Raw genomic sequence first — 55,687 nt, 5'->3', positions numbered from 1 at the left:
TCGTGAAGCTGGTGCTCACCACGGTGATGACGATCGCGCTGGTGACGCCGTTCGCGCTGGGCGCCAGCGCCGGGCGCGGCTACCTGGCCGGAGTGGCTGCCATGTTCGCGGCGACTTTCCTGGCCCAGGTCGTGGCCCTGCTCGGCTACGGCCGGTTCTTCCCCTGGTCGGTCCCGGCCCTTTTCGCCGGGACTGCCGGCTCCGAAGGTGAACTGCCCGGTCCCGTCGGGTACGCCCTGGTCGTGCTCGTCGCCGTCCTCGGAACCGCTGGCACGACCATGTGGTGGAACCGAGCTGACCACGACCGATGACGAGCGGCTCGACGTCGACTAGGGTGAGCAAGCGCTCGTTCAGCACCCGTACGACCCGTTCGAGATGAGGCACGACATGGCGGTGGATCCCCGCGGCAAGGACCTCAAGCGCTACCTCGCCGAAGACCCCGGCGGCCCGGTCGTGATGCTGAACCTCCTGCGGTTCCGCGAAGACGGCCGCGACAGCTACGCCCAGTACGCCGCCGCGCTCGAGAAGACCTTCTTGCCCCGCTACGGCGCCGAGGTTCTCTACGCGGGCGACGGCTCCACCTCGCTCGTCGCCGAGCAAGGCCAGGACTGGGACGCCGTGCTGCTCGTGCGCTACCCGAGCCGCGAAGCGTTCAGCCGGATGGTCGCCGACCCGGAGTACCAGCAGGTCACTCACCTGCGCACCGAAGCGCTGACCGAAGCGGTCCTTCAGGCGACGACGCCCTGGTCCGGCCCAGAATTCTGACCAACCAGGGCTTCGACCTGCACCCCGGCGCCGTACAGGACTACCGTTGTGAAGGCGGGTCACCGACCGGAGCGGAGCACGGCCATGGACAAGCAAGGCACGGCGCGCTTCACCATCACGCGAAACTCGATAGCCGACGCCGTTGTGCTCGGTATTAGCGGCGAGATCGACGTGTCGACCAGCCGCGGCGCGGACGCCGGACTCCGGACAGCAATCGAGCCGCGACCTCAACCCGCACTGGTCGTCGTCGACTTGACCACGGTCGGCTTCTTTTCGGCTGCCGGTGTGCATTTGTTGGCGGGCTTCGGCCGGTCTTGCGATAACCGCGGGCTCCGCCACCACATCGTCGCGACCACCGGCACGATTGCGCGGAAGGTCGTGCTCATCACCGGTCTGGATGAAGAATTTCCCACCTTCAGCAGCGTCGACGAAGCCCTCCACGCCGCCTGACCATCATTCGGTTGCCGAGTTACTTTAGACCGTCCAGCCATTTTCCGAACGCAAGAGTACGAGAAATGTTCTCGTCGCTCACCGAAGCGAGCGACAACCAGCTTTTCTCATCGTCGCCGCACACCTCGGCGATCATCTTCGCGACTTGTTTCACCTGACCAGGACTGTCGAGCACTTGCCGCGCAGGCAGAGCACGCAGCAGCTCAGGCGTGCTGTACCGGGACTGGAGCAGGCCAGCTGTGGTGAGGTCGCGTTGCGCCGCGCGACCACGGAGATTCCGCAGGTGCCCTGCCAGAATCGCCGCCGGATCCTGTTCACCCGCCAGTTCGGCGTCGGTCGGCACCCGGATTAGTGGCGGCTTCTTCGTCTGCGCCTGCCAGGCGAGCTGTTCTCGGCGAGACCGGCTGGCCGAGGTCAATTCGTCTTCGCTACGACGTTCAACCGCGAGGAGCGAAGGCTCGTCGAGCAGCGGAACGAGGTCCAGGAGGGCATCGCGCGGCGTCCGGGGGTTCGCCACCAACAGCTCGATCGCGCTCGCTCGCACGTCGGCGTCCTTCGCGGAAAGGGCTCGATCACGGTCGGAGCCGCGGCAGCTTTCCCGAATGGACACGACCACAGAACGCAGGAGGTCACCGTCGTCCGTGAGCTCGGCCAGTGCGGCGATGTCGTCCCAGTCCGGCCCGCTGTACCGGCTCACCGGCTCCCAACCGCGGGCCACGACGTCACGAACGAATTCGGCGAGCGGGACGGCGGCGATCTGCCTGAGCCGGGGCCACCGGCGGACGTGGTCCGCAGCCGACTGCAACCGAATGCCTTGAACGTATTTTCCGCCGGCCCCGAAGTCGCGGGTCACGACCGGCAAGCAGGCCATGAGCAGTTCGTCGGACAGAGTGCCCGCTCGCTCCAGCAGCATCCGCCGAACCGTCTCTCCATGCGGTCCAGCGACCAGCACCCTCCACACGGCCGGCCGTTCTTCGAGCAGAGACCATGCTGCCTGCTCCCGCTGTTCCCGCTCGGTCCTGAGCCGCTCCATCAGGCGGTTGTGCTCCCACCTGTTCAGGCCTTCCAGTTCCGGCGGTTCACCTCGGTCGGTCAACGCCGAGTTGACGAGAGCCACCACGAGCGGCTCCGGGAGCTCCGAGCCGACGGCCCGACTCCAGCGGGTGGCGACCGAACCGACTTCCGCCGCTTCCACGCCGCCGGCGAGCTCGATCGCCTTTCCGTCCCAGCCGCGTTTACCGCACAACCCGATCAACCCCGGCAGCTCGCGCGGGTGCCGAGCCGCCGCATCGATCAGCCCCGGATCGGCCGGCAGCAGTTCGAGAAGGTCGACGACCAGGTAGCCTTCGGCCACCTCGACGAGACGGAGCCGTGTTTCGTCGGTGAGGTCATCCCGGAGCGCCACCTGGCGCAGCAGGTGCGGTCGCATGGTCGCGAGCGTGGTGATCACGCCGCTCAACTGCGACTCGGACAACGACGGAATCCCGGCCAGGGCACCCAATACGGCTTCGTGCACGTTCCCAGGATGCCCCACACCACCGACAGAATCCGGGCATCGGCGATCGAACAACCCGATCCACTTTTTCGTGTCGTCCCGTAACACCGCGTCCGTTGGCTCCGACTCCGGAGGGCGTGGCGACCTCGTTGTTCGATCACCATGACGACGCGGAGCAAGCAGCTTTCTTGCTCCGCGTTTCCGCGTTAGTCGCACCGATCGCCGCGAACGCCGGCGCGGTCGTCGACGAGGCAGAGCTGATCGAGGTCGCGCGCGCGGTGTACGCGGCCTTCGGCGACCAAGACGCGATCGGCGGGCTCACGCGCGCCCAGCTGGCGGACGCGTGCGCGGAAGTCTGCTCCGAAAGCGCGTTCCAGAGCCGGTTCGAGCTGTTCTGCAAGCTCGGAATGCTGCGTCCGCACTTCGAAAAGTCGCACCAGCAACGTTACGTGTTCAACCCGACGAGCGCCGCCGGCTTGCTGGTGTTCGAGCGCCTCAGCGAGCGCGGCGGGGTCGACGAACTGGTCACCTTGCTGGACCGGACCCGGGCCGCACTGGCGTCCGGGCGCGCCACCGTCACCGAGATCCGGAACGCACTGCTCCAAGCACGCCGCATGATGACGATCTCGGCGGACGAACTGCTCAGAATGGTCGTCGCCAGCCCGCTGTCCGAGCTCATCTCCGAACGCAAGCACCACCGGCACGCCGCCCTGATGGACGACGTCTTCACCCTGAACGAGCAGGTCAAAGACGCGTTCCCAGCTCTGGATCCGGAGGCATACCGGCTCGTCGTGGAAACCCAGCGCTACGTCGGCGCCCGCGAGCAGTTCGTGGGCCGGTTGCTCGACGAAGGTGCCGCGGCGCGCGACTTCTCGTTGCTCGATCCGGAGGAGTACCTGGAAGCCGCTCGCGTGGCGTCGCTCGACGAGCTGGCCGAGGTCTTCGCAAGCGCGGTGTTCGACCCGCCGGCCCCGTGGCTGGATCCCGCTGTGGTCGCCGAGGGCGTCGCCGGGTTCCGGCCCCGCGCGGCGATCCGGCGCCGTCCGCCCCGGCCGGCCGATCCGCCACCTGGTCCGGATCCGATGCTTCGGGTCGAAGAGCGAGCGGAAGCGGCCCGGACCCGGCGAGCACGGGCGGCCGAGCTGCACCTGCAGGGCCGCGCGGAGGTCGACTTGACCAGCAGTCTCCGAGCGGCTGGCTGGCCCGGGCTCGCCACCATCCTCGTCGAGCTGCTCGCCATCCACGCCGACCCGGACCTGCCCTACCGCGTGCGGTTGAGTGATGAGCTCCTCGTCGAGCCCGATGGTCCGGTCACGCACCTGACACCGGTGACGGCCTACCGCCTCACCGAGCCCCTGGAGCAAGCTGTCGAACTCGCGGAGGAGGCCGACCATGGCTGAGCCGGGAGCGCTGGCCTTGGCCCGGATGCGGGCAACCGGGCAGATACCGCTGACCGCGCAGGTGCCGGCTGCCTGGCACCGGCAAGCCGCTGATGCCGGACGACGACTGGTGGAAGCCGTGGTACCCGGCCGGCTCCCGGTGGTCATGCTCGGCTGGTGGGACGGCGTCGAACCCGTGGCGGGCGGGGACACCGGTGTCGAACGGACGAAGACGTCGCAGGTCGTCCTGCTGACCTTCGCCGCGGTGCTCGGCGCGTGCTGGCCGGACCGATCCGAGCACCCTTTTCCCGGCAGCGCAGCCGAGGAGGACATCATTCTCGCCGCCGTCGCCGCCCTAGGCCCCATCACCGCGTCCGCGGTCGAGGGTGGGGCCGCCGCCCGCCGCCACAGCAAGGGCGCGCTCCGACGACTCGACGATGCGCGCCTGCTCTCCATCGACGGTTCGGAAGTCCGGCTCGGCCCCGCGGTCGCGCTCTGGTCGGAGGAGCAGGTCACGGCGGTGCGATCGGTGTACGACCGCCTCCCGCGGCTCGAGGAGCCCCAATGACCGGGATGGCGCTGAGCGACCTGCCGGTCGGTCGGCAGGTCGACGTCTTGGCCGCGCTCGCGGCGGTGGAGACCGCCGACCAGCCGGTGCCGCCCGATGGGTTCCGCGGCCTCCTCGACCCGGCGCTGCGCGCGACCCTGGACCGGTGCCTGCGCGCCCAGGGTCGCGTCCTGCTGAAGGTCGGAGACGGGTTCCTCTCCGGGTACGAGGACGACATCGGACGGCAGCTGGCCGCCGAAGGCGCAGGAGTCCTGCCTCCGGACGACCGCGCGGTACTGGCCTTGGTCCTGCTGCACTGCGTCGCGATCCCCCGCGCGGCCGGACGCCTGCGAAGCGACTCCTGGCTCGACGCCGAACCCGTCCGCAAGCAGGACCTCGTGCTGTCCCAGGTCCCCGAGTCGAGGATCCGCGGCTCCGTCCAGCGGCTGCGCAACGCCGGGATCCTGCGCTACGGCGCCCGCCGGAGCATCCTCCCGGGACCCCAGTTCGCCCGGCTCACCCCCCGGGTTTCCGCGCAACTGTGGGAGAACCTCATTCTCCTGGCCCAGCCCGACGGCGTCATGGGGGACGTCATCCGACGTCGCCGGGTCGCCCGGAACGAGCACACGAAGCAGGAGAAGCCATGACCGACGCACCCACGGCAGGGACCGGCATCGTCGGCGATCGGCACCTGGTCGCCGTGCAGACCTTCGACATCGCGCGGCTGACCACGCACGCGATGCCGCTGGTTCCGGGGACGTTCGTCGCGGTATCCGGCCAGGGCCCCAAGGGCGATTCCAACGGCTCGGGCAAGACGTCCTTCCTCGCCGCCGTGTCCCTGCTGCTCGGCGAGGCCCAGTGGCGGCTGGAGGCGAACGGCTCGCAGTACGCCGCCAACCTGCTGTTCAAGCCCGAATCGGCGGGCCTGGACCCGACGCACAGGTACGCCCAAGCCGACCGCGGCTACGTCGTGGGTGTCTTCGCCGACCCCGCCGATCCCGCGCGGACCGCGCTGACCGTCTGGGTCCGCATCGCCGCGATGACGCCGTACCTCAAGGTGCGCTGGACATCCGGGTTGCACGTCGCGATCGCGGACAGCGACCTCGAACGCGACGTACTGGCCGACGGTCTTTGGGAGGCCATGCCCCGGGCTCAGGAGCTGGGACCCAAGCGGTTCGCCACGGACCTCTACGGCGACGCACCGCGCTGCATGGCCTACCTCGACACCCCCATGCGACCGTCAGCTCCGTCCCTGCTGTCCCAGCAGATGACGGAAATGACGCCGGCCAGAATCGGCGAAGCCCTCATCGAACTCACCGGACGGCAGCGTCTCCTGGAAACCGAGGCCGAACAGCGTCGACGGCTCGCCGAGCAGAAGTCTTCCCTCGCGGAACGCCAAGAGGCTGATGCACGGGCTCGCGTGGACGAGCAAGCCGACCTCGAAGCCGTCCAAGACCGCGAGCGGTCACGGCAGCACCTGGCCGAAGGCGAGCACATGTGGCGGCTGCATTTCGCTCGCGGCTTCCTGGAGGTGAGCACGAAGGACGCCGAACTGGCCGAGATGATCGGGGAACTCGAGCAGAGCGTCGAGGAGCTCGATGGGCAGCGAGAGACGGCACAAGACGAGCTGGACACCCTCCGTGGCCGGCAGAACCTCGCGGAACAGTTGGAGGACGCCCAATCCGCACTCGGGCAGGCGCAAGAGCGCCTCGGTGTTCGCCGGGACGAGCGCGGGGAAACCGCTTCGAAGCTTCGTGCCCTGGCGGACCGGCGGGGTGAACTTCTACCGCTCAGAGACGCGTGGACCGGCATTACCGTCGAGGTCGCCGCGGAAGCCGTCGGTGCGGCTGAAGAAGATCTCGCCCAGGCGCGGGTCGATCGCCGAGAGGCCGAGCAACGGGTCCGCGAGGCAGAAGCGGAGCTGAATGCGGCACGGGCGGGCGACGGCGGCCCGGCCGGCGCGGCGCTCGCCCGGCTGCGCTCGCGGGACATCCCGGCGGCGTTGCTGCTCGACGAGATCACGCTGGCTTCGGAAGTACGTGCATCGTGGGAGCCGCGCTTGTGGCCGCACCGTCATGCCGTGGTGGTCGGCCCGGATGACGAGGCAGCGGCGCTGGGACTGATCGGGACTTTCCCCGGCATCAGCGTCGTCGTTGCCGACGCGGCGCTCACCGCACTCCCGGCGCGGCTGCCCGAGGGCGTCACCGCCGACGTGCCGGTGGCCCGGTTCCTGAACACCCTCGAGGCCAGGACCGACTTCGTGACCGCACCCGAACGAGCGGTCGACTCGGCACTCGGCGAAGCCGTCATCGGCCGCTTCGACGAAGAAATCGCCGGACGAGCCGCTCGCGTCGCCGCAGCGGAACGAAAAGTCCAACGCACCACGGCAGAACTCGAGGAAGCCCGCATCGCGCAAGGGACGGCGGCGCTGGCCCTCGACGCAGCACGCGAAGCCCTCGGCGCCGCCAAAGCCGCCGCCGAACTGGACTCGATGGCTGAAGAAGAACGCGCCTTGCAAGCAGTCATTGCCGAGCTGGATACCGCTCTGGAGGCGTTGCACTCGGCCGTCGACGAGGCGCAAAAAGCGTGGCTCGCGGCCGCGACTGCCGTGCAAAGCCATCAGCTGCAGGTCAATGCCGCAGCGGCAGCAGTGGACCAGCTCGACCGGGAGCTGCGTGGGATCCGGGACAAACTCGGGCAGCGGCGAACCGAACGGGACAACCTCAACGTCTCCTATTGGCTGGTTGGGTGGGCTGATACCCCGGATGCCGCTGCGGAATTGCTGGACGCACAACCGGACCGCGTCCGGGCATTGCGGCCACGATCCCTGCGGCACCGTGCGGCGGAAAAGCTCAAAGAAGCCCTCGACGCCTACCTGGATGCGTCTCCGCGCGTCCCAGCCGAGCTTGCCGAAGCCAAGGAACGGCGACAGCGCTTCGCCGACGGCGAGTCAGGGGTCGCCGCGCGCGACTCGGACTTCACGAGCATCGCCCAGCCGCTGCGGGACCTGCTCGACTCGCGCAAGGACTCGGACCGCATCCTGGAAGACCGCATCGTGCGGTCGCAGCGGGAACGAGCCACCCAGATCGAGGAGATGACCGCCGAAACCACGGCACTGGACGAGGAGATGGAACGGCTCCAGGACGCGATCAGCAGCCGGCTCGAAGCCTCCCTCGACAAGATCAGCAAGGCCCTCGACCGGCTCAACCGAGCTCGCGGTGGCTTCGGTGCCGAGCTGCGCGTCACCCAGATCCGACCGCCGACTGCCACCTCCCCGTGGACCTGGGAGGTCTCACCCCGATGGCGGCGGTCGCCCTCCGGCGGGATGGTCTCCTACCGCGAAGTCGCGAACGGGGCGCAGGTGAAGGTCTTCGCCATCCAGCTCGTGCTGGCCGCGCTCCTCGCCGCGGACGGCGCCCGGGGCCGGGTCCTGGTACTGGACGAACTCGGCAACAGCCTCGGCGACGTCAACCGCAAGGACGTGCTGCGGGACCTCAACGAAGTGGCCGCGCAGCAGCAGGTCACGATCCTCGGCACGTGCCAGGACTCGGTGATCGGCGACGCCGCCGGGGTGTGCGGGGAGATCCTCTGGTTCTGCCACCAAGCACACACTGAGGCCTACAACCAGCCGACCCGCGTCTGGGGCTACGACGCGAACGGCGAACGCGTCGAGCTCGTGCGCGACTGGCTCACCGCCGGACGGTCCCTTGTCTGACCAGCGCATCCCGATCGGCGGTCTGCCTGCCGGAGTCGTCGCCACGGCCTTCGCACGCAAAGACGGCAGCATTCCCCGAGACCGGCGCGGCCGGACGAAAACGACGCACGTCCGGCTCACGTCCGGCGGTACCGGCGTCACGCCGGGAACGCCCATCGACGGCATCGCGGCCAACGACCTGAAGTGGGTCCTCGCCAGCTCCCGGAGGTACTGGAGTTCCCTCGAGCGGCGCTTCGGAGCCGCTGCGCGAGACATGGTGCTGCACCTGACGGCGGCAGGAGTCGTTGACGTCCTGTGCTCGGTCGGCGAAGACCTCCGCATCGACGCCGTACGACGCTGGGATCTCACAGCTGCCTGGGACACCCACCGGCGAACCCGCGAGGATCACGAACAGAACCGCGTTGAAACTTGGCGGTCTCGCGCGGAAGCCGCGGCCGGGCGTGTCGTGGCGATCGATCCGGGGCTGGCGCAGGCGCTGACGAGCAATCCGTCGGCGAACGCGCGGTTGGCCGTCCTCGTCCACGCCGCTGAAGACCTCGCCGACGGCATCACCCACGACGGCCCGCGCGCCTTCAGCCAAGCCCACTTCGACGGCACGAAGGACCGCGAGGACGCCGCGGACATCCTGGCCGCGTGCGGCGTCCAGCAGAGCACCCTGCTGGCACTCGGCGTGCTCCGGAGCCCGTACCTCGGTCTCGGCGGCCCGATGGTCGTTCAGGACCCGAACGGACAGGAGTTCTCTCTTGCGGGCCTGGCCGGACCGGTCCGGTTCCGCGCCACCGGCTTGTCTCTGCTCGCTCCCGCGATCGTCGGCGGCACCCCGACGATGGCCGTGATCGAAAACCTGCAGGCGGCCGAGGCGGTGTGCGACCGCTTCCCCGAGGTCGCGGTGACGTGGTGTGCGGGGCAGCCCGCTGAGGTGGTCGTCGGCCTCATCGCGAAGCTCGCCGCCGGTGTCGAGCACGTGATCGTGGCGACCGATGCCGACCTCGGCGGTGTCCGCATCGCGAACCGGATCGTCACGGCGTTGACCGGCCAGCCGGATGTGCTGATCGTCGATGCCGGCGCTCATGCCCACCCTGCGCGATCACCATTCGGCAGAGCAAGCATCGATGGCCTCACCGCGCTGGCCGAAGGGCCGGATCCGATCGCCCGGTTCGCCGGAGCGTGCCTCGACCGCGGTTACCCCGTCGAACAGGAAGCGACCATCCGAGCGGCGCTCAACGCAATCCTCGGATCATGACTGCCGCCCTCGTCACCTGGGAATCGACAGCGAGCGCCACCAGCGGTTCCACGTACACCGGGACACCGATCCGAGGCCTCCCGGTAACCGATCACGGATGGCAAGTCGCACCTGCTGGCGCGTTCTCCAGCCGCACCACCGCGACAAGATCCCGCGACGTCACCGCGCCGACCCGAAGCTGCTTCCGCAGATTCTCCGCAGAGATCGGGCGCCGGTAACGCCGCCAGTGTTCGGCGTCCGCCTGCCGGGCGCGCTCGATGAGTTCTCCGCGAAGGTCGGCGCCCCCGCGTGCTTCCGGTGCCTCCTGCTCGAGGCTGCCACTCACCAGGTTCCTGGGAGAAGACCCGACTACCGGCGTTGATCGCAGATCGGCACTCGCCGCGGCCAGCGCACGGAGGAGGCCCGGACCAGCTTCTGCCCAACCGATCAGCAGGAGCGGGCCGACCGAGTCGAACGCGGCCTTACCCCACTGACCAGCGAACACCGGGTCGGCAACGTTCAACAGCAGGGTCACGGCGCTCGCCGCCAGCAGCAGCCGCCGCGCCGACCGCAGAACATCATCGCCAGCCCCGGACAGGGCCAGATGCCGTGTACCGACGAGCAACCCCAGCACCGTCAAGTCGACAGCGGGTGCCACCAGTGGCGCCACGAACACCGGCACCTGCAGCTTCAACGCCAGGTTCAGCACGTTCCCGAACCCGAACAGGAAGGTCAGCCCGATGACCAGGCCCATCGTGGTCGTGACAAACCGAGCAACTGCCTGCGAGTTGGCGTTCACGTCGAACTCCCACCGGCGGCCGGAAGCTCGAAGCTCGCCTCGACCACCAGGGTGCCGACGTAAAGCCCCTGGTCAGACCCGTTCCCATCCTCCGGCAATCCTGCCGAGGGCACCGCAAGAACGGGAGAGATGTCGGACACGACGTCCTCCCTTTCTTGTTTTCACGGTTCGGGTCTGCTCGCACCTGCGAACTCGATTGCTACGGTGGCGCGGTGACGAAGACCCGGCTCGGCAACGTGCAGCAGGTCCTCCTGCTGTGCGCCCTCGCCGTGTGCGTCCTCGCCATGCACCACGTCAGCCTGTCCCACGGCATGGGTGACGCCGCGGCGACCGCCACCGCGCACGTCGCTCCCGGCTTCGAGCCGGAAATGGCAGTCGCCGCGCCGGACGGCGGAGCCGGTGAGCACCATCCGGGCATGCCGAACGACCTGCTCCACCTGTGCCTGGCCGTGCTGTACGCGGCCGGGGCACTCCTGCTCGCCCTGGCCGCGTTCCTCGGGCTTTCGTGGCTGAACACGACCTTCCCCCGGTTCACGGGCCTTCGCGGCTCGCCGCGCCGCGGGCGTCCGCCGGACAGAGGCGGCCGCGGAATCCTGACGTCCCTCTGCATCTTGCGCACGTGATCGACCCGGCCCGTCAACGGCTTCGTCGAATTCACCCACGCAACACAGAGAAGGATTTGTCATGCGCAAAATCGTCATCGCCCTCGCCTCCGCCCTGCTTCTCGGCGCCTGCAGCAGCAACGACTCCATGTCCGGGATGGACCACACCTCCGCACAGGCGGCCGCCGGCCACAACGCCGGCGACGTGACCTTCGCCCAGCAGATGGTCCCGCACCACAGCCAGGCGCTGGACATGGCGAAGCTGGTCCCATCGCGGAGCACCAACCCGAAGGTGGTCGATCTCGCGAGCCGCATCGCGAAGGCTCAGGACCCCGAGATCCAGCAGATGCAGGGCTGGCTGAGCAGCTGGGGCGCGGGCATGCCGGGCATGAGCCACGAGTCGATGCCCGGGATGATGTCCGGCGACGACGTGAAGAAGCTCGAAGCCGCCAAGGGCGCGGAGTTCGACAAGATGTGGCTGGACATGATGATCAAGCACCACCAGGGCGCGGTCGACATGGCCAGGACCGAGCTTTCCCAGGGCAGCAACGCCGACGCGAAGGCGCTGGCCCAGAAGATCGTCGACGCCCAGCAGGCGGAGATCACCGAGATGCGGGGCCTGCTCACCCAGGGCTGATCACGGCTCGCCGGGGCGGTGAGCTGCCGCCCCGGCGAGGACCGGGTGCTCGCGGTAGCGGTCAGCTCGCCGTCGCCGCTGATTCGGACCTGAACCCCCGCAGCCGCAAGCTGTTGCCCACGACGAACACCGAGCTGAACGCCATCGCCGCGCCCGCGATCATCGGGTTCAGCAGCCCGGCCGCGGCCAGCGGCAGCGCCGCCAGGTTGTACGCGAACGCCCAGAACAGGTTGCCCTTGATCGTGCGCAACGTCCGCCGGGACAGCCGGATCGCGTCGGCCACCGCGCGCAGGTCGCCGCGGACCAGCGTGATGTCGCTCGCCTCGATCGCGACGTCCGTGCCGGTGCCCATGGCCAGCCCGAGGTCGGCCTGTGCGAGTGCGGGTGCGTCGTTGACGCCGTCGCCGACCATCGCGACGACCTTGCCCTCGTCCTGCAGCCGCTTGACGACGTCGAGCTTGTCCGCGGGCAGCACCTCCGCGATCACCTCGTCGATCCCGACCTCGGCCGCGACCGCCGCGGCCACCGCCGCGTTGTCGCCGGTCAGCAGCACCGGGGTCAGGCCAAGCCGACGCAGCTGCGCGATCGCTTCAGCCGACGTCGGCTTGACCGTGTCGGCGACCACCAGGACGCCGCGGGCCGCGCCGTCCCAGGCCACCGCCACCGCGGTGTGGCCCCGCGATTCGGCCTCGGCCTTCGCCGCGGCGAGGTCCGGCGGCACCGGCTGGCTCCAGTCCTCCAGCAACGCCGTGCGGCCGACGAGGACCGCGTGCCCGTCGACGATCCCTTGCACGCCAAGACCTTCCACGTTCGTGAAGTCCTCGACGGCGGGCAGCTCGACGCGTTCCCGCGCGCCCCGGGCGATGGCCGCGGCGATCGGGTGCTCGGAAGCGTTTTCCAACGCCCCGGCCAGCCGCAGCAGCTCCGCCTCGTCGACGCCCTCGGCGACGTGGACGCCGACCAGGGTCATCCGCCCGGCGGTGACCGTGCCGGTCTTGTCGAGCACGACGGTGTCGACGCGGCGGGTCGACTCCAGCACCTCCGGGCCCTTGATCAGCACGCCGAGCTGGGCACCCCGGCCGGTGCCGACCAGCAACGCCGTCGGCGTCGCCAGGCCGAGCGCGCACGGGCAGGCGATGATCAGCACCGCGACCGCGGCCGTGAACGCCGCCGCGGTTCCGACGCCGCTGCCGAGCCAGAACCCGAGCGTCGCCACGGCCAGGCCGATGACGATGGGCACGAACACCCCGGACACGCGGTCGGCCAGGCGCTGCACGTCCGCCTTGCCGCTTTGGGCGTCCTCGACGAGCTTGGCCATCTGCGCCAGCTGCGTGTCCGCCCCGACCCGGGTGGCCCGCACGACCAGCCGTCCGCCGGCGTTGACGGTCGCGCCGGTGACGGCGTCGCCTTCACCGACTTCGACCGGCACCGATTCGCCGGTGAGCATCGAGGCGTCCACGGCGGACTTGCCCTCTTCGACGACGCCGTCGGTGGCGATCTTTTCGCCGGGCCGCACGACGAACCGGTCGCCCACGGCCAGTTCGGCCGTCGGGATCCGGACTTCGCGGCCGTCGCGCAGCACGGCGACTTCCTTCGCTCCCAGCTCCAGCAGCGCCCGCAGCGCGGCCCCGGCGCGGCGCTTCGAGCGTGCCTCGAAGTAGCGCCCGGCCAGGATGAACGTCGTGACGCCGGCGGCGACCTCGAGGTAGATGTTGCCCGCGCCGTCCGAGGGCGCGATCGTCAGCTCGAACGGGTGCACCATCCCCGGGGTGCCCGCGGTGCCGAACAGCAGCGCCCACAGCGACCACGCGAACGCGGCCAGCACGCCCATCGACACCAGCGTGTCCATGGTCGCGGCGCCGTGCCGGAGGTTCGTCCACGCCGCCCGGTGGAACGGCCACGCGCCCCAGGTGACCACCGGCGCGGCCAGCGTCAGCGAAATCCACTGCCAGTACGTGAACTGCAGCGCAGGCACCATGGCCAGGAGGATCACCGGGACCGCGAGCAGCGCGCTGGTGAGCAGGCGCTGCCGCAACGGCCGCGTCGGATCCTCTTCGGACTCGGGCTCGCTGGCGGCCTTCTCGGGCTGGGGCAGCGTCGCGCGGTACCCGGCGGCCTCGACCGTGGCCACCAGGGTGGCCGGGTCGACGCCCTCGGGCGCGTGCACGCGCGCCTTCTCCGTGGCGTAGTTGACCGAAGCCGTGACGCCCTCGAGCTTGTTGAGCTTGCGTTCGACGCGGTTGGCGCAGGACGCGCAGGTCATGCCACCGATCGCGAGTTCGATCTCGGTCACCGGGCCGGGTGCGGCCGTGGTGCTGGTCATGATCGTCTCCTTCCGCGGTCAGTGGCCGTGGCCGTCGGCGGGCGCCGAAGCCGGCGCCGGGGTGCCGGCGGTCGTGAGGGTGAACTCGGCGGTCCGGACGACGTCGCCGTGCTTGAAGTCGAGGAACAACCGGTAGGTCCCGGCGCTGGGGACCTCGGCGGCGAACTTCACCTGCGGTCCGGCGGGCGTCCTGCCGTCGCCCGGTTCGCCGTCGGGGTGGACGTGCAGGTAGGCGAGGTCGCCTTCGCGCAGCGCGACCAGGTGCCCGTAGGCGCCGAGGTACGGCTGCAGGTCGGTGACCGGAACGCCGCCGCGGCTCACGCTCAAGGTCAGGGGCGAGGTCTTCCCCGCGGTCAAGTCGCCGGTGAGCTGGACGGTGTAGCCGTCGACCTGGGCCGTGCGGCTGAGCGGGTGGGTCGACGGCTGGTAGTTCCCCGCGACCGACAGGTCGGCGCCGAGGGTCATCGGCTTCCCGCCGGTGGGCGCGAAGTCCGCGAACGCCCGGTACGAGCCCGCTGCGGGCAGCGTCAGCGGGACGCTCCAGGTGCCGTCCGGCGCCAGCTCGGGGTGGACGTGCTGGAAGCCGGCGGTGTCGCGCCGGACCACGATCAGGTGGAGCCGCTTCTCGTGCTCGACGTCGTAGGCGGTGACGGGCTTGCCGTCCGGGCCGGTGATGGTGAACGAGAACCGGCCGGGTTCCGGCGCCGGGTCGGCGACGGTGAAGGTGTAGCCGTCCTTGCTGGCGGCGAGCCCGCCCGGCAAGGCGTCCGCGGCCGCCATCTCCGCGTGGTTCGGCATGGCGCCTTCGTGGGTCTCGCCGTGGCCGGCGTCGCTGGTCGCGGCCGAGACCGGGCCTGCCGTCTTCCCGACGGCGAATCCGCCGGCCGCGAGCAGGGCGAGCGCTCCGCCGAACACGGCCAGCCGTGCTGTGGTGTTCATGGCAATTTCCCTCGGTTCCGGGTCGCCGGTCTAGCCGGCGAGGGTGTAACCGGCCTCCTCGACGGCGGCGCGGACCCGCGCTTCGTCGACGAGCTCGGCACTGGTGACGGTGACGGCCCCGGTGGGCAGGTCGACCGCGACGTCGGTGACGCCGTCGATCGCGCCGACCTCCTCGGTGACCGAGGCGACGCAGTGCGAGCAGGTCATGCCGGTGACGGTGTAGGTGGTCTGGCTCATGGCGTTCTCCTCCGTGGTGTGTGCGGGGTCAGGACTTGACGAGGCGGGCGATGGCGGCGCTGGCTTCGGCGACCTTCGTGGCCGCGACGTCGCCGCCTTGCGCGGCCGCGTCGGCGACGCAGTGCCGCAGGTGGTCGTCGAGCAGTCCCAGCGCGACGGCTTCGAGGGCCTTGGTCGCCGCCGAAACCTGGGTCAGGACGTCGATGCAGTACTTGTCGTCGTCGATCATCTTGGCGATGCCGCGGACCTGCCCCTCGACGCGCCGCATGCGCTGCAGCAAGGCTTCCTTGTCGTGACTGTATCCGTTCACGCCTTCAAGGTACCCCTAGGGGGTACCCGTATCAAGTGACCTGGGTCTCACGCCATCGCCGCAGTGTCCAGAAAGCGCTTTCACCACGCCGCTGAAAGCGTTTTCATCCAGCACAACCCAGTTGGCCCACCCCAGCCCCGCATTGCCGGTGATACCGTACGCCTCAACGGAAACCGTCGTTTCCTGGGAGCGCTCTCACCTGCTGAAACCACACTCACCAGGAGGCGTGCATGAGTTCATACGCAACACTGGCGGCCACCGCGGCCCTCCTCGCCGCGACGGCCTCGGCCACCCCCGCGGCCGCCGCCACCCACCGCGTCGAAGCCGAAGCGGCCACCTGCACCGGCACGATCGACAGCAACTGGAGCGGCTACTCCGGCACCGGGTTCTGCAACGGCGACAACGCCATCGGCGCCTACGTCCAGTTCCCCACCGGAAGCGCCGGAAGCGTCACCGTCCGGTTCGCCAACGGCACCACCGGCGCCCGGGCCGCCGACCTGCTCGTCGACGGGGTCAAGACCCAGTCGCTCTCCTTCCCCGCCACCGGCTCCTGGTCGACCTGGGCGTCACAGACCCTCACGCTGCCCGCCACCAGCAGCACCGTCCGGCTCAGCCCGACCACCTCGGGCGGGCTGCCCAACATCGACTACGCCGAGTTCACCACCGGCGGCACCGAGGCGGGCACCACCCTCTACGCCGCCCCCGACGGCAAGGACTCCGCCGCCGGCACGCTCGCCGATCCGCTGACGCTGCCCGCCGCGATCGCCAGGATCGGCGCGGGCGGCACGATTTCGCTGCGGGGTGGCACCTACCGCTACTCCCAGACCGTCACGATCCCGCCCGCCAACAGCGGGACCTCGAGCGCCCGCAAGACCCTCTCCGCCTACGCCGGCGAGACACCCGTCCTGAACTTCTCCGCCATGGCCGAAGACCCCGCCAACCGCGGCCTCGCGCTGAACGGGTCGTACTGGAGGGTCGCCGGCATCGTCGTCGAACGGGCCGGGGACAACGGGATCTTCGTCGGGGGCAGCAACAACGTGATCGAACGCGTGGTGACCCGCTTCAACCGCGACTCCGGGCTGCAGATCTCGCGGATCGCGTCGGACACCCCCAAGGAGCAGTGGCCGTCGAACAACCTCGTCGTCAGCTCCGAATCGCACGACAACGCCGACTCCGACGGTGAGGACGCCGACGGGTTCGCCTCGAAGCTCACCTCCGGCACCGGCAACGTCTTCCGCTACGACGTCTCGCACCACAACATCGACGACGGCTGGGACCTCTACACCAAGACCGACACCGGCCCGATCGGCCCGGTGACCATCGAAGACTCGCTCGCCTACTCGAACGGGACCCTCAGCGACGGCACGGTGAACACGAACGGCGACCGCAACGGCTTCAAGCTCGGCGGGGACAAGATCGCCGTCAACCACGTCGTGCGGCGCGACATCGCCTACCGGAACGGGCACCACGGGTTCACCTACAACAGCAACCCCGGCACGATGACCGTCTCCGACAACGTCGGCATCGACAACGCCGAGCGCAACTTCTCCTTCGACACCGGCACCTCGGTGTTCCGCACGAACACCTCGTGCCGGTTCACCGTCGACGGGTCGAACGACAAGACCGCCGGGAACGCCGACAGCTCGAACCAGTTCTGGACCGGCTCGAACGGCTCCCGGTGCGCGTCGTACGGCGGGACGCTGCGGTGGTCCTTCGCCTCGGACGGCCGGTTGGTCGTCACCTTCGGGTGACACGTTCCTGGTGAAAAGCTGTGAAACGGACGGATCCGGCACTTTCCGGGTCCGTCCGTGCGTTCTCCGGGTAGGGAGAACGGAGGAACCATGGGTGCCCTGTGGTCGCTGATCGGCTTCGCGCTGAGCCTGTACCTGCTGGTACTGGTCGCGCGGATGGTGCTGGACTGGGTCGCGGTGGTCGCCGACACGCCGCCGTGGGCGCGGCGGGCGCGGGGGCTCGCCTACGCCGCCACCGAGCCGGTGATCGGGCCGGTCCGGCGGGTCGTGCGGCCGGTGCGGATCGGCGGGATCTCGCTCGACCTCGCCTTCACGCTGGTCTTCATCGGCGTCATCGTGCTGCGGAGCATCGTGTTCGCGCTCTAGAGCGTGCCGCGGAACCCCGCGGACAGCCGGTCGACGCCGCTCTCCAGCTCCGCGCGCAGGCCGCGCAGGTCGATGCCGTCCGGGTCGATCAGCGCCTGCATCGAGATGCCGCGCAGCTGGGCGAGCAGCGCCGAGGCGTACGCGTCGGCGTCGCGCACGCCGGTGATGGAGCCGTCCGCGACACCACTGGCCACGGTCTGGGCGATGGCGAAGCGGAACCGGCGGTCGGCCTCGGTCAGCGTGCCGCGCAGGGCCGAGTACTCCGCGGCGCCGTCGCCCCACAGCGCGAGGAACGCCTGGTTGAGCGTCGGCATCGTGCGGATCAGCTCGAAGATGATGTCGAGCAGGGCGCGCAGCATGTCCATCGGCGTCGCGGTGGCCGCCCCGGTCCGGGCCGCGACGGCCTCGCTGTAGGAGTTGGTGAACTCTTCGACGGCGAACTCGACGAGCCGCCGCCCCAGCCCTTCCTTGTCGCCGAAGTGCTGGAAGACGACCGATCGCGCGTAGCCGGAGCGCGCGCAGACGGCGCCGATCTTCAGCCTGCCGAACCCTTCCTCGGCGATGAGGTGCGCGGCGGCACCCAGGATGCGCGCCTCGACGGCTTCGTCGCCGTCCTGCGGGGCCCGGTCTGCGGTGGAGCGGTCCACCGCGCCATGCTAGCCACTCGAACCCGGCCCCACCGGGCGAACGGTCAGCGAACCGTGCGCGGACCGTCAGCGGCGCCGCGCACCCTCGGGTCACCACGACCGAGAGGAACCCCCGATGAAGACCGTGCTCGTCTCCGGCGCCGGCATCGCCGGCCCGTCCGCCGCCTGGTGGCTGCACCGCGGCGGCTACCGCGTCACCGTCGTCGAGGCCGCTCCCGGGCTGCGTCCCGGCGGCCAGGCCGTCGACTTCCGCGGCGAACAGGTCAAGCTGCTGGCCGCGATGGGCGTGCTGGCCGACATCCGCCGCTGTGAGACGGCGATGGGCGACCAGACCGTGCTCGGCCTCGACGCGCGGCCCGCGCTGACCGTGCCCGGCGCCGCCTGGAGCGGCGAGGTCGAGATCCTCCGCGGCGACCTCGCGCGGATCCTCTACGAACACACGAAGGACGACGCCGAATACGTCTTCGGCGACCGCGTCACCGCGCTGCGCGAAACCGCCGACGGCGTCGAGGTGACCTTCCGCCACGGCGCGCCGCGGAAGTTCGACCTGGTCGTCGGCGCCGACGGCGTGCACTCCGGCGTCCGCGCCGCCGCGTTCGGCCCGGAGCGGGACTTCCGCCGCGACCTCGGCTTCGGCATCGCCGGCTTCACCGCGCCCAACCACCTCGGGCTCGACCACACCAGCGTCATGTACAACGAGCCCGGCCGCGGCGTGACGGTCGGCAGCCACCGGCTGGCCGGCAAGCTGCACGTCAGCCTGGTCTTCGCCGCCGACGGCGTCGAGTTCCGCCGCTCCCCGGACGAGCAGCGCGCTCTCGTCACGCGGTTGTTCGCGAACACCGGGTGGGAGGTGCCGAAGCTGCTCGAAGCGCTGCCCGCGGCCGACGACCTCTACGTCGACTCGATCAGCCAGATCCACCTCGACCGCTGGGCGAAGGGCCGGGTCGTGCTGCTCGGCGACGCCGCGTGGTGCGCCGGGCCGGGCGGCTCCGGAACCGGGCTCGGGATGATGGGCGCGCAGGTGCTGGCCGGCGAGCTCGCGGCGGCGGGCGGCGACCACGTGACGGCGTTCGCGAAGTACGAGCAGCGGCTGCGCAAGCCGGCGACGATCGGGCAGAAGAACGGCAAGGGCTCGGGCAACTTCCTGGCCCCGCTGACCGCCGAGAAGATCCGCGGCCGCAACCGCGCCTACCGGATGATCAGCACCCGGCTGTTCGGCAGGGTGTTCACCTGGATGACCGACCGCGCGGCCAACGCGCTCGAATACCGGGACTACCCCGCGCTCACCGCCGCGTGAGCCGGCGATCTTCGTCTCATCGGGGGACTCGGCTGGCGGCCCGGCGTGGCGTGCGTCACCCTCGACGCCATGTCACCGCGCCGGGCCGCCGACGCCCCCGTCAGGACGGCGATCGCCGGGCTGGCCGTGCTGGCGCTGGGCGTCGTGACGGCGCTGAACGTCCGGTCCCTGCCCGTGCTCGGCGACGGCACCACCTACTCCGCCGAATTCAGCGAAGCGGCCGGCCTGTTCGCGGGCAACGACGTCCGGATCGCCGGGGTCAAGGTCGGCCGCGTCACGGACCTGGAGCTGAGCGGCGACCACGTGCTGGTTTCCTTCAAGGCCAAGGGCGCCTGGCTCGGCGACGCGACGGGCGCGGCGATCCGGCTCAAGACCGTGCTGGGCCAGAAGTACCTCGCGCTCGACCCGGAAGGCGAAGCCACGCTCGACCCCGGGCGGCCGATCCCGCGGTCCCGCACCAGCGTCCCGTACGACATCCTCACCGCCTTCGGCCAGCTTTCGTCCACTGTGGACAAGATCGACACGGGGCAGCTGGCGAAGAGCTTCGACACGCTTTCCGCGACGCTCGCGAACACGCCGCAGGACGTCCGCGCCGCGCTCACCGGGCTGTCGCGGCTGTCGGATTCCCTCGCGTCCCGCGACCACCAGCTCGCCACGCTGCTCGCCAACACCAGGGTGGTGTCGAAGACGCTCGTCGACCGCGACGCCGCCGTCCAGCGGCTCTTCGACGACGGCAACCAGCTGCTCTCCGAGGTGAGCAACCGCGAACAGGCCATCACGTCGCTGCTCGACGGGTCGCGGCAGCTCGCCACCGAGCTTTCCGGGCTGATCGACGAGAACGAGGCACAGGTCGGCCCGCTGCTCACCCAGCTCGACCAGCTGACGTCGATGCTGCAGCGCAACCAGGACGCGCTCGCCGCCGGCATCAAGGGGTTCGCGCCGCTGGTCCGGCTCGGCACCAACATCGCAGGAAGCGGCCGCTTCATCGACGGCTACCTGTGCGGGCTGATCCTGCCTTCGATCGGCCCGCTCAACGAGGAAGGCTGCCACGGCTAGGGCTTCGTGATCTTCACCGTCACCTGGTTGTCGCTGTAGGTGTAGGCGACGTACTCGAACTCGACGCCGGTGCGCTCGACGTACTCCGTCCAGGCGCGGTACTCGTGCCGCTTCCAGCCGGGGAAGTTGAAGAACTCGTCGAAGTGCACGATGCTGCCCGCGCGCAGCCGCGGCCCGCAGAGGTCGAGCACGGTCTTCGCGGAGCTGTAGAGGTCGCCGTCGACGTGCAGGAAGTCGACGTGCCCGGGGTGCTCGGCCAGGAACCCGGGCAGGCTGTCGTGGAACAGCCCGACGACGAGTTCGGCGCCGGGGACGTCGGGCAGGTCGTCGCGGGCGAAGGCGCCGGCGGGCATGCCGTTGAGCCACGCCTCGGGCAGCCCCTCGAAGGAGTCGAAGCCGTAGACCTCGCGGCCGCCGCGGGCGCCGGCGATGGTCCGCAGCGTGTTGCCGGACGCGACCCCGAACTCCAGCGCCATGCCTCCTTGCGGCGCCAGGGAAAGCGCGTACTCGAGCGTTTCCTTCGGCTTGCCGAAGTGCCGGGCGCCGACGAGGTGCTCGCGGGCGAAGACGTTGCTCTCGAGGGCGGCGTCCTGATCACCGGCGTAGACGATGTCGCGGCGGCTGCGGATCTCGAACTCCACCACCCGATCGAGGACCCGGTCACCCTGGCGGACGATCTCTTCCCGGAGCTCGACGGCCATCCGGTTCAGCTGATCGGTGTACGGGTCATGCATTTTCGAGGCCAGCGCGTGCAGCAGCTTGCCCAGGGTTTTCCTTACCGGTGAACGGTTTTTCGCGCGGTTCATCCCGGGACGGTACCTGACGCGCCGGCGCCAGGCGGGCACTCCCCTGCGCGGCGGCGCACAGCGTGGCCGCACCGTCGCCGTCCACTGTGTACACCTCGCACCGGCAGGTGGCCCGCGACCGGCCGGCCTGCACGACGACGGCGCGGGCCCGCAGCGTGGCCCCCACCGCCGGGCGCAGGTAGTCGATCGTGAAGCCGGCGGTGAGCAGCGCCGGGCCGAGCACCGTGCCCGCGGCGAAGGTGAGCGCGTTGTCGGCGGCGTAGGCGAGCACCCCGCCGTGGAGGTAGCCGTTCTGCTGCTCGAGCTCGGCGCGGATGTCCAGCTCCAGCGTGGCGGCGCCGTCGCCGAACTCGGTCAGCCGGGCGCCGAGGAGGCGGCTGAACGGCTGGCTCTCCAGGCCCCGCCGGGCGGCTTCGATGTCGAGCATGGCCCCTCACTTCACTAGTGAAGTGAGGATGGCGCGGGACGCCTCCGCCTGTCAAGATCGGGGCGTGCCCGAACCCGACCAGCGCCTGTTCTTCCTGCTCCAGCAGGCCGCCCACCGCCTGCGCGTGGACGCCGACCGCCGGCTGGCCGCCGCGGCGGGCATCACCTCGGCCCAGCTCGGCGCCCTCTTCGCGATCCGCGAAGGCGGCTTGACCCAGCGGGACCTCGCCGTCCGCCTCGGCCAGCGCGAGTCGGCGGTGACCGCGATGGTCACCCGGCTCACCGGCGCCGGCCTGGTCGCCAAGCGCGCGCACCCGCGCGAGCACCGCGCGATCGTCCTGGAGCTGACCGCGGCGGGCGAGGCCGCGCTGGCCCGCGTCGCGCCCGAAGTCGAAGAGTTCAACGCGCGGCTGCGGGCGGTGCTGGGCGAGGACGGCTTCCGCCGGACGGCCGAGGGGGTCGGGAAGCTGGCTAGCTGGCCGCCACCATGAGCCGGAAGCCCGCGTCCCACTCCGGGAGGGCCAGCAGCTCCGCGTGGTCGGCGTGCCACCGGCCGGACTCGAGGTCGGCCCGCAGGCGCTTCATCCCGCGCTCGACGGCCGAGGGCGCCGTCTGCGCGAGCGCCGAGCAGGCCCGCCGCACCGCCGGGTCCAGGTAGGCCTCTGGCCGCCGCCAATGCGCCGGGAACACCCCGTCGGTGAAGTCCCACGGCACCGGCAGCGGGAGCACCGACGACGCGCCGAGGTGGTCCGCGATCTCCGCCGCCGACGGGCGCGACCGCTCGAGCGCCGCCACCTCCGGCACGTACTCCCGCACGAGCCAGAAGTCGTTGTGCAGCGCGGTGTCGTAGGCCAGGACGACCTGCCGGGGCGCTACGCGGCGCAGCTCGTCGAGGCCCCGGCGCCAGTCCGGCCAGTGGTGCACGGTCAGCACCGCCAGCGCGGCGTCGAACGTCCCGGCCGCGAACGGCAGCGCCTCCGCGACCGCCCGCACGACCGGCGCGGCACCGGGACGGCGTTGCCGGATCATCTCCGCCGACGGTTCGACGGCGACCACGCGGCGGCCCGGCGGCTCGTAGGACCCCGTCCCGGAACCGACGTCGAGCACGGAACGCGCGGCACCCAGTGCGTCGACGACCGGCGCGAGCCAGCGCGGGTCGGTGCGGCGCCCCAGCGCGTACCCGATCCCGATCTCGTCGTAGCGGGCCATCAGCGCTCGGTGCCGTCGCCGCCGTTCTGCTCGGCCAGGAACCGCTCGAACTGCGAGCCGAGCTCCTCCGCGGTCGGCATGTGCTCGACCGACTCCGCGAGCAGCGACCCCTTCTCCGAAGCTTCGACGAACGTGTCGTACTGCCGCTCCAGCGCGCGGACGACGTCGGCGACCTCGTCGGACTCCGCGACCTGCCGGTTGATCTCCGCGTCGGCCAGCTCCGCGGCCTCGCGCAGCTCGCCCTCGGCCAGGCTCAGCCCGGTCGCGCGGCTCAGCGCGTCGAGCACGATCAGAGAAGCCGCCGGGTACGTCGACTGCGCCAGGTAGTGCGGCACGTGCGCGGCGAAGCCGACGGCGTCGTGGCCCCACTCACCGAGCCGGTACTCCAGCAGCGCGGCGAGGCTGCCCGGGACCTGCAGCCGGTTCGGCAGCGGCTGGTGCTCGCCGACCAGGTCCTGGCGGGTGGCGTGCGCGGTGACGCCGAGCGGGCGGGTGTGCGGCGCGCCCATCGGGATGCCGTGGAAGCCGGCGGTCAGCCGGACGCCCCAGCGCTCGATCAGGTTGCGGACCGCGCGGCAGAACCGCTCCCAGTCGTGGTCCGGCTCCGGGCCGGAGAGCAGCAGGAAGGGCGTGCCGTCGGTGTCGTGCAGCAGGTGCACGACCAGCTCGGGCGCGTCGTAGTCCTCCCAGTGGTCGACCGCGTAGGTCATGGTCGGCCGCCGCGAGCGGTAGTCGATCAGCCGGTCGACGTCGAAGCGGGCGACCACCCGGTGCTCGCCGGCCAGCAGGTGCTCCGCCAGCAGACGGCCCGCCGAGCCGGCGTCCATGAACCCTTCGAAGTGGTGCATGAGCACCGCTCCGGTCAGGTCGGGGACGTCCGAGTCCACCTCGTACAGGTCGTCGGGATCGAGTCCCACCGGGTCCTCCTGCTTGCTCATAGGACAATCCTTCAAGCACAACACACGCGCGCGGGGATTCCATTCCACGGACGGTGGCGCCGATCGTAACGGCACGCGATCGAGGCCGGACCGGATCGGCATCGTGACGTCTGTCGTGGGCGCGCAAGTCCCTGATCGGGCACGCTTGAACCGTGACCGAACACACCGCGAACACGGCGCTGCGGCTGCGGCCGCCGGCGCACCGGGTCAGCCGCCGGGCCATCGGCTACTGGACGGCGACCGCCGCCATCCTCTGGATCGTGCTGGTCGGGCTGCAGACCGTCATCGTGGTGACCAGCGACGACCCGCCGTCGTTCCTGACCGTGACGCTGGTGGTCTCGTGCGTGCTCGCGCCGCTGCACCTGCTCGTGATGCCGCAATGGCGCTACCGCGTGCACCGCTGGGAGGTCACCGACGAGGCCGTCTACACCCAGGCCGGCTGGCTGAAGCAGGAGTGGCGGATCGCGCCGGTCTCGCGGATCCAGACCGTCGACATCGAGCGCGACCCGTTCGAGCAGCTGTTCGGCCTGGCGAAGATCACCGTGACGACGGCGTCCGCGGCGGGGCCGCTGCGCATCTCGGGCCTGGCGCACGATCGCGCGCTGGAGCTGGCCGACGAGCTGACGAAGACGACCCAGGCCGTGCGCGGGGACGCGACGTGAGCACCGAGACGGTCGTGACGCCGCCCGCAGAAGGCACGCAGGACGCGCCCTGGCACCGCCTCGACCGGCGCATGCTGCTCATCCGGCCGGTGCTGGACCTGGCGAAGTCGCTGCCGGTGCTGCTGGGCGCGCTGCTGTTCGGCCACGGCGAGCCGTGGCAGTGGATCGGGCTGGCGTTCACCGCGATCGCCGTGTGCACCGGCGTCTCGCACGTGCTGACCTCGCGCTACCGGATCACCGCGACGCAGGTCGAGTGGCACACCGGGCTGCTGCTGCGCAAGCAGCGCGCGATCCCCCGCGACCGGATCCGCACGGTCGACGTCACCTCCGAGCCGAAGCACCGGCTGTTCTCCCTCGCCGCGGCGCGGATCGGCACCGGGCGGCACTCGCACGGCAAGGGTCCGGGCAAGGACGAACTCGTCCTCGACGCCGTCACCGTCGCCGAGGCACAGCGGCTGCGGACACTGCTCTTACACCGTAAGGCCGAAGCGGTCGCCGCCGCGCCGCCGGAGCAGCTCGTGGCCGCGGTCGACAAGAAGTGGCTGCGGTACGCGCCCTTCACGCTCTCCGGCCTCGCGGTGGTCGGCGCCGTGGTCGGCACCGTCTACCACTTCGCGCACGAACTGCACTTCGACCCGATCCAGTTCTCGCTGGTCCAGACCGTCGTCGGGCACTTCACGGACACGCCGGCGTGGCTGAGCCTGGTGCTGGCCGCCGCCGGGCTGCTGGTGCTCGTGTCGATGCTGTCGGTCGGCGGGTACGTGCTCTCGTTCTGGAACCACCGGCTCACCCGCGAGCCCGCCGGGACGCTGCACATCCGGCGCGGGCTGATCACGACGCGCTCGGTGTCGATCGAGGAGGAGCGCCTGCGCGGCGTCGAGGTCCGCGAGCCGCTGCCGCTGCGGCTGGCCGGCGGCGCCCGCGTCGTCGCCATCGCGGGCGGCCTGCGGGAGGGCAAGGGCGCGGACAAGGGCGGTGGCCTGCTGCTGCCGCCCGCGCCGCTGGCGAAGGCGCACGAAGTCGTCGCGGAGGTGCTCGGCGAAGACCCTGCCGCGACACCGCTGACCCGCCACCCGCGCCGGGCGCTGTACCGGCGGATCTCCCGCGCCGTCGTCGGCGTGCTGCTGCTCGCCGCGGCGCTGTACGGCCTGGCGTGGCTCGGCGCGCTGCCGGACTGGCCGTGGCAGGCCGCGCTCGTGCTGCTGCCGTTCGCCGCGCTCGTCGGCTGGGACCGCTACCGCGGTCTCGGGCACGCGCTCGCCGGCCGCTACCTGGTGACGCGCTCGGGCTCGCTGGACCGCGGCACGGCGGCCGTCCGCCGCGACGGGATGACCGGGATCGTCGTCGAGCGCTCGTACTTCCAGCGCCGCGCCGGGCTCGTCACGGTGATCGCGCCGGTCGCCGCGGGCAAGGGCAAGTACGTGGTGCTCGACGTCGGGGAGGCCGACGGGCTGGCGCTGGCCGACCAGGCCGTCCCGGGACTGCTGACGCCGTTCCTCACCGGTGACCGGGACCGCGGTTGACGCCTGACGGCCGCGGCTCGTAGCGTGAAATCCGCCGTCCGAACCCTCGATTCGCACCCACGAGAGGACGGCAGGATGTTCCGGAAGTTGTTCGGCGTGCTCGCCGCGGCGATCGTCGCGGCGTCGTCGTTCGCGCCCTCCGCGGCGGCCGCGGAAAACCCGTATGGCGACCCGAATCTGGTCTCGATGTTCGACGGCGCCGATTTGACCGCCTGGACGTCGTCCAAGCCCGGTCTGTGGTCGGCGAAAAACGGCGTCATCCACGGAAACGGCACCGCGCGCGGCTGGTTGTACTACAACAAACAGCAGGTCGGCACGTTTCGGTGGATATTCAATGTGCGGCAGGTCAAGGGCAACCACAAACCGACCGTGCTGATCTGGGGCACCACCGACCCGATCCGCGACGCGCTGAGCGCCATCCAGTTCCAGCCGCCGAACGGCGGGCACTGGGACTACCGGCCGGGCCACAACGACGGCGGCGGGAAACTGTTCAAGCAGCTGCCCCACCCCAGCATCGACATCAAGAAGTGGGCGCAGTGCGAGCTGATCGGGGACGCGGCCACCGGGGTGGCGCGGATGGCGTGCTGCCCGCTCACCGGAACGGCCGTCACGTGCAAGGGCGTCGAGGTCCTGCGGTTCACCGACAAGACCGCCGGCCGCGTCGGCCCGCTGGCGCTGCAGGTGCACAACTCCGGGATCCAGGACGAGTACCGCGGTCTCTACGTCGAGTCACCCGTGGTGACCGAACCGGGCGAGTTCATTACTCAGTGACTGCGGTTTCCCCGAACGGTGGGAATGCTGGCTTTCGTTTAACACAACGTGCTAATTTATTCACCCCGTGTGATAGCGAAGGTCGTTTTTGTCTCACCGAGAGGTCATGATGACGCCTGCCGTCAGTGCCGTCGACGGTCCCGCCACCTCCGCGCCGCGCCGCACCCCCGGTGCCAGCAGTTCCCGCAAGGTCCTGCAGCTGCTGCTCGCCTTCTCCGAAAGTCGCTGGGAGGCCAGCGTCGCCGAGCTCGCCGCGACGATCGGCACCCCGGTCGCGACGACCTACCGCTACGTGGCGCTGCTCAAGGAGCTGCAGCTGCTCGAAGAAGGCCGCGCCGGGCACTACCACCTGACCAGCCAGGTGATGCCGCTGGCGCGGGCCGCGCAGCTGGCGAACGACCTCGTCCGGCTGGCGCGGCCGTCGATGGAGGAGGCCGCGCGGGAGCTGGGCGAAACGGTGATGCTGTTCCAGCAGTTCGGCGACGCCGCCGTGTGCGCGGACCGCGTCGAGTGCGACCGCGCCATGCGGTTCACGTTCGAGCCCGGGCATTCGATGCCGCTCGGGCTCGGGGCGTCCGGCAAGATGCTGCTCGCGCTGCTGCCGGAGATGGAACGCGACCGGCGGCTGCCCTCGATCGTCGACCAGCGCGGGACGGCGATCCGCGACGAGCTGAAGCGCGCGCTGGAGAACCGGTATTCGGTCAGCTCGGGGGAAATCGACGAAGGCGTCTGGGCGTGTTCGGTCCCGGTGCACGCCTACGGACGGCGGCCGACGGTGCTCAGCCTGGCCGGCCCGGCCGCGCGGATCACCGACGAGGCGCGGCAGACCGCGATCACCGCCCTCCAGGAGTACGCGACCCGGATCCAGCGGGCGATCTCGTCTTATTCGCTGTGAGAATCCCGCGCGAGCCCGTAGGAATGGCGGGGTGATCCGGCTCGCGCGCCCCGACGACCTGCCCGCGTTGATCGACGTCGAACGCGAGGCGGGCAGCCTCTTCCGCGACATCGGCATGACGGCGATCGCCGACGACGACCCCGGGTCGGTCGCGGAACTGGCGGTGTACCAGGCCGACGGCCGCGCGTGGGTGAGCGTCGACGAGGACGACCGGCCGGTCGCCTACCTGGTCGCGGAGGTCGTCGACGGGCACGCGCACATCGAGCAGGTCTCGGTCCGCCCCGGCCACGCCCGGCGCGGGCTGGGCCGCGCGCTGATCGAGACGCTCGCGGAGTGGGCCCTCGCCCGCGGTCTCCCGGCGCTGACGCTCACGACGTTCGCCGCCGTCCCGTGGAACGCGCCGTACTACGAGCGGCTGCGGTTCCGGGTCCTCCTGGACGGTGAAATCGGCGACGGGCTGCGCGCGATCCGCCGCGCCGAGGCGGCCCGCGGCCTGGACGCCTGGCCGCGCGTGGCGATGATCCGACCGCTCTGACCTGGAGTTTTGTGGATTTCTCCCCTGCCCGGGGGAGGCACTGGCGCACACGGTCGAACATGTGTTCTACTGTGCGGGCCGGTCCCGGAGGGGGAAGCTCCGCGGGCCGGCCCACAGACTTCGGGAGGTTGTTGTGGCGGTCAAGATCACCCACCTGACGAACGGCCAGCAGGTCCGCTTCGCCAACGCCGACGGCGCCCGCCGGTACGCCGAAATCATGGGCGGCGGCGTGGACAAGTGGCGCTTCACGGTCGTCCCCGAGGACCCGGCGCTCCGGAAAATGTCGGACTCGGTCGTTAACGTGCCCGTATGGCGCATGACTTCCAGGTAGTGGTGGATTCGGCCGACCCGCACGTGCAGGCCGACTGGTGGGCCGAGACGCTCGGCTGGTCCGTGGAACCGACGGACGAAGGCTTCATCCGCGAGATGATCGCGAAGGGGTACGCGAAGGAGGAGGAAACCCGGACGTACCGGGGATCGCTGGTCTGGAAGAGCGGCGCGGCGATCCGGCACCCGGACTCGCCACCGGACGGGCCGCCGCGGCGGATCCTGTTCCAGGAGGTCCCGGAGGGGAAGGCGGGGAAGAACCGGCTCCACATCGACGTCTGGGTGGGCGCGGACAACGTCGAGGCGACGCTGGAGAAGCTGACGGCCCGCGGGGCGACGTACCTGCACCGGGGGCGGCAGGGGCCGCACAGCTGGGTGACCGTGGCGGATCCGGAGGGGAACGAGTTCTGCGTTTCGTGAGGCGTGGAGCCGGCGGCGAGCCCGGGGGTCGCCGCCGGCCGCGACCTCAGCTCTGGGCGGCCAAGCGGTCCAAGGCCTTCGGCAGCGCCGCCGCCAGCAGGTCCAGCTCCGGCTCAACGGCGATCAACGGCGGTGACACCGCGACCCCGCGTCCGAGGTTGCGCACGATCACGCCCTCGTCCCGGCAGGCGCGCTGCAGCTTCACCGGGGCGCCCGGGTCGGCGTCCATGACGTCCGCCGTCAGCTCGACGGCCGCCAGGAAGCCGAGTCCCGCGCGGACCTCCGCCACCAGCGGGTGCCCGCTCACGCCCGAAACCGCGTCGGCCAACGGCTTCTCGAGTTCGCGGCCGCGCGGGATCAGGCCGTCGCGCTCGTAGATGTCCAGCGTCGCCAGGCCGGCCGCGCACGCCACCGGGTGGCCCGCGTACGTCGCGCCGTGGCGGAAGATCGGAGCGCCCGGCGCGCCGGTGAAGAACGGTTCCGCCACCCGCGGGGCCACGATCAGCGCGCCCAGCGGGATCGTGCCGCCGGTGATGCCCTTCGCCGTCGTGATCATGTCGGGCCGCACGGCCCAGCGGTCGATGCCGAACCACGTGCCGAGCCGGCCCCAGGCGGCGATCACGCAGTCCGCGACGAACAGCACGTCGTGGCGGCGGCAGATCGCCGCGACCTCTTCGATGTACCCGTCCGGCGGCAGCAGCACGCCGCCCGCGCCGATCACCGGCTCGCAGAAGAACGCCGCCACGCGCGCCGACCCGACACGCTCGATCTCCGCCTCCAGCGCCGCCGCGCTGTCGTACGGGATGTGCGAGAAGTCCGGCGGCTGCGGCCCGAAGCCGGCCGCGTTGGCCGGGATGCCGCCGACCGCGGTGCCGAAGCCGTGCGTGCCGTGGTACCCCTGCGCCCGGCCGATCACGTGCACCTTCTCCGGCCGCCCGGTGTGCGCGAAGTACGCCCGCGCCAGCTTGACGGCGGTGTCGATGACGTCACCGCCACCCGAGCCGAAGAACACCTTCGACCCCTGCTCCGGCGCCAGCGCGGCGACGCGGTCCGCCAGCTCGATCGCCGGCTGGTTGGCGTTGTAGCCGAACAGGTTGTACGAGTCGAGCGTCCGCAGCTGCTCCGCGACGGCGTCGGTGATTTCCGGGCGCCCGTGCCCGAAGTTCGCGTACCAGAGCGACGCGGTCGCGTCGAAGTACCGCCGCCCGGCGTCGTCCCAGACGTACGAGCCCTCGCCGCGCGTGATGACCATCCGGTCGCCGTCGACCGCGCCCATGTCGGCGAACGGGTGCCACAGGGCGTGCTGTGCTGACATCGGTCCTCCTCAGTCCTGCCCCCATCCCTACCAGGGCGAAGCGGCGAGCGCGACCACTCCATCGTGCACAGTCGGCGCCCCCGGACTGGCCGGTCAGTCCAGGAACTCCGCGATCTCCTCCGGCGAGTAACCCAGCTCCCCGAGCACCTCCGCCGTGTGCTGCCCCAACGTCGGCGGCGCCGACGAAGGCCGCGCCGGGGTGTCGGACGCCTTCACCGGGAACCCCGTCCCCACGTACGTCCCCACCGTCGGGTGCGGCAGCCGCACCACCTGGTCGCGCGCCGCCGTCCACGGGTCCGCGTACACGTCGTCGATCTCGTTGATCGGGGCCGCCGGGATGCCCGCCGCGTCGAAGGACTTCGACCACTCCGCCACCGTGCGCGTCAGCACCACCGGTTCCAGCAGCGCGTTCAACGCGTCCCGGTGCGCGGCCCGCGAAGCGTTCGACGAAAACCGCGGGTCCGCGGCGATGTCCAGGTCCAGCACCCCGCAGAACGCGTGCCACAGCTTCTCGCTACCCACCGCGATGATCAGCCAGCCGTCGGCCGCGTGGTAGGCCTGGTACGGGACGATGCTCGGGTGCGCCGAGCCCATGCGCCGCGGGCGGGGTGCGTCGTAGAAGTGCGCGCCCGCCGCGTAGACGTGCCACGCCAGCTGACTGTCCAAAAGGGACACGTCGAGGTACTGCCCGCGGCCGGTGGTGTGCCGCGCCTGCAGCGCCATCAGCACGGCGATGATCGCCCACGTCCCCGCGTTCAGGTCCGCCACCGGCAGCCCGACCTTCGCCGGCGCGCCGTCCGGCTCGCCGGTCAGGGACATCACGCCGCCGAGGGCCTGCGCGACCAGGTCGTAGCCCGCGCGGTCGCGGTACGGGCCGGTCTGCCCGAACCCGGTGATCGACACGTGGATCAGCCGCGGGTTCAGCTCGGCGAGCGACGAGTAGCCGATCCCCCACTTCTCCAGCGTTCCCGGCCGAAAGTTCTCGATGAGCACGTCGGCATCCGCGACGAGCCGGCGCAGCGCCTCGCGGCCGCGGTCGCTCTTGAGGTCGAGGACGATCCCGCGCTTGTTCCGGTTCGCCGCCAGGTAGTAGACGGCTTCGCCGCCGACGAACGGCGGGCCCCAGCCGCGGGTGTCGTCTCCGTGGCCCGGTGGCTCGACCTTCACGACGTCCGCGCCCATCTCGCCGAGGTACTGGGTGCAGTACGGGCCGGCCAGGATGCGGGACAGGTCGACGACCTTGATCCCGTCGAGCGGGCGGAATCCTTCGGGCATCAGCGGCTCCTCGTCGAGCTGGGCGGCGCCCCCTTTCTACCCCGCGCACCCCCGGAAATGGATTACCTACTAACGGACGTAGACGACAGTCACTCCCGTCCTGTTGATTGCTGAGTGAGTTTGTGCAGAGTTGCGCACTCCTGGAGGGACTTATGCGTCGTCTTGTTGGAATGGCGGCCGCGGTAGCCGCCTGCACCACGGTGGTCACGGTCGTGCCGGCCACCCCCGCCGCCGCCGAACCCCAGTACTTCGCCGCCCAGCGCGTCGGCGACCGGCCGCCGATGGGCTGGAACAGCTGGAACAAGTTCGGCTGCGAGATCGACGAAAACCTGATCCGCGGCGCCGCCGACGCGCTCGTGTCGACCGGCATGAAGGACGCGGGCTACCAGTACGTCAACATCGACGACTGCTGGGCCGAACAGAACCGCACGGCCGACGGCAAGCTCGAGCCGAACCACGAACGCTTCCCGCACGGCATCAAGGCGCTCGCCGACTACGTCCACGGCAAGGGTCTCAAGCTCGGCATCTACACCAGCGCGGGCACGCTGACCTGCCAGAAGACCATGCCCGGCGCCCTCGACCACGAAGAGGCAGACGCGCAGTCGTTCGCCGACTGGGGCGTCGACTACCTCAAGTACGACAACTGCAACAACCAGGGCCGCCCGGCGATCGAGCGCTACACGAAGATGGGCGACGCGATCGAGAAGGCCGGCCGCCCGATGGTCTACGCGCTCTGCGAGTGGGGCGAGAACGACCCGTGGACCTGGGGCCGCGACGCCGGCGCGCAGCTGTGGCGGACCACCGGCGACATCAGCGACAACTGGGGCAGCCTGACCGGCATCCTCGACCAGCAGGTCGGCCTGGAGAAGTACAGCGGGCCCGGCGGCTGGAACGACCCGGACATGCTCGAAGTCGGCAACGGCGGCATGACCGACGCCGAGTACCGCTCGCACTTCGCGTTGTGGGCGCTGCTGAACGCGCCGCTGCTGGCCGGCAACGACCTGCCCGCGATGACCCCGGCCACGAAGAAGATCCTGGAGAACAAGGAAGTCATCGCGCTGGACCAGGACTGGGCCGGCGTGCAGGGCCACAAGGTCCGCGACGACGGTGACACCGAGGTCTGGGCGAAGCCGATGTCCGACGGCTCGGCCGCGGTCGTGCTGTTCAACCGCGGTTCCGCGAGCACGGCGATGACCACGACGGCGAAGGAGCTGAACCTCGCGGGGCACAGCTTCCGCGTCCGCGACCTCTGGACCGGCACCGAGACCGAGACCGCGGGCACCGTCCGGGCGGCCGTCGCGGCGCACGGCTCGGCCACGTTCCGCGTCTGGCCGGAGAAGAAGCCGTCCGCCGCGCCGCTGACGACGCTCGCCCTGCCGAACCCCGACTACGTGCCCGCCGACCGGCCGCTCACCACCACGCTGAAGGTCACCAACGACGGCAGCACGCCGATCGCGCAGGTGCGCGCGAGCATCGCGGCCCCCGCGGGCTGGCGGCTGCGCGGCCCCGGCGCGTTCACCGCACCGGTCGTGGCGCCCGGCAAGACGTGGCAGCAGGACGTCACGTTCGACCCGGTCGCGCCCGCGGGCGAGCGCGTCACGCTCACCGCGCGGGCGAGCTACCTTACGCTGTACGGCCAGCGCAGCCTTACAGCCGAAGGCAGCTCACCGCTGGTCACCCGCCCGTCCGCGGGCACGACGGCGTTGTCGAAGGCCGCGTGGATGTCGTCGGACAACGGCTGGGGCCCGGTCGAGCGCGGGACCAGCAACGGCGAGAGCGCGGCGGGCGACGGGCACCGGATCACGATCGCCGGCGTGGGCTACGACGACGGGATCGGCGCACACGCCCCGTCGAGCGTGCGCGTCTACGTCGGCGCGGCCTGCACGTCGGTCCGCGCGCTCGTCGGCCTGGACGACGAGAACTCCGGTGGCAGCGCGGGGTTCCGCATCCTCGGTGACGGCAAGGAGCTCGCCGCCACCGGCGTCATGCACCCCGGTGACAAGGCGCAGCCGCTGGAAGCCCCGCTGGCCGGCGTGCAGGTGCTGGAGCTGGCCGTGACCGACGGCGGCGACGGCAACACCGACGACCACGCCGACTGGGCGGACGCCGCGATCACCTGCTGAGCAAGGGAAAATCACGCACCACCCGCCGTCCCCGGCCACCCGGCCGGGGACGGCAGTTATCCCCTCATGCCCGGTTCGTCCCCGATGCACCCTGGAGCTCTTGTCCGCGCTCCTTGGGGGAGGGAAACCGTGCGAAGACTCGGTGTCCTGCTGCTCACGCTCCTCGGTCTCGCCACGGCCGTCGCCGCGCCCGCGGCGGCCGACGAGCCCGTGCTCGCCGCGAAGCCGCCGATGGGGATCTCGTGGTCCCGCGGCTGGAACCAATGCCCGCGCATCGACGACGCGAAGGTCCGCGCCGCCGTCGACATGCTGGTCAGCACCGGCCTGCGCGACGCGGGCTACACCTACGTCAACATCGCCGGGTGCTGGGCGCAGCCGACGCGCGCCGCCGACGGTTCGCTGCGCCCGGACACCGCCAAGTACCCGGACCTGCCGGGACTGATCGCGTACGTGCACGCCAACGGGCTGAAGTTCGGGCTGTACAGCGGAACCGGCGCGCAGACGTGCGGCGGCGCCATGCCCGGCTCGCGCGACCACGAGCAGCAGGACGCGCAAACGTTCGCGGCCTGGGGTGTCGACTACCTCGCGTACGACACGTGCGGCGGCGAGAACGGCGTCGCGGCGGCGGCCAAGAAGATGAGCGACGCGCTCAAGGCCAGCGGGCGGCCGATCCTGCTCGCGATGATCGACACGATGTCGAACAACTACCACCAGTGGGAGTGGGCCCCCGGCGCGGGCGCGCACACCTGGCAGCTCGCGAGCGACCTCGCGGAGCCGCTCGCGAGCGTGATGCAGGCGGTGGACAGGCAGCCGTCGCTCGCCGGGCTCACCGGTCCCGGCGGCTGGAGCGATCCCGGCTACCTCAACTTCAGCTACCTCGACCCCGCCCCGCGGCGGACGCAGTTCTCGCTGTGGGCGCTGATGAACGCGCCGCTCATCCCGAACGAGTCGTTCCCGCTGGACACGATCGCCAACCGGGACGTGATCGCGGTCGACCAGGACTGGTCCGGCACCCCGGGGTACAAGGTCCGCGACCTGTCCGACGCCGAGGTCTGGGCGAAGCCGATGTCCGACGGCTCGGTCGCGGTGCTGCTGCTCAACCGCGGCTCGTACGCGCAGACGATCCCGTTCGACCTCGCCGAAGCCGGCATCGCGGCGGCGCCCGCCTACCGCGTCCGCGACCTCTGGGCCGGCACCGAACTGACCAGCACCGGCACCCTGCGCGCGTCCGTGCCCGCGCTGAGCAGCGTGTTCTACCGCGCGTGGCCGGGGCAGCCGTCGACGGCGGATCCGCTGGTGACGCTGGGCGTGCAGCTGCCGGAAGGCTTCCTGGCGGGCCAGCAGGTCGACGGCACGGTCACGCTGACCAACGACGGCGACACCCCGATCACCGACGCGCGGTACACGATCACCGTCCCCGCCGGGTGGCAGCTCGACGGGTCCGCGCAGGTCGACGTCCCGCGCGTCTCGCCGGGCAGCACGGTCACGCGGGAGATCACGCTGCGGCCCACCGCCGCTCCGGCCGCGAAGCTGCTGGTCGGCGCGAGCGGCGGCTACACGAACGCGCTCGGGACGCGCACCGCGGCCGGTTCGGCCGAAGCGCCGCTGGTGACCGCGCCGCCGGCGGGCACGACGACGTACCTGTCGACGCGGCCGTGGCTCTACTCGGAGAACGGCTCCGGCCCGGTGGAACGCGGCAGCGTCGCCAACGGACGGGCGATGTCGATCGGCGGCGTCGGCTACCAGCCGAACAGCGGCGTCGGCGTGCACGCGCCGTCGGTGATCCGGCTGTACCTCGGCGGCGCGTGCAAGTCGTTCTCGGTGCAGTACGGCGTCGACGACGTCTCGAGCCCGCAGGCCACGGTGGCGTTCCGCGTCCTGGGAGACGGCCGCGAGCTGTTCGCGACCGGCATCGTCCGGCCGGGCGTGAAGCCGCAGAGGCTGACGCTCCCGGTCACCGGGGTCCAGCAGCTGGCCATCGCGGTCGACGACGGCGGGGACGGCTCGGCCGGCGAGTACGCCGACTGGATCGCGCCGAACGTCACCTGCTGAGCGCCCCTTCCAGGAGGACGACGGCCTGCGCGGTCCGGCGGTACAGCACGTAGCGCCCGTCCCGGACCTTGCTGACGAGCCCGGCGCGGTGCAGCGCGTTCAGGTGGTAGGAGACGGTGGCCGGGCTGTACCCGGTCCGGGTGGCGAGCTCGGCGGTCGGCCGCGCGGTTTCGAGGTCGGCCAGCAGCGCGGCCCGTGCGGTGCCGACCACCGGCGCGAGCCGCCCGGGCGGCCGGTCCGCGCCCGTGCCGATCCCGAGCGCGGGGTAGCCGAGCACGACCTGGCCGGGTACGTCGACCTGGACGCTCGTGCCGGGCCAGCTGAGCACGCCCGGGGCGAGCACCAGCTCGCGGCCGGCGATGTCGACCTCGCCGTCGAACGGCGCGGCGAGGGTGATCGCGTCGCCGGCCCAGCCGATCGCGGGGTGCAGCGACGCGAGCGCCGCGCCGACGCCGTGGGTGGCGATGGTCTTCGCGCGGTGGGCGATGTCGCGCTCGGCGACCGCGTGCAGGACGGCCCAGTCGTCGGCCAGCGCGTCCCGCCAGAACCGCGCGAGGCCGTCGGCCAGCCGCCGCGGCATCGAGCCCGACTCGACGACCCGGCGGGCCCCGATCGGCAGCGGCCGGTGCCAGTGGACCGCCGTGTAGCCGAAGACCTGTTCCTCGAGCTCGTCCTGCGTGGTCGCCTCGATCCGCGCGAGCTGCTCGTCGAGCAGGTCGGCGGGCCGGGCCGCCGTTCCGGGCGGCGGCGTCAGCAGGTCCGGCGTGTAGACCTCGCCGGCGCGCGGCAGCAGGTCCAGCAGCAGGGCGACGTCCGGGTGGGCGAGCGACGCGCGGGCGAGCGGGCCGGGATCGCCGAACACCGGGTGCCGTCCGGCGTCGGCGGTGAGCTTCAGCCAAGCCAGCGACTCCGCGGCGAGGGAGGGCGAGAACCGCGTCCTGGCCACCGTCTCGGCATCGGCCCGCAGCGTGAACATCAACCGACGTTAACAGCGGTGGCGGCGGATTTGAACCGGCTCGAATCCTTTCCGCCGCGGCCGGTCCGCGCGGTTGAGTGGCTGGGTGTTCCCGACGACCGCGGCCGTGGCCGCCGTGCTGCTCGCCGTCGCGCCGCCCGCGGCGGCCGGCCCGGGTTACACCGTGTGTTCCGTCGTCCGGACGGTCGCCCGGCTCGGCTGGTCGGCCGGCGCCGACGGGATCTACCGCGTCACGGCGTACCAGCGGCCGTACACGATCACCGTCGTGCTCCCCTACGAGCTCAGCTCCAGCAGCCGCGCTTCGGCGTCGCGCAGGTAGCGGTCGAGCGAGACCGCCGCGGCGTCGAACCGGCCGCGGCGCAGGTCGCGCAGGATCCGCTCGTGGCAGTCGAGGAACGGCTCGTAGAACTCCCGCGTGTTCTCGTTGAGCACGAAGAACAGCCGTGTCTCGGCGAGCACCTGGCGCATCGTCGCGGACAGCCGCTCGCTGCCCGCCAGGTCCGCCAGCGCCTGGTGGAAGTGGATGCTGGCGGTGCCGACCGCGGGCCAGTCCTCGGCTTCCGCCGCGGCCCGCCCGTCCTCCAGCGCGCGTTGCAGCCCGGAAAGGTCCACAGTGGGCAGTTCGGCGGCGCGGCGCAGGGCACCGCACTCGGTGGCGCGGCGGACGACGTAGAGGTCCTCGATGTCGTCGGTGGTCAGTTCGCGCACGAACACCCCGCGGTTCAGTTCGTGCACCGCCAGCCGTTCGTGGGCCAGCAGCTGGAACGACTCGCGCAGCGTGTTGCGGGAGACGCCCAGCGCCGAGCTGATCACCGGCTCGGACAGGCGTTCACCGGGGGCGAAGACGCCGTCGGTGATGTACTGGCGCAGGATCGCCGCGACCCGTTCGGCGGTCCCGCTGCGTTCCAGCAGGTGCCGCTCGCTCCCCAGCCCCGAGGCATCGACCGTCACGGCGCTACCCGACGCCGAGGTCGAAGTCGAGGCTGTACCGGTTGCCCGGCATGGCGCCCGCCGCCTTCGCGCCGTCGATCGGCAGGACGACGCCGTTGACGAACCGCGACTCGTCGCTCGCCAGGAACACGACCGCCTTGGCGACTTCCCACGCCTCGCCCACGCGCGCCGCCGGCGTGCTCGCGACCAGCTGGTGCTGCTTGGTTTCGAACTCCTCGGGCGAGTTCAGGGTGCTGCGCAGCATGTCGGTGTCGATCGCGCCCGGGTTCACCGTGTTGGCCCGGACGCCCTGGTGCGCGTGGGCGACGGCGATCGACTTCATCAGCCCGACCAGCGCGTGCTTGGTGGCGTTGTACACCGGGTCGCCGGGACGGCCCATGACACCGCCGTTGGACGACGTCGTGACGATGCTCCCGGCCCGCTGCGCGATCATGTGCGGCAGCACGGCGCGGGTGCCGAGGAAGGCGGCGCGGACGTTCAGCGCGAAGATGTGGTCGAACTCGGCCAGCGTCGTGTCGGCCAGCGGCTTGCCGAGGTGGATGCCGACGTTGTTGAACAGCACGTCGACGCGGCCCGCTTCGGCGATGACGCCGTCGACGAACGCGGCCACGGCGGCCTCGTCGGTGGCATCCACTATGGAGTGCCGGTACCCGCTCAGCTCTTCCGCGGGCTCGCGGATGTCGGAGGCGTACACCGTCGCGCCTTCGGCGAGGAACTCCTTGACCGTCGCGAGACCAATGCCCCGCGCGCCACCGAAGACGACCGCCACCTTGCCGGCCAACCGACCCATGTCACTTCCCCGCTCTCAGTCGTGCTGTCCGCTCTTCGTCGACCGCGTAGTCCGCCGGCAGCCGGACGAGCGCGTCCGGGCTCCCGAGGTACCGCACGGCGACGCCGTACACCTCGCGCGCCGCCGCCACCGAGACGTACCCCTCGACGACGTCGGCGAGGACCGCCGCCACCGGCCGTTCGCGCGGCGGCCCGTAGCCGCCGCCACCGGGCAGCGTGACGTCCACAATAGACTCAGGGGCCAGTGGCACCCGGCTTTTCGCGGGCAGGTCGGCACCTTCGTGCAACCCGAACCGTCCGGGTGTCCCCGCTCCGCCGCCGTCCACTCCGGACGCGGCGGCCCGCACGCGGTCGACGTTCCCGTTCACGCTCCAGGAATCCCCGCCGCGTGACCCCATCGTGGTCACCTGTCCGAGTCCGCCGCGCCACCGGCCCGCGCCGCCCGAATCCGGCCGGAGTTCCCGGGAAAACTGGACCAGCGGCGCCATCGTCTCGATGACCTCGGTCGGCGTCGACCGCAGGCCGCTGGGGAATCCCGTGGTGCTGAGCCCGTCCTTGCCCACCCGGGCGCCCATGCCGCCGGTCTGGAAGACGTTGAGCATGAACCCGGGCCCCCGCCAGATGGTCATCCACAGCGCGTCCGCGCTCGGCGCGATCACGGCGCCGGGCAGCGCGCCGATCAGCAGCGACGGCAGGAAGTGCCCGATGAGGTGCCGCGACGCGACCGGCGCGGGCGGCAGGCAGTTCAGCACGGACCCTTCGGGCGCGGTGACGTGCACCGGCCGGAACGACCCGGCGTTGTGCGGCACCTCCGGCGAGATCGCCGCCTTGACCGCGAACGACGCGTACGCCCGCGTGTAGTTCAGCACGACGTTGATCCCGCGCCGGCTCTGCGGCGACGAGCCCGCGAAGTCGAGGTGGATCTCGTCACCGTCCACAGTGGCCGTCACGCGCAGGACGACTTCTTCGTCGTCGAACCCGTCGGTGGCGATTTCGTTGGTGTAGATGCCGTCCGGCAGTGCGCGCAGCGCGTCCCGCAGCGCCTTCTCGGACCGGTTCATGAGCTCGGCGGCGACTTCGTCGAGCGAGTCGAGACCGAACTCGTCCAGCAGCCGCAGCAGGCTCGCGGCACCGACCTCGTTGCCGGTGACCTGCGCGTACAGGTCACCGATGGTCTCCTCCGGCGTCCGCACGTTGGCCCGGATCAGCCGTTCGAGATCGGTGTTGACCTCGCCCGCGCGCAGGAACTTGAGGATCGGCAGCCGAAGACCCTCTTCGAAGACTTCGTGGGCCTCGGCGGACACCAGCCGCCCGCCGATGTCGGGCGCGTGGCAGCAGGACGCGAACCAGGCCACCAGCCTGCCCTCGCGGAACACCGGCGTCGCGACTGTGATGTCGTTGATCTGCCCGGCCGTCTGCCACGGGTCGTTGGTGAGCAGGACGTCGCCGGGTTCGAGCGTCTCCGGCGGGTACGCCGCGACGAAGTGGTGCATGCCGGTCGCCATCGCGTTGATGTGCCCCGGCGTGCCGCCGACGGACTGACCGATCATCTCGCCGCGCGAGTCGAACACCGCGCAGGCCAGGTCGAGCGATTCCCGCACCACGGCGGAGAAAGCCGTGTTGACGAGCGCGTTCTGCTGCTCGGCGAGGATCGAATGCAGCCGGTTGCCGAACAGCCCGACCAGGATGGGGTCGACGCTCACACCGTCACCTCCAGCGCGGCGTCGTCCCGGGCGACGCAGTGCGCGCCCGGCGGGATGACCACGGTGGACTCGCGTTCCTCCACGATGGCCGGCCCGTCGATCCGCGTCCCCGGCCGGAGCCGGTACCGGTCGAAGATCGCCGTGTCGACAAATCCACCGGCGGCCGGGAAGTACGCCTTGCGCGTGCCCCTGCGCGCCGCGCCTCCTGCGGCCTGCACCTTAAGCCGTAAGGTGACGTCCGGCGCCGGCCCGCTCGAGACGACCCGCCAGTTCAGCACCTCGACGCCGACCTCGGGACCGGTCCGCCGGTAGAGCTCGCGGTAGGTGCGGGTGAACTCGCCGATCAGGGTCTCGGGCCAGCTGCCGGTTCGGACGGGGACGCGGATTTCGTAGCCCTGCCCGGCGTAGCGCATCTCGGCGATCCGGCGGTGCGTCACGTCGGTGACCCCGGACTTCGCCAGCAGCGCTTCGCCCTCGGCTTCCATCTCGGCGAACAGCGCGTCGACCTGCTCCCAGGCGAGTTCGTGCACGGCCGCGCGGGCGGACCGCACGAAGTCGAACGCCAGCGGCGCGGTGAGGAACCCGGCCGCGCTCAGCACGCCGGCCGCGGGCGGCGCGACGACCGACGGCGCCCCGAGTGCCCGCGCGACCCCGGCGCCGTGCACCGGGCCCGCGCCGCCGAAGGTGTACATCGGCAGCTTCGCGGGGTCGTGCCCGCGCTCGACCGCGTGCACCCGCGCGGCGTTGGCCATGTCCTCGTTGACGCTGGTGTGGATGCCCCAAGCGGCCTCTTCGACGCTCACCCCGAGCGGATCGGCGATCGCCTTCCGGAGCACCGCTCTCGCGGCCTCGGCGTCCAGAGGCATGCTGCCACCGAGGAAGTAGCCCGGGTCAAGGTAGCCGAGCACCAGATCGGCGTCGGTGACGGTGGGTTCGGTGCCGCCCCGGCCGTAGCAGACCGGACCGGGCTCGGACCCCGCCGAGCCGGGCCCGACGGTCAGCAGCCCGAGCGTGTCGATGCGCGCGATCGACCCGCCGCCGACACCGATCTCGATCATGTCCGTGACCGGCACCCGCACCGGCAGCCCCGAGCCGGGCAGCAGCCGGTACTTCCGGTCCACCTCGAACTGGTGCGTGACCAGCGGCGCGCCGCCCGCGATCAGGCACAGCTTCGCCGTGGTGCCGCCCATGTCGAAGGCCAGCAGGTCGGGCGGGCCAGCAGCGGCCGCGGCGAGTGCTCCGCCCGCCGGACCGGACTCCAGGATGCGGATCGGGTACCGGGCCGCGGTGCCGACGGTCGCCAGCCCGCCGTTGGACAGCATGATGTGCGGCGCGCCGGCGATCCCGAGCCGCCGCAACCGGCGTTCGAGGTCGCGCAGGTAGCGCTCGGTGAGGTCCTGGACGTAGACGTTCGCGACCGTCGTCGACGCGCGCTCGAACTCGCGGATCTCGGGCACGACGTCGGAGGAGAGCGCGACACGCAGACCGGGCGCGACCTCGGCGAGGATTTCCGCCACCCGCCGTTCGTGCGCGGGGTTCGTGAAGGCGTGCAGGAAGCAGACCGCGACGGCTTCGATCCCGCGGGCGGCCAGTTCCCGGCCGAGCCTTACAACGTAAGTCTCGTCGAGCGCGGTCCGGACGGACCCGTCCGCGAGGATCCGCTCCGGAACGTCGAAGCGCAGGTGCCGCGGGACCAGCGGCGCGGGCAGTTCGAGGTGCAGGTCGTACAGCTCGTAGCGGTGCTCGCGGCGCATCTCCAGGACGTCGCGGAAGCCGGCGGTGGCGAGCAGTGCGGTGCGCGAGCCCGTGCGCTCGATCAGCGCGTTGGTCACCAGCGTCGTCCCGTGCACCACCTGCGTCACCGCGGAAGCGGCGATCCCGGCGTCCGCGAGCAGCGCGGCCAGCCCCTCCTCGACCGCGCGCGCCGGCTCGTCGTGCGTGGTCAGAACCTTGCCGACGGCGGCGATGCCGGCGTCGTCCACCGCGCAGAGGTCGGTGAACGTGCCGCCGATGTCGACGCCGATCCTCATGTCCGGTACCACCGCGGCGACGTGTTCAACGGCGGCTTCAGCTTGGCCTTCACCACCAGCACGTTCGGCTCGTCCGACTCGACGAACTCGCCGAGCAGCCGCCGGAACGCCCGCCCGAACCCGGACACGCGGTCGGCGTGCACGCCGAAGGACCGCGCGAGACCGACGAAGTCCGGGCTGTCCCAGTCGACCCCGCGGCGTTGCAGACCGGCGCGGTCCTGGTCGTAGCGCAGCATCCCGTAGCCGCCGTCGTCGACCAGCACGACGGTGACCGGCAGCTGCTCCTGCGCGAGCGTCGCAAGGTCGCCGCAGCCGTAGAGGAAACCGCCGTCGCCGGTGATGCAGACGGCCCGCCCGGTGCCGGCCGCCGCCGCGCCGAGCGACGCCGGGAAGCCGTAGCCGAGCGTGCCCCAGCCCATCGGGTACGCGAGCTTGCGCGGCGCCCGCACCCGGTGGAAGCCGCCGACCCAGTACCCGGCGACGCACATGTCGGACACCAGCACGGCGTCGGTCGGCAGCACTTCGTCCAAAGTGGACAGGAAGTCGTAGGCCTGCGGCTCTTCGTCGCGGATCCGCTGGCGCACGCGGCGGCCGATGCCGGCCAGCCGGAGCGTGATGTCGTCGAGGCCCGGCCGCTGCTTCGGCAACAGCCGTTCGACGATCGACCGCGCGTCCCCGACCAGCGTCAGGTCCGGCGGGTAGTTCTTGGCGGCGTCGTCGGCGTCGACGTTGACCGCGATCAGCTTGGGCGGCTTCGGCATCCGCCAGTTCTGCGTCATCAGGCCGTCGAAGTCGGTACCGATGGCGAGCACGACGTCGGCCTCGTCCCACAGCTCGCCGACCTCCGGCGTGTGCACCGGGTTCGGCGCCAGGCACGGGTGGTCCAGCGGCAGCAGCCCGCGCGCGCCGAACGTCGTGATCACGGGCGCGGCGAGCTTCTCCGCGAGCGCGCCGATCGCGTCGCCGGCCCCGGAGCGCAGCGCGCCGCCGCCGGCCCAGATCAGTGGCTGCCGCGCGTCGGACAGCATCGCCTCGGCCCGCGCGAGATCGGGAACGTCGACGTCGGGCTTGCGGTGCGGCGCGGGCGGACGGCGGTGCGGGACCGTCTCGCGCAGGTAGTCGGTGGGCACGCCGAGGTAGACGGGCCCGCTCTGCGGCTGCAGCGCGAGCCGCGCCGCGCGGTGCACGGTGGTGCCGATCTGGTCGGCGGCCCGCACGGTGAAGCCGCCCTTGGTCACCGGGGCGAACATGGCCTGCTGGTCCGAGGTTTCGTGCAGCACACCCCGGACGACGCCGGGCCGCCGCAGCGTCGAGGGGATGTCGGTGGCGACGACCAGCACCGGAGCCGCGGAGGCCATCGCTTCGCCGACCGCGCCGAGCGTGTTCGCGGCGCCCGGCCCGGTCGTCACGAGCGCGACACCGAGCTTTCCGGTCGCGCGCGCGTACCCGTCTGCGGCGTAGCCCGCGGTCTGTTCGTGGCGCACCCCGACGAGCTTGATGCGGGTCTCGGCCAGCGCCTCCCACAACGGCAGGTTGTGCACGCCCGGGAGGCCGAAGACGATCTCCGTTCCGAGCGCTTCAAGCGCGTCCACCAGCTCCCGAGCACCACTCACAGCCACGGCGCGGATACTGCCAGATCGTTGAACGATCGGGCAATCGACCCCTAGACGATGTGGCGCTCGACCGGTGCGGTACCGGCGCCCTCGAACCGCCGGACGTCCAGGCCCGCGATGTCCACCGACGTCGGCCGGCCCAGGTAGAGGTCCCGGATCAGCTCTCCGGCCGCCGGGCCCATCTGGAACCCGTGCCCGGAGAAGCCGGTCGCGTAGAGGAACCGCGACAGCAGGACGCTTTCCCCCACGATCTGGTTGCGGTCGGGCGTCACTTCGTACAACCCGGCCCATGCCGTGCGGATGCCCGCGTCGAGCACGGCCGGGATCCGCCGTCCCGCCACCTCGGCCAGCCGGGGCAGCCACTCGCCCGCCTCGTAGCGCGTGTCGAACCCGGGGAAGCCGTCGTCCTCGCAAACGGACATCGCCAGACCTGCGCCTTCGCGGTGGAAGTAGAACGCCGAGGGCAGCTCGATGGTCAGGGGCAGCGATTCCGGCAGGCCGGGCACCGGCCCGGTGAACACGACCTGCCGCCGGAACGGCCGCACCGGCAGGTCCAGCCCGGCCAGCTCGCCGACCCGCCCCGACCACGCGCCGGCCGCGCAGACCACCGCACCGGTCCGGACGAACCCCGCGGTCGTTGCGACGCCCGTCAGGACGCCACCGTCCCGTTCCACGCCGGTCACTTCGACGCCGGTCCGCAGCCGCGCACCGCACGCCCGCGCGGCTTTCGCGTAGCCCTGCACGACGGCGTCCGGCGTCGCCTTCGCGTCGTCCGGGGACCAGAGCGCGGCGACGATCCCGTCGGTTTCGAGCAGCGGGAGCAGCCGCTTCGCTTCCGCGGGGTCGAGCAGGTGGCTGCGCACGCCGTGCTCCCGCTGCAGCTCCGCGCACTGTCCGATTGCGCTGACGTCCGCGGGATCGGTGAGCAGGTACAGGTACCCGTCGCGCCGGAAGTCGATCTCGACGCCGAAGTCGCGCGAGAACGCGCTGTACGCGGCGAGCCCGCGCAGCCCCAGCTCGACGTTCACACGGCTGGTGAACGACGACCGGATGCCGCCCGCGGCCTTCGCCGTCGAGCCTTCGCCGAGCCCGCCGCGCTCCAGGAGCAGGACGTCGACGCCGGCTTCCGCCAACCGGAACGCGCAGCTCAGGCCGATGACACCACCGCCGATCACGACGCACTCGGCCATCGGTGGCAAGGACGTTTCCCCAGGCCCGCGGACGGTCATACTCGCCAATGTAGAACGTGATCCACCCACGGCCGCCGAGCGCGTAGAGTCGGCGTGCCGAGTGCGGAAGGTGATGTCCCATGGCGATGATGCCCGTGACCGACTCGATGTTCCTCCTCGTCGAAACGCGCGAGCATCCGATGCACGTGGGCGGTCTGCAGCTGTTCAAGAAACCCGACGGCGCCGGTCCGGAGTACCTGCGCGACGTCCGCCGGAACCTGCTCGAATCCGACAACATGCGCTCGGTCTTCCGGCGCCGCCCGGCCCGTCCGGTCAACACGATGGGCCACGTGGCCTGGTCCACCGACGCCGACCTCGAACTCGACTACCACTTCCGGCACTCCGCGCTGCCCCAGCCGGGCCGCATCCGCGAACTGCTGGAACTCACCAGCCGCTGGCACAGCACCCTGCTCGACCGGCACCGGCCGCTCTGGGAGACCCACCTCATCGAAGGTCTCGCCGACGGCCGGTTCGCCGTCTACACCAAGGTTCACCACGCGCTGATGGACGGCGTCTCCGCGCTGCGCCAGCTGCAGGGCACGCTCTCGGACGACCCCGCGGACCTGGATTGCCCGCCGTGGTGGGGCAGCCGGCGCAAGCCCGGCGAGGGCCGCGTCAAGCGCCCGCGCTCGTTGCTGCAGACCGCGAGCAAGACGGCCAACCAGCTCGCGAGCCTGGCGCCGGCGGCGATGAAGGTCGCGCGCGAAGCGTTCGGTGAACACACGTTAACGCTGCCCGGACAAGCACCGCGCACGATGCTCAACGTCCCGATCGGCGGCGCGCGCCGGTTCGCGGCGCAGTCGTGGTCGCTGGAGCGGGTCCGGAAGGTGGCGACCGCCGCCGGGGTGTCGCGCAACGACGTCGTGCTCGCGATGTGCTCCGGCGCGCTGCGGGACTACCTCATCGAGCAGCGCGCGCTGCCGGACGCGCCGCTCATCGCGATGGTGCCGGTGTCGCTGCGCCGCCAGAACGATCCCGGCGAAGCGGCGGGCAACAACATCGGCGCGCTGCTCTGCAACCTCGCCACCGACCTGCCGGACGCGGGCAAGCGGCTGGTCACGATCCACCAGTCGATGCGCAACGGCAAGCGGCTGTTCTCGGAGCTGACTCCGTTGCAGACGCTGTTGTTATCGGCGGTTAACGTCGCGCAGCTCGGCGTCTCGCCGATCCCGGGCGTCGTCAACAACACGCGGCCGCCGTTCAACCTGGTGATCTCGAACGTGCCCGGCCCGCGCAAGCAGATGTACTGGAACGGCGCGCAGCTCGACGGCATCTACCCGGCGTCGGTGCTGCTCGACGGCCAGGCCGTGAACATCACGCTCACCAGCAACGGCGACAACCTCGACTTCGGCGTCACGGGCTGCCGCCGGAGCGTGCCGCACCTGCAGCGGATCCTGACGCACCTCGACACGGCGCTGGTCGAACTGGAAGCGGCGGTCCGGTAGCCCGCTGACCGGCACCGCACTGCGCCATCGGAAGGAAACTTTCCGAACTCCCCGGCCAAACCCTGGTCAGCCGCCCGGCCGCGCTCTTACCGTGACGGCGATCAGTTCCCGGGAGAGGAGCAGGAAATGACCGAGGTGTGGACGACTCCCGACTTCGTCGAATACGAAACCCCCATGGAGGTCACCGCCTACGCGGCTCGCATGGCGGACTGACGTGCTCGTCGAGCCGCTCGCGGAAAGCGCCTTCATCGCGGCCCTGCGCGGTCTTTCGCACCGGTACTGGGGCACGCACCCGTTCCACCACCGGCTGCACGCGGGCGAGCTCGACGCGCACGAACTGCGGCTCTGGGCCGCGAACCGGTGGTACTACCAGCAGGCGCTGCCGCAGAAGGACGCGGCGATCATCAGCAACTGCCCGCTCCCGGAGATCCGGCGCCAGTGGCTCGACCGGATCGTCTACCACGACGGGACGAGCGCCGGCAGCAGCGGAACCGAACGCTGGCTGCGGCTCTGCGAAGCGGTCGGCCTCGACCGCGAAGAAGTGCTCGACGAGCGGCACGTCGCCCCCGGGGTCCGGTTCGCCGTCGACGCGTATGTGACTTTCGCGCGCACGAAGCCGTGGTGGGAAGCGGTGGCTTCGGGACTGACCGAGATGTTCGCCGGCCACCTGATGCGGCAGCGCGTCGCGGACATGCTCGCGCACTACTCCTGGATCGCGCCTGCCGACCTCGCCTACTTCACCAACCGCATCGACAAGGTCGCCGGCGAAGGCAAGGACACGCTCGACATCGTCGTCCGCCACTGCGTGACGCGCGAGCAGCAGGACCGCGCGATCGCCGCGCTGTCGTTCAAGTGCGACGTGCTGTGGTCCGTGCTGGACGCCGTCGAGCGGGCGGCGCGGTGATCACCGCGGGTTCGGTACCGCAGCTCCGGCGGGGTGTCCGATTGTCGTTCGACCACGTCCGGGAGACCCACGTGCTGCTGTTCCCGGAAGGCGTCCTGGTGCCGAACGCGACCGCGGCCGCGGTGCTCGAACTCTGCGACGGCGCCCGCCGCGTCTCCGACATCACCGCGGTGCTGGAGCGGCGCTACACCGGCGTCCGCGAGCAGGACGTCCTCGACGTGCTGGCGCGGCTGGGCGAACGGCGGGTCGTCGCGTGGACGTGACCCCGCCGCTCGGACTCCTGGCCGAGCTGACCCACCGCTGTCCGCTGCACTGTCCTTATTGCTCCAACCCGGTGGAGCTGACCAAGCGGGACGCCGAACTGTCCACCGCGGACTGGCTGTCGGTGCTGTCCCAGGCACGCGAGCTGGGCGTGCTGCAGGTGCACTTGTCCGGCGGTGAACCGCTGCTCCGCCCGGACCTGCCCGAGCTGGTCGCGCACGCGAGTTCGCTCGGCTGCTACGTCAACCTGGTCACCTCCGGGCTCGGGCTGACGTCCGCGCGGCTGTCCGGGCTCGTCGAACGCGGGCTGGCGCACGTCCAGCTGTCCGCGCAAGGGTCGATACGGGAGCGTTCCGACGAACTGGCCGGCGCGCGGGCGTTCGACCACAAGCTCGCCGCGGCCGCCGCGATCAAGGCCGCCGGACTGCCGCTGTCGCTCAACGTCGTCCTGCACCGGCGCAACCACGACCAGCTCGCCGGGATCATCGAACTGGCCGAGCGGATGGGCGCGGACCGCCTGGAGCTCGCGAACACGCAGTACTACGGCTGGGCGCTGCGCAACCGCGACGCGCTGATGCCGACGGCCGAGCAACTCGCGGCCGCCGAGCCGATCGTGCGCGCGGCCGTCGCCCGGCTGGGCGGCACGATGGAGATCGTCTACGTCGTCGCGGACTACCACGAGCCGTACCCGAAGCCGTGCATGTACGGCTGGGGCGCGCGGCAGCTGACCGTCGCGCCGGACGGGACGGTGCTGCCGTGCCCGGCGGCTTCGGCGATCTCGACCCTGCGGTTGTCCTCGGTGCGGGACACGCCGCTGGCCGACATCTGGTACCGCTCGGAGTCGTTCAACGCCTACCGCGGCGAGGACTGGATGACCGAGCCGTGCCGCACCTGCGATCGCCGCGGGCTCGACTTCGGCGGCTGCCGCTGCCAGGCGTTCCTGCTCACCGGCGACGCCGCGGCGACCGACCCGGTGTGCTCGCGGTCGCCGCAGCGTGAGGTTGTCGACCTGGTGCTGACCCGGCCTCCGGTCGCGGACGTGGTGATGCGCGGGTGAAGGTGATCCTGCTCGGCACCGCGGCGGGCGGCGGCTGTCCGCAGTGGAACTGCGCGTGCCGCCGGTGCACGGCCGGGCTGCCGCCGCGGACGCAGGACTGCGTCGCGATCAGCGCGGACGGCGACGGCTGGTTCCTGCTCAACTGCTCGCCGGACATCCGCGCGCAGATCCTCGGAACACCGGCGCTGCGCGCCGGACCGGGCCCGCGGGACATCCCGTTGCGCGGGGTGCTGCTCACCGACGCCGAACTCGACCACGCGCTCGGCCTGCTGATGCTCCGCGAGGCGGGCGGGCTCCCGGTGTGGGCGCCGGACGCGGTGCTGCGTGCGCTGACGCCGTTCCGCGAGATCGCCGACAGCTACGGGGACTGGACCTGGTCGTCCCCGGCGGACCTGCCGGGGCTGCACGTCCGGGTGCTGCCGGTGAGCGACAAGAAGCCGAAGTACGTGTCCGCCGCCGAGGCCGGGCCGTCGGTGGTCGCCTACCGGATCGAAGACGGCGCGACCGGCGGTGTGCTGGTTTACGCGCCGTGCCTGAAGAGCTGGCCCGCCGGCTTCGACGCGTTCGTCGCGGACGCGGATCTCGTGCTGCTGGACGGGACGTTCTACGCACCGGACGAGATGGCCGGGGTCGGCGGACCGGACCAGCTCGCGATGGGTCACCTGCCGATCACCGCGAGCCTGGCCCGCATCGCCGGGCGGCCCTGGGCGTTCACCCACCTCAACAACACGAACCCGGTGCTGGACCCGGCGTCCGCCGAACACGCCGCCGTGCTCGCCGCGGGCGCCCTGCTGCCCGCGGACGGAGCGGAGTTTTCGCTCTAGGCGAGACCCCCAAATAACTCTTTGACGGTTGTGGCAGACTGATCCCCATGCCCCACGACCACCTCCGGGTACTGGCCCACCCGCTCCGCATGCGCATCCTGTCCCTCCTGACGGGGACGGCGATGAGCGCCGCCGAAGCCGCGCGCGAACTCGGCGAGACGCAGGCGAACACCAGCTACCACCTCCGCCGCCTGCACGACGCCGGCCTGCTCGAGGTGGCCGAGGAGGTCGAGATCCGCGGCGGCCGCGCGAAGCGCTACCGGCACAACCCGGAGTCGGGCAGGCGCCTCACGAGCCGCGACCCGGGCGAAGAGCGGTTGCTGACGAAGGCGATCGCGGCAGAGCTGTTGCGCCGCGCGGACTCGCGCGCCGCGCAGCGACCGGCGTCCCTGACCGACGCCGAGCTGTGGGTGGCCCCGGAGGTGTGGGCGCGGTTGCTGAAGCAGGCGACCGAGCTGAGCCAGGAGCTGCACGACGCGGCCCAGCCACCCCGGACGCCGGGGACGGTCCGGATCAGCGCCAGCGTCGCCCTGTTCGAACTGACGGCCGGTTCGGCGGAACCGCAGTGAGCGCACTGTCCGGCAACCGCTGTTCCCGCTCCTGAACGCCCCGTCCCCGACCACCCGCTCCCAGAATCGGACCAGTCCCGTGCTCCCACTGCTCGCCCCGCTGCGCGAAAACCGCTTCCGCGCCCTCGTCACCGGCCGGACGTTCGCCGACTTCGCCAACGCCGTCGCGCCCTTCGCGCTCGCCTTCGCCGTCGTCGATCTGACCGGCTCGGCCGTGGACCTCGGCATCGTCGTCGGCGCGCGGTCGCTGGCCAACGTGCTGCTCGTGCTGTTCGGCGGGATGCTGGCCGACCGGCTGCCGCGGTCGGTGATCCTGCAGGGCACCGAAACCGCCGCCGCGCTCACGCAGGCCGCCATCGCCGCGAGTGTGCTCTGCGGCTTCGCGTCCATCCCGCTGCTGGTCGGGCTCAGCCTGGTCAACGGCGCGGTCTCGGCCATCTCGCTGCCCGCCGCCGCTTCGCTGACGCCGTTGACCGTCCCGGCGTCGCAGCTCGCGCAGGCGAACGCGCTGGTCCGGCTGCTCTCCAACGCCGGCCGCATCGCCGGCGCCGGGCTCGCCGGGGTCCTCGTCGCCTTCGCCGGGTCCGGCTGGGCGCTCGGCGGCAACGCCGTGCTCTTCCTCGCCGCCGCGGTGGCGTACCGCCGGATCCGGCTGCCGCGCGGCGAACGGGTTCCCGGCAGCCGCCCCCTCGCCGAACTCGGCGAAGGCTGGCGGGAGTTCCGCGCGCGGTCCTGGGTGTGGCTGGTGGTGCTGCAGTTCATGATCGTCAACGCCGTGAACGCGGGCGCGCTGCTGGTGATCGGCCCGCTGGTCGCCGACGACGCCTTCGGCCGCACCGGCTGGGGGCTCGCGCTGGCCGTCCAGACGGCCGGGTCGCTGCTCGGCGGCGTCGTCGCGGCGCACTGGCAACCGCGGCGGATGCTCCTGATCGGCGTCGCGCTGACCGCGGTCGACGCGCTGCCGATGTTCGCCCTCGGCCAGACCCCGTACCTGCTGCCGCTGCTGTTCGCGATGTTCCTCGCGGGCGTCGCGATCGAGCAGTTCGCCGTCGCGTGGGACGTCTCCCTGCAGGAGAACATCCCGCCCGAGAAGCTCGCCCGGGTGTACTCCTACGACATGCTCGGCTCGTTCATCGCGATGCCGCTCGGCCAGATCGCCGCGGGCCCGCTGGCCGAGCACGCCGGCCGCGAAGCGACCCTGCTCGGCGGCGCGACCCTGGTCGTCGCGGCGACCGCACTCGTCGCCGTCCACCCCCAGGTCCGCGGCCTGGTCCGCCGGCGCCGGAGCCCGGCGGACGTGGGTTAACGGCTCGCGCGGGGCTCCGGGGTCAGATCGCGGTGGCCGTCGAGACGCCACCAGCTCTCCAGCGTTTCGCGCAGCGCCTTCAGCAGCTCGCCACCCGTTTCCAGGGGCACGAGAGCGGCCTTGCCGTCGTCCACGCGCAGGGCCGCCGACAAGCGGTTGCCCTGCTCGACCAGCCCGACCACGACCCGGGTGGGCCGCCCGGTCGCGTCGGTGGTCGGGATGGCTCGTTCGTAGCGCCAGACTTCAGCGGTCACCCGGCCGACAGTGGCACAGCTTTCCCCGCTCCGGCCGCCGTTTCACCCTAAGGGGGTCAGCTGGGCGACCAGGGCCGCACTTCCTCCAGCAGCTTCGCCACGGCGAGCACGAGGTCGTCCGAATGGCGCGGGCCGACGATCTGCAAGCCCACCGGCAGCCCCGCCGACGTCCGCCCCGCCGGGACGCTGATCGCCGGCTGCTGCGTCATGTTGAACGGGTACGTGAACGGCGTCCACTCCGGCCACTCGCTCAGCCCGCTGCCCGGCGGCACGTTGTGGCCCGCCTCGAACGCCGCGATCGGGACGGTCGGGGTGATCAGCACGTCGTAGCGCGTGTGGAACTCGCCCATCAGGATGCCGAGCGCCGCGCGTTCGGCCGTCGCGTCGAGGTAGTCGCTCGCGCTCCACGTCTTGCCGAGCTCCCAGACCTCGCGCAGGCCCGGGTCGGTCCGCTCCTCGGAACCCGGCGGGAACGTGCCGAGCAGCTTCGCCGCGCCCGACGACCACAGGATGTCGAACGCCGGTTTCGGGTCCGCGAACCCGGGATCGGTCTCCTCGATGTGCAGTCCCGCGTCCCCCAGCGCGCGCACCGCCGCGGCGACGATCGCCGCCACCTCCGGGTCGACGTCGACGTAGCCGAGCGTCGGCGAGAACGCCGCGATCAGGCCGCGCACGTCCCGCCGGACGGCCTCGCGGTACGACGCCACCGGCGGCGCCAGCGCGGCCGGGTCGCGGTGGTCCGGAATCGACAGGACGTCCAGCAGCAGCGCGGTGTCGTCCACCGAGCGCGCCATCGGCCCGGCGTGCGAGAGCGGCCCGAACGGGCTCGCCGGGTACAGCGGGATGCGCCCGTGCGTCGGCTTGAGCCCGACGATGCCGCAGAACGACGCCGGGATCCGCACCGAGCCGCCGCCGTCGGTGCCGACCGACAGCTCGCCCATCCCGGCCGCGACCGCCGCGGCGCTGCCACCGCTCGACCCGCCGGCCGTCTTCGAGGGGTCGACGGGGTTGCGCGTGATGCCGCACAGCGGGCTGTCCGTGACGCCCTTCCACGCGATCTCGGGCGTGGTCGTCTTGCCCAGCAGCACCAGTCCCGCCTCGCGCATCCGCGCGGCGACCGGGCTGTCGACGTCCCACGGCTGATCCGGGCTGATGCTCCGCGAGCCGCGGACGGTCGGCCAGCCCTGCGTGAGGAACATGTCCTTGATCGACGCGGGCACGCCGTCGAGCCAGCCGATCGGGTTCCCGTCCCGCCAGCGGATCTCGGACGCCTTGGCCTGCTCGAGCGCCTGGTCGGCGTCGACGAGGCAGTAGGCATTGCACTCGCCGTCCCGGGCTTCGATGGCCTGCAGCGCGTTCTGCGTCGCCTCGATCGGCGAAAGCTCGCCGGTCGCGTAGGCGGCGACGAGCTCACTGGCGGTCAGCATCCTGTCGTTCATCCGGCTCCCTGGTTCCCCGACGGCACGTAGCCGAGCGTCTTGTCGACGACATTGCGCAGCGGCTCCCCAGCCTGCCAGCGGCGGAAGTTCTCGGAGAACACCTCGACGAGCGTGTTCCGCCAGCCGGCGAAGTCACCGGACATGTGCGGCGAGACCAGCACGTCCGCCATGCTCCACAGCGGGCTTTCCGGCGGCAGCGGCTCGGTGTCGAACACGTCGAGCGCGGCGCCGGCGATGGACCCGCTCCGCAGCGCGTCGACCAGGTCGGACGTCACGACCAGCTCGCCCCGGCCGACGTTGACGAACCGCGCCGACGGCTTCATCGCGGCGAACGCGCGCGCGTCGAACATGCCTTTGGTGTGCTCGGTCAGCGGCGCCACGGCGACGACGTAGTCGGCGTGCGGCAGCACCTCGGTGAGCCGCGCGGACTCGTGCACGACACCGAAGTCGGGATCCCCGGTGCGCTCCCGGCGCCCGGCACCGCTCACCCGCATTCCGGCGGCGCGCAGCAGCCGCGCGATGGCCCGGCCGATCGGCCCTGTGCCGACGACCAGCACCTCACGCCCGGCGATGCGCTCGCTCTCGCGGTGCTGCCAGCGGCGCTCGCGCTGCAGGTCGTGCGAGCGCGCGAAGTCCTTCGCGAACGCGAGGACGACGCCCAGCACGTACTCCGCGATGGCGCCGTCGAAGACTCCCCGCGAGTTCGTGAGGACCACGTCGCTCTCCACCAGCCCGGGGAACAGCACCGGGTCGACGCCCGCGCTCGCGATGTGCAGCCAGCGCAGGCGGTCGGCTGCGTGCCAGGCCCCCGGCACGGCCGTGGAGAGGAAGTCGTAGACGAACAACGCGTCGGCTCCGGCCAGCGCTTCGGCCAGGCCCGCCGCGTCCGTGTAACGCACGACCGCCCCGGATTCGACAGCACGCATGTCCGGTGGGCGGTGCTCGCCACAGAGCACTGCCAGGACCGGAGCTTCCTGGTTTTCCGAGGCGATCACGTTGACACGGTAAAAGCGGCTCGTATGATTGTCAACAATCCGAGGAACGCCCCCCGGAGCACCGGACGTGTCATCAAGTGCAGACGTATTCCGGAGGCTGAGCCTTGGATTTCGACTTCCTGGCGTTCGACGGCCCGCTCGCCCAGCGGGGCATCGGTGTGATCGCCCCGTTCGACCTCGCGCTGGAGCGCGAACTCTGGCGGTGGGTGCCGATGGAGGTGTCCCTCCACCTGGCCCGAACGCCGTACGAACCGGTGCCGGTCAGCATGGAGATGGCACGCCTCGTCAGCGACAGCCACCACCTGGCCAGCGCCACCCGCGACGTCCTGCACGTCGAGCCCGAGGTCGTCGCCTACCTCTGCACGTCCGGCAGCTTCGTCAACGGCGTCGACTACGAGCGCTCGCTGACGAAGGCGATCTGCGACGCCGGCGCGCCGGACGCCGTCACCACTTCGGGCGCGCTGGCCGAGGTGCTGCACCAGCTCGACCTCCACCGGGTCTCGGTGCTTACGCCGTACGACGGCGACCTCACCCAGGCCCTGCACGACTTCCTCGGCGAGCTGAACGTCGAGACCGTCGCCAGCGACCACCTCGGCCTGGGCGGCGGCATCTGGAAGGTCAGCTACCGGACCATCGCCGAGCGCATCCTCGCCGCCGACCACGGCGCCGCCGAAGCGATCTTCGTCAGCTGCACCAACCTCCCCACCTACGACCTGATCGAGCCGCTGGAGACCGCGCTCGGCAAGCCGGTGCTCACCGCCAACCAGCTGACGATGTGGGCGTGCCTGCAACGGATGGGCCTCCCGATCGTCGGACCCGGGAAGTGGCTCCGTGACGTGTCGTGAGAGAGCGCGCCCGCCCGGCGCCCGGAGCGACCCCGACGTGGACGAACATGTCGGGGAGCGCCCGGCAGGTCGTGAAGGCTTTCCTTGACCACCCCTCTAGCATTGTCGACAATTTGCGTCCCTCCGGAGGTTCCGTGACCACGATCGGCTTCATCTACCCCGACCACGCGGCCGAAGACGACTACCCGCTGGCCGAGCAGCTGCTCGGCGGGATGGCCGCCGATGAAGGCGACATCCGGCTCGCGGTCGAGCACATCTACGGCACCGACAAGCACGCGGTGGCCGAACTGCTCGACCTCGGCAGCGAAAGCCGACTCGCCGACGGCGCCGGGCTGCTCAAGAAGCACGAGCCCGACGCGGTCATCTGGGCCTGCACCAGCGGCAGCTTCGTCTACGGCTGGGACGGCGCCCGCGACCAGGCCGACCGCCTGGCCGCCGTCGCCGGGGTTCCGGCCTCCAGCACCTCCTTCGCGTTCGTGCACGCCGCGCGCGCCCTGGGCGTCAAGCGCGTCGCCGTGGCCGCCAGCTACCCGGACGACATCGCCCGGCTGTTCGTCGACTTCCTCAAGGCCGGCGGCGTCGAGGTCGTGTCCATGGCGAGCGCGGACATCATCACGGCTGCCGAGGTCGGCGCCATGAGCCCGGAGGCCGTCGTCGAGCTCGCCGTGCGCCACGACCACCCG

Annotated in this window: 59 protein-coding genes (2 of these 59 running past the window's edge); 35 read left to right on the top strand and 24 right to left on the bottom strand. The window is 71.4% G+C overall.

Going from position 1 to position 55,687, the window contains the following annotated elements:
• The 3 genes from EIY87_RS28045 to EIY87_RS28035 all read left to right on the top strand — a co-directional run.
• Window positions 1–311, top strand: the 3' portion of a protein-coding gene (locus EIY87_RS28045; RefSeq protein WP_125312850.1) for an ABC transporter permease. The gene continues 469 nt to the left of window position 1, outside the view; 311 of the gene's 780 nt are visible here — the last part of the coding sequence; its start codon lies beyond the left edge, outside the window; its stop codon occupies window positions 309–311.
• A gap of 76 nt (window positions 312–387) precedes the next feature.
• A complete protein-coding gene (locus tag EIY87_RS28040) occupies window positions 388–765 on the top strand; it encodes a DUF1330 domain-containing protein (RefSeq protein WP_125312849.1) in 378 nt (125 codons plus the stop codon).
• Window positions 766–849: 84 nt separating this feature from the next.
• A complete protein-coding gene (locus EIY87_RS28035) occupies window positions 850–1,215 on the top strand; it encodes an STAS domain-containing protein (RefSeq protein WP_125312848.1) in 366 nt (121 codons plus the stop codon).
• A 19-nt stretch (window positions 1,216–1,234) separates the two neighbouring features.
• Here the strand turns inward: EIY87_RS28035 and EIY87_RS28030 are convergent, their stop codons facing one another.
• A complete protein-coding gene (locus EIY87_RS28030; protein ID WP_125312847.1) occupies window positions 1,235–2,731 on the bottom strand; it encodes a hypothetical protein in 1,497 nt (498 codons plus the stop codon).
• A 167-nt stretch (window positions 2,732–2,898) separates the two neighbouring features.
• Here EIY87_RS28030 and EIY87_RS28025 point away from each other — a divergent pair, with 167 nt between their 5' ends.
• Genes EIY87_RS28025 through EIY87_RS28005 form a run of 5 tightly spaced genes read left to right on the top strand, consistent with a single transcriptional unit; the run spans window position 2,899 to window position 9,594 of the window.
• Window positions 2,899–4,110, top strand: a complete 1,212-nt coding sequence (locus EIY87_RS28025; RefSeq protein WP_125312846.1) for a hypothetical protein — start codon at window positions 2,899–2,901, stop codon at window positions 4,108–4,110.
• Window positions 4,103–4,657, top strand: coding sequence for a hypothetical protein (locus EIY87_RS28020; protein WP_125312845.1), 555 nt, complete (start codon window positions 4,103–4,105; stop codon window positions 4,655–4,657). The genes EIY87_RS28025 and EIY87_RS28020 overlap by 8 nt, the downstream gene beginning before the upstream one ends.
• Entirely contained in the window at window positions 4,654–5,283 is a 630-nt protein-coding gene (locus tag EIY87_RS28015) for a hypothetical protein (protein ID WP_125312844.1), read from the top strand. The genes EIY87_RS28020 and EIY87_RS28015 overlap by 4 nt, the downstream gene beginning before the upstream one ends.
• Window positions 5,280–8,351, top strand: a complete 3,072-nt coding sequence (locus tag EIY87_RS28010) for a coiled-coil domain-containing protein (protein ID WP_125312843.1) — start codon at window positions 5,280–5,282, stop codon at window positions 8,349–8,351. The genes EIY87_RS28015 and EIY87_RS28010 overlap by 4 nt, the downstream gene beginning before the upstream one ends.
• Window positions 8,344–9,594: a DUF2399 domain-containing protein gene (locus EIY87_RS28005; protein ID WP_125312842.1), complete on the top strand. Its 1,251-nt coding sequence runs from the start codon at window positions 8,344–8,346 to the stop codon at window positions 9,592–9,594. The genes EIY87_RS28010 and EIY87_RS28005 overlap by 8 nt, the downstream gene beginning before the upstream one ends.
• A gap of 91 nt (window positions 9,595–9,685) precedes the next feature.
• Here the strand turns inward: EIY87_RS28005 and EIY87_RS28000 are convergent, their stop codons facing one another.
• Both EIY87_RS28000 and EIY87_RS47750 read right to left on the bottom strand, forming a co-directional pair.
• Window positions 9,686–10,372, bottom strand: coding sequence for a hypothetical protein (locus EIY87_RS28000; protein WP_125312841.1), 687 nt, complete (start codon window positions 10,370–10,372; stop codon window positions 9,686–9,688).
• Window positions 10,369–10,512, bottom strand: a complete 144-nt coding sequence (locus EIY87_RS47750; RefSeq protein ID WP_158641366.1) for a hypothetical protein — start codon at window positions 10,510–10,512, stop codon at window positions 10,369–10,371. Before EIY87_RS47750 ends, EIY87_RS28000 begins: the two co-directional genes overlap by 4 nt.
• Before the next feature lie 72 nt (window positions 10,513–10,584).
• On the opposite strand from EIY87_RS47750, the gene EIY87_RS27995 reads away from it, so the two are divergent.
• Together EIY87_RS27995 and EIY87_RS27990 are read left to right on the top strand one after the other, a co-directional pair.
• The gene (locus tag EIY87_RS27995; RefSeq protein ID WP_125312840.1) at window positions 10,585–10,995 is read left to right on the top strand and encodes a DUF6153 family protein; all 411 of its coding nucleotides are present in this window, start codon (window positions 10,585–10,587) and stop codon (window positions 10,993–10,995) included.
• A gap of 61 nt (window positions 10,996–11,056) precedes the next feature.
• Entirely contained in the window at window positions 11,057–11,611 is a 555-nt protein-coding gene (locus tag EIY87_RS27990; protein ID WP_125312839.1) for a DUF305 domain-containing protein, read from the top strand.
• Between the two features lie 61 nt (window positions 11,612–11,672).
• Here the strand turns inward: EIY87_RS27990 and EIY87_RS27985 are convergent, their stop codons facing one another.
• From EIY87_RS27985 to EIY87_RS27970, 4 genes are read right to left on the bottom strand one after another with little or no spacing between them, the layout of a single operon-like run.
• On the bottom strand, window positions 11,673–13,934 hold the full coding sequence (locus tag EIY87_RS27985) for a heavy metal translocating P-type ATPase (protein WP_125312838.1): 2,262 nt from the start codon (window positions 13,932–13,934) through the stop codon (window positions 11,673–11,675).
• An 18-nt stretch (window positions 13,935–13,952) separates the two neighbouring features.
• Window positions 13,953–14,873, bottom strand: a complete 921-nt coding sequence (locus tag EIY87_RS27980; RefSeq protein WP_125312837.1) for a hypothetical protein — start codon at window positions 14,871–14,873, stop codon at window positions 13,953–13,955.
• A gap of 30 nt (window positions 14,874–14,903) precedes the next feature.
• Complete coding sequence (locus EIY87_RS27975) at window positions 14,904–15,110, bottom strand: heavy-metal-associated domain-containing protein (RefSeq protein ID WP_125312836.1); 207 nt, start codon at window positions 15,108–15,110, stop codon at window positions 14,904–14,906.
• A gap of 28 nt (window positions 15,111–15,138) precedes the next feature.
• Window positions 15,139–15,420 (bottom strand): metal-sensitive transcriptional regulator, encoded by a 282-nt coding sequence (locus tag EIY87_RS27970; RefSeq protein ID WP_125312835.1) that lies wholly within the window; start codon window positions 15,418–15,420, stop codon window positions 15,139–15,141.
• Between the two features lie 230 nt (window positions 15,421–15,650).
• On the opposite strand from EIY87_RS27970, the gene EIY87_RS27965 reads away from it, so the two are divergent.
• Window positions 15,651–17,171 (top strand): carbohydrate-binding protein, encoded by a 1,521-nt coding sequence (locus EIY87_RS27965; protein WP_125312834.1) that lies wholly within the window; start codon window positions 15,651–15,653, stop codon window positions 17,169–17,171.
• A 90-nt stretch (window positions 17,172–17,261) separates the two neighbouring features.
• Entirely contained in the window at window positions 17,262–17,537 is a 276-nt protein-coding gene (locus EIY87_RS27960) for a YggT family protein (protein WP_125312833.1), read from the top strand.
• Here the strand turns inward: EIY87_RS27960 and EIY87_RS27955 are convergent.
• The gene (locus EIY87_RS27955; protein ID WP_125312832.1) at window positions 17,534–18,184 is read right to left on the bottom strand and encodes a TetR/AcrR family transcriptional regulator; all 651 of its coding nucleotides are present in this window, start codon (window positions 18,182–18,184) and stop codon (window positions 17,534–17,536) included. The genes EIY87_RS27960 and EIY87_RS27955 overlap by 4 nt on opposite strands.
• A 115-nt stretch (window positions 18,185–18,299) precedes the next feature.
• Here EIY87_RS27955 and EIY87_RS27950 point away from each other — a divergent pair, with 115 nt between their 5' ends.
• Window positions 18,300–19,481: an FAD-dependent monooxygenase gene (locus tag EIY87_RS27950; protein ID WP_125312831.1), complete on the top strand. Its 1,182-nt coding sequence runs from the start codon at window positions 18,300–18,302 to the stop codon at window positions 19,479–19,481.
• Between the two features lie 69 nt (window positions 19,482–19,550).
• Complete coding sequence (locus tag EIY87_RS27945; RefSeq protein WP_125312830.1) at window positions 19,551–20,537, top strand: MCE family protein; 987 nt, start codon at window positions 19,551–19,553, stop codon at window positions 20,535–20,537.
• Here EIY87_RS27945 and EIY87_RS27940 read toward each other — a convergent pair.
• Complete coding sequence (locus tag EIY87_RS27940; protein WP_404800111.1) at window positions 20,534–21,247, bottom strand: class I SAM-dependent methyltransferase; 714 nt, start codon at window positions 21,245–21,247, stop codon at window positions 20,534–20,536. The two genes, EIY87_RS27945 and EIY87_RS27940, sit on opposite strands and share 4 nt — an antisense overlap.
• A gap of 16 nt (window positions 21,248–21,263) precedes the next feature.
• A complete protein-coding gene (locus EIY87_RS27935; protein ID WP_125312828.1) occupies window positions 21,264–21,770 on the bottom strand; it encodes a PaaI family thioesterase in 507 nt (168 codons plus the stop codon).
• A 64-nt stretch (window positions 21,771–21,834) separates the two neighbouring features.
• Between EIY87_RS27935 and EIY87_RS27930 the strand changes: the two genes are divergently transcribed.
• Window positions 21,835–22,260, top strand: coding sequence for a MarR family winged helix-turn-helix transcriptional regulator (locus EIY87_RS27930; RefSeq protein WP_125312827.1), 426 nt, complete (start codon window positions 21,835–21,837; stop codon window positions 22,258–22,260).
• On the opposite strand, the gene EIY87_RS27925 is transcribed toward EIY87_RS27930, so the two are convergent.
• Together EIY87_RS27925 and EIY87_RS27920 are read right to left on the bottom strand one after the other, a co-directional pair.
• Window positions 22,241–22,978, bottom strand: a complete 738-nt coding sequence (locus EIY87_RS27925) for a class I SAM-dependent methyltransferase (RefSeq protein ID WP_125312826.1) — start codon at window positions 22,976–22,978, stop codon at window positions 22,241–22,243. The two genes, EIY87_RS27930 and EIY87_RS27925, sit on opposite strands and share 20 nt — an antisense overlap.
• Complete coding sequence (locus EIY87_RS27920) at window positions 22,978–23,895, bottom strand: proteasome assembly chaperone family protein (protein ID WP_125313565.1); 918 nt, start codon at window positions 23,893–23,895, stop codon at window positions 22,978–22,980. The genes EIY87_RS27925 and EIY87_RS27920 overlap by 1 nt, the downstream gene beginning before the upstream one ends.
• Before the next feature lie 173 nt (window positions 23,896–24,068).
• Here EIY87_RS27920 and EIY87_RS27915 point away from each other — a divergent pair, with 173 nt between their 5' ends.
• The 7 genes from EIY87_RS27915 to EIY87_RS27885 all read left to right on the top strand — a co-directional run bounded on the left by EIY87_RS27915 (window position 24,069) and on the right by EIY87_RS27885 (window position 29,049).
• Window positions 24,069–24,578, top strand: coding sequence for a PH domain-containing protein (locus EIY87_RS27915; RefSeq protein ID WP_125312825.1), 510 nt, complete (start codon window positions 24,069–24,071; stop codon window positions 24,576–24,578).
• Window positions 24,579–24,649: 71 nt separating this feature from the next.
• Window positions 24,650–26,101 carry a PH domain-containing protein gene (locus tag EIY87_RS27910; protein WP_404800110.1) on the top strand — a complete coding sequence of 484 codons (1,452 nt, stop codon included), beginning with the start codon at window positions 24,650–24,652 and terminating at the stop codon, window positions 26,099–26,101.
• Window positions 26,102–26,176: 75 nt separating this feature from the next.
• A complete protein-coding gene (locus EIY87_RS27905) occupies window positions 26,177–26,872 on the top strand; it encodes a family 16 glycoside hydrolase (RefSeq protein ID WP_125312823.1) in 696 nt (231 codons plus the stop codon).
• 109 nt (window positions 26,873–26,981) lie between these two features.
• Window positions 26,982–27,767 carry an IclR family transcriptional regulator gene (locus EIY87_RS27900; RefSeq protein WP_148106218.1) on the top strand — a complete coding sequence of 262 codons (786 nt, stop codon included), beginning with the start codon at window positions 26,982–26,984 and terminating at the stop codon, window positions 27,765–27,767.
• A gap of 31 nt (window positions 27,768–27,798) precedes the next feature.
• Window positions 27,799–28,302 (top strand): GNAT family N-acetyltransferase, encoded by a 504-nt coding sequence (locus EIY87_RS27895; protein WP_225440069.1) that lies wholly within the window; start codon window positions 27,799–27,801, stop codon window positions 28,300–28,302.
• Window positions 28,303–28,435: 133 nt separating this feature from the next.
• The gene (locus EIY87_RS27890; RefSeq protein ID WP_072476601.1) at window positions 28,436–28,633 is read left to right on the top strand and encodes a hypothetical protein; all 198 of its coding nucleotides are present in this window, start codon (window positions 28,436–28,438) and stop codon (window positions 28,631–28,633) included.
• Window positions 28,612–29,049 carry a VOC family protein gene (locus EIY87_RS27885; RefSeq protein WP_191984291.1) on the top strand — a complete coding sequence of 146 codons (438 nt, stop codon included), beginning with the start codon at window positions 28,612–28,614 and terminating at the stop codon, window positions 29,047–29,049. Before EIY87_RS27890 ends, EIY87_RS27885 begins: the two co-directional genes overlap by 22 nt.
• 46 nt (window positions 29,050–29,095) lie before the next feature.
• Here EIY87_RS27885 and EIY87_RS27880 read toward each other — a convergent pair whose 3' ends face one another.
• Window positions 29,096–30,364, bottom strand: coding sequence for an aminotransferase family protein (locus EIY87_RS27880; protein WP_125312820.1), 1,269 nt, complete (start codon window positions 30,362–30,364; stop codon window positions 29,096–29,098).
• Window positions 30,365–30,457: 93 nt separating this feature from the next.
• Window positions 30,458–31,639 (bottom strand): CaiB/BaiF CoA transferase family protein, encoded by a 1,182-nt coding sequence (locus EIY87_RS27875; RefSeq protein WP_125312819.1) that lies wholly within the window; start codon window positions 31,637–31,639, stop codon window positions 30,458–30,460.
• Between the two features lie 170 nt (window positions 31,640–31,809).
• Here EIY87_RS27875 and EIY87_RS27870 point away from each other — a divergent pair, with 170 nt between their 5' ends.
• Together EIY87_RS27870 and EIY87_RS27865 are read left to right on the top strand one after the other, a co-directional pair.
• Window positions 31,810–33,762, top strand: coding sequence for an NPCBM/NEW2 domain-containing protein (locus tag EIY87_RS27870; protein ID WP_125312818.1), 1,953 nt, complete (start codon window positions 31,810–31,812; stop codon window positions 33,760–33,762).
• 129 nt (window positions 33,763–33,891) lie between these two features.
• Window positions 33,892–35,814 (top strand): NPCBM/NEW2 domain-containing protein, encoded by a 1,923-nt coding sequence (locus tag EIY87_RS27865; RefSeq protein WP_158641365.1) that lies wholly within the window; start codon window positions 33,892–33,894, stop codon window positions 35,812–35,814.
• On the opposite strand, the gene EIY87_RS27860 is transcribed toward EIY87_RS27865, so the two are convergent.
• Window positions 35,804–36,790, bottom strand: coding sequence for an ArsR/SmtB family transcription factor (locus EIY87_RS27860; RefSeq protein ID WP_125312816.1), 987 nt, complete (start codon window positions 36,788–36,790; stop codon window positions 35,804–35,806). The genes EIY87_RS27865 and EIY87_RS27860 overlap by 11 nt on opposite strands.
• Window positions 36,791–36,875: 85 nt before the next feature.
• Here EIY87_RS27860 and EIY87_RS27855 point away from each other — a divergent pair, with 85 nt between their 5' ends.
• The gene (locus EIY87_RS27855; RefSeq protein WP_225440068.1) at window positions 36,876–37,109 is read left to right on the top strand and encodes a hypothetical protein; all 234 of its coding nucleotides are present in this window, start codon (window positions 36,876–36,878) and stop codon (window positions 37,107–37,109) included.
• Here the strand turns inward: EIY87_RS27855 and EIY87_RS27850 are convergent.
• Genes EIY87_RS27850 through EIY87_RS27825 form a run of 6 tightly spaced genes read right to left on the bottom strand, consistent with a single transcriptional unit; the run spans window position 37,064 to window position 45,105 of the window.
• Complete coding sequence (locus EIY87_RS27850; RefSeq protein ID WP_125312815.1) at window positions 37,064–37,741, bottom strand: GntR family transcriptional regulator; 678 nt, start codon at window positions 37,739–37,741, stop codon at window positions 37,064–37,066. The genes EIY87_RS27855 and EIY87_RS27850 overlap by 46 nt on opposite strands.
• Window positions 37,742–37,745: 4 nt before the next feature.
• Window positions 37,746–38,531, bottom strand: a complete 786-nt coding sequence (locus tag EIY87_RS27845; RefSeq protein ID WP_125312814.1) for an SDR family NAD(P)-dependent oxidoreductase — start codon at window positions 38,529–38,531, stop codon at window positions 37,746–37,748.
• Window position 38,532: 1 nt separating this feature from the next.
• On the bottom strand, window positions 38,533–40,233 hold the full coding sequence (locus EIY87_RS27840) for a hydantoinase B/oxoprolinase family protein (RefSeq protein WP_125312813.1): 1,701 nt from the start codon (window positions 40,231–40,233) through the stop codon (window positions 38,533–38,535).
• Entirely contained in the window at window positions 40,230–42,263 is a 2,034-nt protein-coding gene (locus EIY87_RS27835) for a hydantoinase/oxoprolinase family protein (RefSeq protein WP_125312812.1), read from the bottom strand. The genes EIY87_RS27840 and EIY87_RS27835 overlap by 4 nt, the downstream gene beginning before the upstream one ends.
• On the bottom strand, window positions 42,260–43,882 hold the full coding sequence (locus tag EIY87_RS27830) for a thiamine pyrophosphate-binding protein (protein ID WP_263855628.1): 1,623 nt from the start codon (window positions 43,880–43,882) through the stop codon (window positions 42,260–42,262). The genes EIY87_RS27835 and EIY87_RS27830 overlap by 4 nt, the downstream gene beginning before the upstream one ends.
• A gap of 44 nt (window positions 43,883–43,926) precedes the next feature.
• A complete protein-coding gene (locus tag EIY87_RS27825) occupies window positions 43,927–45,105 on the bottom strand; it encodes an NAD(P)/FAD-dependent oxidoreductase (protein ID WP_225440067.1) in 1,179 nt (392 codons plus the stop codon).
• A gap of 80 nt (window positions 45,106–45,185) precedes the next feature.
• Between EIY87_RS27825 and EIY87_RS27820 the strand changes: the two genes are divergently transcribed.
• The 8 genes from EIY87_RS27820 to EIY87_RS27785 all read left to right on the top strand — a co-directional run bounded on the left by EIY87_RS27820 (window position 45,186) and on the right by EIY87_RS27785 (window position 51,471).
• Window positions 45,186–46,550, top strand: coding sequence for a WS/DGAT/MGAT family O-acyltransferase (locus EIY87_RS27820; protein WP_125312811.1), 1,365 nt, complete (start codon window positions 45,186–45,188; stop codon window positions 46,548–46,550).
• A gap of 126 nt (window positions 46,551–46,676) precedes the next feature.
• Window positions 46,677–46,763, top strand: a complete 87-nt coding sequence (pqqA, locus tag EIY87_RS27815; RefSeq protein WP_086864059.1) for a pyrroloquinoline quinone precursor peptide PqqA — start codon at window positions 46,677–46,679, stop codon at window positions 46,761–46,763.
• 1 nt (window position 46,764) lies between these two features.
• The gene (gene pqqC / locus EIY87_RS27810; RefSeq protein WP_125312810.1) at window positions 46,765–47,454 is read left to right on the top strand and encodes a pyrroloquinoline-quinone synthase PqqC; all 690 of its coding nucleotides are present in this window, start codon (window positions 46,765–46,767) and stop codon (window positions 47,452–47,454) included.
• On the top strand, window positions 47,451–47,717 hold the full coding sequence (gene pqqD / locus EIY87_RS27805) for a pyrroloquinoline quinone biosynthesis peptide chaperone PqqD (protein WP_125312809.1): 267 nt from the start codon (window positions 47,451–47,453) through the stop codon (window positions 47,715–47,717). Before pqqC ends, pqqD begins: the two co-directional genes overlap by 4 nt.
• Window positions 47,708–48,772, top strand: a complete 1,065-nt coding sequence (gene pqqE, locus EIY87_RS27800) for a pyrroloquinoline quinone biosynthesis protein PqqE (protein ID WP_125312808.1) — start codon at window positions 47,708–47,710, stop codon at window positions 48,770–48,772. The genes pqqD and pqqE overlap by 10 nt, the downstream gene beginning before the upstream one ends.
• A complete protein-coding gene (gene pqqB, locus EIY87_RS27795) occupies window positions 48,769–49,596 on the top strand; it encodes a pyrroloquinoline quinone biosynthesis protein PqqB (RefSeq protein ID WP_125312807.1) in 828 nt (275 codons plus the stop codon). Before pqqE ends, pqqB begins: the two co-directional genes overlap by 4 nt.
• Before the next feature lie 47 nt (window positions 49,597–49,643).
• A complete protein-coding gene (locus EIY87_RS27790) occupies window positions 49,644–50,165 on the top strand; it encodes an ArsR/SmtB family transcription factor (protein WP_125312806.1) in 522 nt (173 codons plus the stop codon).
• A gap of 79 nt (window positions 50,166–50,244) precedes the next feature.
• A complete protein-coding gene (locus EIY87_RS27785; RefSeq protein ID WP_125312805.1) occupies window positions 50,245–51,471 on the top strand; it encodes an MFS transporter in 1,227 nt (408 codons plus the stop codon).
• Here the strand turns inward: EIY87_RS27785 and EIY87_RS27780 are convergent.
• Genes EIY87_RS27780 through EIY87_RS27770 form a run of 3 tightly spaced genes read right to left on the bottom strand, consistent with a single transcriptional unit; the run spans window position 51,468 to window position 54,159 of the window.
• Window positions 51,468–51,725 (bottom strand): hypothetical protein, encoded by a 258-nt coding sequence (locus tag EIY87_RS27780; RefSeq protein WP_125312804.1) that lies wholly within the window; start codon window positions 51,723–51,725, stop codon window positions 51,468–51,470. The genes EIY87_RS27785 and EIY87_RS27780 overlap by 4 nt on opposite strands.
• 56 nt (window positions 51,726–51,781) lie before the next feature.
• Entirely contained in the window at window positions 51,782–53,164 is a 1,383-nt protein-coding gene (locus EIY87_RS27775; protein ID WP_125312803.1) for an amidase, read from the bottom strand.
• Window positions 53,161–54,159, bottom strand: coding sequence for a D-2-hydroxyacid dehydrogenase (locus EIY87_RS27770; RefSeq protein WP_125312802.1), 999 nt, complete (start codon window positions 54,157–54,159; stop codon window positions 53,161–53,163). The genes EIY87_RS27775 and EIY87_RS27770 overlap by 4 nt, the downstream gene beginning before the upstream one ends.
• 104 nt (window positions 54,160–54,263) lie before the next feature.
• Between EIY87_RS27770 and EIY87_RS27765 the strand changes: the two genes are divergently transcribed.
• Complete coding sequence (locus EIY87_RS27765) at window positions 54,264–55,004, top strand: maleate cis-trans isomerase family protein (protein WP_125312801.1); 741 nt, start codon at window positions 54,264–54,266, stop codon at window positions 55,002–55,004.
• Between the two features lie 134 nt (window positions 55,005–55,138).
• Window positions 55,139–55,687: the 5' portion of a maleate cis-trans isomerase family protein gene (locus tag EIY87_RS27760; RefSeq protein ID WP_125312800.1), read on the top strand. The gene runs 198 nt beyond the window's last position; 549 of the gene's 747 nt are visible here — the first part of the coding sequence; its start codon is at window positions 55,139–55,141; the stop codon falls past the right edge of the window.

This window comes from Amycolatopsis eburnea (assembly GCF_003937945.1).
Lineage (GTDB): Bacteria > Actinomycetota > Actinomycetes > Mycobacteriales > Pseudonocardiaceae > Amycolatopsis > Amycolatopsis eburnea.
This window is presented reverse-complemented; position numbering and strand designations above follow the sequence as displayed.

Excerpts from the sequence above, each read along its gene's own strand:
- EIY87_RS28040 (WP_125312849.1), top strand. The coding sequence starts at position 388 with ATGGCGGTGGATCCCCGCGGCAAGGACCTCAAGCGCTACCTCGCCGAA.
- EIY87_RS28035 (WP_125312848.1), top strand. The coding sequence starts at position 850 with ATGGACAAGCAAGGCACGGCGCGCTTCACCATCACGCGAAACTCGATA.
- EIY87_RS28020 (WP_125312845.1), top strand. The coding sequence starts at position 4,103 with ATGGCTGAGCCGGGAGCGCTGGCCTTGGCCCGGATGCGGGCAACCGGG.
- EIY87_RS28015 (WP_125312844.1), top strand. The coding sequence starts at position 4,654 with ATGACCGGGATGGCGCTGAGCGACCTGCCGGTCGGTCGGCAGGTCGAC.
- EIY87_RS28010 (WP_125312843.1), top strand. The coding sequence starts at position 5,280 with ATGACCGACGCACCCACGGCAGGGACCGGCATCGTCGGCGATCGGCAC.
- EIY87_RS27990 (WP_125312839.1), top strand. The coding sequence starts at position 11,057 with ATGCGCAAAATCGTCATCGCCCTCGCCTCCGCCCTGCTTCTCGGCGCC.
- EIY87_RS27985 (WP_125312838.1), bottom strand. The coding sequence starts at position 13,934 with ATGACCAGCACCACGGCCGCACCCGGCCCGGTGACCGAGATCGAACTC.
- EIY87_RS27980 (WP_125312837.1), bottom strand. The coding sequence starts at position 14,873 with ATGAACACCACAGCACGGCTGGCCGTGTTCGGCGGAGCGCTCGCCCTG.
- EIY87_RS27975 (WP_125312836.1), bottom strand. The coding sequence starts at position 15,110 with ATGAGCCAGACCACCTACACCGTCACCGGCATGACCTGCTCGCACTGC.
- EIY87_RS27965 (WP_125312834.1), top strand. The coding sequence starts at position 15,651 with ATGAGTTCATACGCAACACTGGCGGCCACCGCGGCCCTCCTCGCCGCG.
- EIY87_RS27960 (WP_125312833.1), top strand. The coding sequence starts at position 17,262 with ATGGGTGCCCTGTGGTCGCTGATCGGCTTCGCGCTGAGCCTGTACCTG.
- EIY87_RS27950 (WP_125312831.1), top strand. The coding sequence starts at position 18,300 with ATGAAGACCGTGCTCGTCTCCGGCGCCGGCATCGCCGGCCCGTCCGCC.
- EIY87_RS27945 (WP_125312830.1), top strand. The coding sequence starts at position 19,551 with ATGTCACCGCGCCGGGCCGCCGACGCCCCCGTCAGGACGGCGATCGCC.
- EIY87_RS27935 (WP_125312828.1), bottom strand. The coding sequence starts at position 21,770 with ATGCTCGACATCGAAGCCGCCCGGCGGGGCCTGGAGAGCCAGCCGTTC.
- EIY87_RS27925 (WP_125312826.1), bottom strand. The coding sequence starts at position 22,978 with ATGGCCCGCTACGACGAGATCGGGATCGGGTACGCGCTGGGGCGCCGC.
- EIY87_RS27910 (WP_404800110.1), top strand. The coding sequence starts at position 24,650 with ATGCTGCTCATCCGGCCGGTGCTGGACCTGGCGAAGTCGCTGCCGGTG.
- EIY87_RS27905 (WP_125312823.1), top strand. The coding sequence starts at position 26,177 with ATGTTCCGGAAGTTGTTCGGCGTGCTCGCCGCGGCGATCGTCGCGGCG.
- EIY87_RS27900 (WP_148106218.1), top strand. The coding sequence starts at position 26,982 with ATGACGCCTGCCGTCAGTGCCGTCGACGGTCCCGCCACCTCCGCGCCG.
- EIY87_RS27885 (WP_191984291.1), top strand. The coding sequence starts at position 28,612 with ATGGCGCATGACTTCCAGGTAGTGGTGGATTCGGCCGACCCGCACGTG.
- EIY87_RS27880 (WP_125312820.1), bottom strand. The coding sequence starts at position 30,364 with ATGTCAGCACAGCACGCCCTGTGGCACCCGTTCGCCGACATGGGCGCG.
- EIY87_RS27875 (WP_125312819.1), bottom strand. The coding sequence starts at position 31,639 with ATGCCCGAAGGATTCCGCCCGCTCGACGGGATCAAGGTCGTCGACCTG.
- EIY87_RS27870 (WP_125312818.1), top strand. The coding sequence starts at position 31,810 with ATGGCGGCCGCGGTAGCCGCCTGCACCACGGTGGTCACGGTCGTGCCG.
- EIY87_RS27860 (WP_125312816.1), bottom strand. The coding sequence starts at position 36,790 with ATGTTCACGCTGCGGGCCGATGCCGAGACGGTGGCCAGGACGCGGTTC.
- EIY87_RS27845 (WP_125312814.1), bottom strand. The coding sequence starts at position 38,531 with ATGGGTCGGTTGGCCGGCAAGGTGGCGGTCGTCTTCGGTGGCGCGCGG.
- EIY87_RS27835 (WP_125312812.1), bottom strand. The coding sequence starts at position 42,263 with ATGAGGATCGGCGTCGACATCGGCGGCACGTTCACCGACCTCTGCGCG.
- EIY87_RS27825 (WP_225440067.1), bottom strand. The coding sequence starts at position 45,105 with ATGACCGTCCGCGGGCCTGGGGAAACGTCCTTGCCACCGATGGCCGAG.
- EIY87_RS27820 (WP_125312811.1), top strand. The coding sequence starts at position 45,186 with ATGGCGATGATGCCCGTGACCGACTCGATGTTCCTCCTCGTCGAAACG.
- pqqA (WP_086864059.1), top strand. The coding sequence starts at position 46,677 with ATGACCGAGGTGTGGACGACTCCCGACTTCGTCGAATACGAAACCCCC.
- EIY87_RS27790 (WP_125312806.1), top strand. The coding sequence starts at position 49,644 with ATGCCCCACGACCACCTCCGGGTACTGGCCCACCCGCTCCGCATGCGC.
- EIY87_RS27775 (WP_125312803.1), bottom strand. The coding sequence starts at position 53,164 with ATGAACGACAGGATGCTGACCGCCAGTGAGCTCGTCGCCGCCTACGCG.